The sequence below is a fragment of the Nocardia sp. NPDC050406 genome (assembly GCF_044459025.1).
GTDB lineage: Bacteria > Actinomycetota > Actinomycetes > Mycobacteriales > Mycobacteriaceae > Nocardia.
The window spans coordinates 1,031,528-1,089,198 of the sequence record NZ_JBITIM010000003.1 but is presented as its reverse complement, the minus strand read 5'-3'; the positions used below and the strand labels follow the sequence as shown (position 1 = coordinate 1,089,198).

General features: G+C 68.8%; 43 protein-coding genes and 1 pseudogene (2 of these 44 running past the window's edge). 25 read left to right on the top strand and 19 right to left on the bottom strand.

What is annotated here, in order from left to right; genetic code table 11:
* Nucleotides 1-1,441, bottom strand: partial view of an AAA family ATPase gene (locus ACIBH2_RS28395; RefSeq protein ID WP_397122824.1) — the 5' portion only. It extends 1,358 nt beyond the left edge of the window; 1,441 of the gene's 2,799 nt are visible here — the first part of the coding sequence; it begins with the start codon at nucleotides 1,439-1,441; its stop codon lies off the left edge, out of view.
* Between the two features lie 63 nt (nucleotides 1,442-1,504).
* Nucleotides 1,505-2,074 (bottom strand): NADPH-dependent FMN reductase, encoded by a 570-nt coding sequence (locus tag ACIBH2_RS28390; RefSeq protein WP_397122822.1) that lies wholly within the window; start codon nucleotides 2,072-2,074, stop codon nucleotides 1,505-1,507.
* 189 nt (nucleotides 2,075-2,263) lie between these two features.
* On the opposite strand from ACIBH2_RS28390, the gene ACIBH2_RS28385 reads away from it, so the two are divergent.
* The 10 genes from ACIBH2_RS28385 to ACIBH2_RS28340 all read left to right on the top strand — a co-directional run bounded on the left by ACIBH2_RS28385 (nucleotide 2,264) and on the right by ACIBH2_RS28340 (nucleotide 14,365).
* On the top strand, nucleotides 2,264-3,733 hold the full coding sequence (locus tag ACIBH2_RS28385) for a DHA2 family efflux MFS transporter permease subunit (RefSeq protein ID WP_397122820.1): 1,470 nt from the start codon (nucleotides 2,264-2,266) through the stop codon (nucleotides 3,731-3,733).
* 111 nt (nucleotides 3,734-3,844) lie between these two features.
* A complete protein-coding gene (locus ACIBH2_RS28380; protein ID WP_397122818.1) occupies nucleotides 3,845-4,915 on the top strand; it encodes an LLM class flavin-dependent oxidoreductase in 1,071 nt (356 codons plus the stop codon).
* The gene (locus ACIBH2_RS28375) at nucleotides 4,912-6,525 is read left to right on the top strand and encodes an ABC transporter substrate-binding protein (protein ID WP_397122816.1); all 1,614 of its coding nucleotides are present in this window, start codon (nucleotides 4,912-4,914) and stop codon (nucleotides 6,523-6,525) included. Before ACIBH2_RS28380 ends, ACIBH2_RS28375 begins: the two co-directional genes overlap by 4 nt.
* Before the next feature lie 4 nt (nucleotides 6,526-6,529).
* Nucleotides 6,530-7,489 (top strand): ABC transporter permease, encoded by a 960-nt coding sequence (locus tag ACIBH2_RS28370; protein ID WP_397122814.1) that lies wholly within the window; start codon nucleotides 6,530-6,532, stop codon nucleotides 7,487-7,489.
* The gene (locus tag ACIBH2_RS28365; protein ID WP_397122812.1) at nucleotides 7,482-8,354 is read left to right on the top strand and encodes an ABC transporter permease; all 873 of its coding nucleotides are present in this window, start codon (nucleotides 7,482-7,484) and stop codon (nucleotides 8,352-8,354) included. Before ACIBH2_RS28370 ends, ACIBH2_RS28365 begins: the two co-directional genes overlap by 8 nt.
* A complete protein-coding gene (locus tag ACIBH2_RS28360; RefSeq protein WP_397122810.1) occupies nucleotides 8,354-9,979 on the top strand; it encodes a dipeptide ABC transporter ATP-binding protein in 1,626 nt (541 codons plus the stop codon). Before ACIBH2_RS28365 ends, ACIBH2_RS28360 begins: the two co-directional genes overlap by 1 nt.
* Nucleotides 9,980-11,062 (top strand): LLM class flavin-dependent oxidoreductase, encoded by a 1,083-nt coding sequence (locus ACIBH2_RS28355; RefSeq protein ID WP_397122808.1) that lies wholly within the window; start codon nucleotides 9,980-9,982, stop codon nucleotides 11,060-11,062. It abuts the gene before it with no gap.
* Between the two features lie 8 nt (nucleotides 11,063-11,070).
* Nucleotides 11,071-12,429, top strand: coding sequence for an NtaA/DmoA family FMN-dependent monooxygenase (locus ACIBH2_RS28350; RefSeq protein ID WP_397122806.1), 1,359 nt, complete (start codon nucleotides 11,071-11,073; stop codon nucleotides 12,427-12,429).
* Nucleotides 12,426-13,232: a DUF1684 domain-containing protein gene (locus tag ACIBH2_RS28345; RefSeq protein WP_397122804.1), complete on the top strand. Its 807-nt coding sequence runs from the start codon at nucleotides 12,426-12,428 to the stop codon at nucleotides 13,230-13,232. Before ACIBH2_RS28350 ends, ACIBH2_RS28345 begins: the two co-directional genes overlap by 4 nt.
* Nucleotides 13,229-14,365: an LLM class flavin-dependent oxidoreductase gene (locus ACIBH2_RS28340; protein ID WP_397122802.1), complete on the top strand. Its 1,137-nt coding sequence runs from the start codon at nucleotides 13,229-13,231 to the stop codon at nucleotides 14,363-14,365. The genes ACIBH2_RS28345 and ACIBH2_RS28340 overlap by 4 nt, the downstream gene beginning before the upstream one ends.
* Before the next feature lie 21 nt (nucleotides 14,366-14,386).
* On the opposite strand, the gene ACIBH2_RS28335 is transcribed toward ACIBH2_RS28340, so the two are convergent.
* Genes ACIBH2_RS28335 through ACIBH2_RS28310 form a run of 6 tightly spaced genes read right to left on the bottom strand, consistent with a single transcriptional unit; the run spans nucleotide 14,387 to nucleotide 21,093 of the window.
* Nucleotides 14,387-17,071 carry a fumarate reductase/succinate dehydrogenase flavoprotein subunit gene (locus tag ACIBH2_RS28335; protein WP_397122800.1) on the bottom strand — a complete coding sequence of 895 codons (2,685 nt, stop codon included), beginning with the start codon at nucleotides 17,069-17,071 and terminating at the stop codon, nucleotides 14,387-14,389.
* A complete protein-coding gene (locus ACIBH2_RS28330) occupies nucleotides 17,071-17,814 on the bottom strand; it encodes an ABC transporter ATP-binding protein (protein ID WP_397122798.1) in 744 nt (247 codons plus the stop codon). Before ACIBH2_RS28330 ends, ACIBH2_RS28335 begins: the two co-directional genes overlap by 1 nt.
* Before the next feature lie 11 nt (nucleotides 17,815-17,825).
* A complete protein-coding gene (locus ACIBH2_RS28325; protein WP_397122796.1) occupies nucleotides 17,826-18,695 on the bottom strand; it encodes an ABC transporter permease in 870 nt (289 codons plus the stop codon).
* Nucleotides 18,692-20,077 (bottom strand): ABC transporter substrate-binding protein, encoded by a 1,386-nt coding sequence (locus tag ACIBH2_RS28320; protein WP_397122794.1) that lies wholly within the window; start codon nucleotides 20,075-20,077, stop codon nucleotides 18,692-18,694. Before ACIBH2_RS28320 ends, ACIBH2_RS28325 begins: the two co-directional genes overlap by 4 nt.
* A 20-nt stretch (nucleotides 20,078-20,097) precedes the next feature.
* Complete coding sequence (locus tag ACIBH2_RS28315; protein WP_397122792.1) at nucleotides 20,098-20,325, bottom strand: ferredoxin family protein; 228 nt, start codon at nucleotides 20,323-20,325, stop codon at nucleotides 20,098-20,100.
* On the bottom strand, nucleotides 20,326-21,093 hold the full coding sequence (locus ACIBH2_RS28310; protein WP_397122790.1) for a GntR family transcriptional regulator: 768 nt from the start codon (nucleotides 21,091-21,093) through the stop codon (nucleotides 20,326-20,328).
* Nucleotides 21,094-21,685: 592 nt separating this feature from the next.
* Here ACIBH2_RS28310 and ACIBH2_RS28305 point away from each other — a divergent pair.
* Entirely contained in the window at nucleotides 21,686-22,951 is a 1,266-nt protein-coding gene (locus ACIBH2_RS28305; RefSeq protein WP_397122788.1) for an ROK family protein, read from the top strand.
* Nucleotides 22,952-23,016: 65 nt separating this feature from the next.
* On the opposite strand, the gene ACIBH2_RS28300 is transcribed toward ACIBH2_RS28305, so the two are convergent.
* Nucleotides 23,017-24,621, bottom strand: coding sequence for a DUF2207 family protein (locus tag ACIBH2_RS28300; protein WP_397122786.1), 1,605 nt, complete (start codon nucleotides 24,619-24,621; stop codon nucleotides 23,017-23,019).
* 354 nt (nucleotides 24,622-24,975) lie between these two features.
* Between ACIBH2_RS28300 and ACIBH2_RS28295 the strand changes: the two genes are divergently transcribed.
* Nucleotides 24,976-25,926 carry a neutral zinc metallopeptidase gene (locus ACIBH2_RS28295; RefSeq protein WP_397122784.1) on the top strand — a complete coding sequence of 317 codons (951 nt, stop codon included), beginning with the start codon at nucleotides 24,976-24,978 and terminating at the stop codon, nucleotides 25,924-25,926.
* A gap of 66 nt (nucleotides 25,927-25,992) precedes the next feature.
* On the opposite strand, the gene ACIBH2_RS28290 is transcribed toward ACIBH2_RS28295, so the two are convergent.
* Both ACIBH2_RS28290 and ACIBH2_RS28285 read right to left on the bottom strand, forming a co-directional pair.
* Nucleotides 25,993-27,297, bottom strand: a complete 1,305-nt coding sequence (locus tag ACIBH2_RS28290; RefSeq protein ID WP_397122782.1) for an ammonium transporter — start codon at nucleotides 27,295-27,297, stop codon at nucleotides 25,993-25,995.
* A gap of 107 nt (nucleotides 27,298-27,404) precedes the next feature.
* Nucleotides 27,405-28,283 carry a hypothetical protein gene (locus ACIBH2_RS28285; RefSeq protein WP_397122780.1) on the bottom strand — a complete coding sequence of 293 codons (879 nt, stop codon included), beginning with the start codon at nucleotides 28,281-28,283 and terminating at the stop codon, nucleotides 27,405-27,407.
* Between the two features lie 571 nt (nucleotides 28,284-28,854).
* On the opposite strand from ACIBH2_RS28285, the pseudogene ACIBH2_RS28280 reads away from it, so the two are divergent.
* The 4 genes and pseudogenes from ACIBH2_RS28280 to ACIBH2_RS28265 form a co-directional block, all read left to right on the top strand.
* Nucleotides 28,855-30,486, top strand: a pseudogene (locus ACIBH2_RS28280) (DNA polymerase III subunit gamma and tau); the annotation flags it as partial.
* A gap of 2,047 nt (nucleotides 30,487-32,533) precedes the next feature.
* Entirely contained in the window at nucleotides 32,534-33,745 is a 1,212-nt protein-coding gene (locus ACIBH2_RS28275) for an acetyl-CoA C-acetyltransferase (RefSeq protein WP_397122778.1), read from the top strand.
* 34 nt (nucleotides 33,746-33,779) lie between these two features.
* Nucleotides 33,780-35,933 carry a 3-hydroxyacyl-CoA dehydrogenase NAD-binding domain-containing protein gene (locus ACIBH2_RS28270; protein ID WP_397122776.1) on the top strand — a complete coding sequence of 718 codons (2,154 nt, stop codon included), beginning with the start codon at nucleotides 33,780-33,782 and terminating at the stop codon, nucleotides 35,931-35,933.
* Nucleotides 35,934-36,199: 266 nt separating this feature from the next.
* Complete coding sequence (locus ACIBH2_RS28265; protein ID WP_397122774.1) at nucleotides 36,200-39,808, top strand: protein kinase; 3,609 nt, start codon at nucleotides 36,200-36,202, stop codon at nucleotides 39,806-39,808.
* A gap of 335 nt (nucleotides 39,809-40,143) precedes the next feature.
* Here the strand turns inward: ACIBH2_RS28265 and ACIBH2_RS28260 are convergent, their stop codons facing one another.
* Both ACIBH2_RS28260 and ACIBH2_RS28255 read right to left on the bottom strand, forming a co-directional pair.
* Nucleotides 40,144-41,460, bottom strand: a complete 1,317-nt coding sequence (locus tag ACIBH2_RS28260) for a class I SAM-dependent methyltransferase (RefSeq protein WP_397122772.1) — start codon at nucleotides 41,458-41,460, stop codon at nucleotides 40,144-40,146.
* Nucleotides 41,457-42,878 carry an FAD-binding oxidoreductase gene (locus ACIBH2_RS28255; protein ID WP_397123083.1) on the bottom strand — a complete coding sequence of 474 codons (1,422 nt, stop codon included), beginning with the start codon at nucleotides 42,876-42,878 and terminating at the stop codon, nucleotides 41,457-41,459. The genes ACIBH2_RS28260 and ACIBH2_RS28255 overlap by 4 nt, the downstream gene beginning before the upstream one ends.
* 367 nt (nucleotides 42,879-43,245) lie before the next feature.
* Between ACIBH2_RS28255 and ACIBH2_RS28250 the strand changes: the two genes are divergently transcribed.
* Complete coding sequence (locus tag ACIBH2_RS28250) at nucleotides 43,246-43,680, top strand: SRPBCC family protein (protein WP_397123081.1); 435 nt, start codon at nucleotides 43,246-43,248, stop codon at nucleotides 43,678-43,680.
* Nucleotides 43,681-43,756: 76 nt separating this feature from the next.
* Here the strand turns inward: ACIBH2_RS28250 and ACIBH2_RS28245 are convergent, their stop codons facing one another.
* Together ACIBH2_RS28245 and ACIBH2_RS28240 are read right to left on the bottom strand one after the other, a co-directional pair.
* Nucleotides 43,757-44,107, bottom strand: a complete 351-nt coding sequence (locus ACIBH2_RS28245) for a VOC family protein (protein ID WP_397122770.1) — start codon at nucleotides 44,105-44,107, stop codon at nucleotides 43,757-43,759.
* 43 nt (nucleotides 44,108-44,150) lie between these two features.
* Complete coding sequence (locus tag ACIBH2_RS28240) at nucleotides 44,151-44,963, bottom strand: MerR family transcriptional regulator (protein ID WP_397122768.1); 813 nt, start codon at nucleotides 44,961-44,963, stop codon at nucleotides 44,151-44,153.
* Nucleotides 44,964-45,183: 220 nt separating this feature from the next.
* Between ACIBH2_RS28240 and ACIBH2_RS28235 the strand changes: the two genes are divergently transcribed.
* Nucleotides 45,184-45,528, top strand: coding sequence for a YbaB/EbfC family nucleoid-associated protein (locus tag ACIBH2_RS28235; protein ID WP_397122766.1), 345 nt, complete (start codon nucleotides 45,184-45,186; stop codon nucleotides 45,526-45,528).
* 12 nt (nucleotides 45,529-45,540) lie between these two features.
* Nucleotides 45,541-46,149, top strand: coding sequence for a recombination mediator RecR (recR, locus tag ACIBH2_RS28230; protein ID WP_397122764.1), 609 nt, complete (start codon nucleotides 45,541-45,543; stop codon nucleotides 46,147-46,149).
* On the opposite strand, the gene ACIBH2_RS28225 is transcribed toward recR, so the two are convergent.
* The 3 genes from ACIBH2_RS28225 to ACIBH2_RS28215 form a co-directional block, all read right to left on the bottom strand.
* Complete coding sequence (locus tag ACIBH2_RS28225; protein ID WP_397122762.1) at nucleotides 46,146-46,379, bottom strand: hypothetical protein; 234 nt, start codon at nucleotides 46,377-46,379, stop codon at nucleotides 46,146-46,148. The genes recR and ACIBH2_RS28225 overlap by 4 nt on opposite strands.
* Nucleotides 46,380-46,542: 163 nt before the next feature.
* Nucleotides 46,543-47,187 (bottom strand): hypothetical protein, encoded by a 645-nt coding sequence (locus ACIBH2_RS28220; RefSeq protein ID WP_397122760.1) that lies wholly within the window; start codon nucleotides 47,185-47,187, stop codon nucleotides 46,543-46,545.
* Entirely contained in the window at nucleotides 47,184-47,390 is a 207-nt protein-coding gene (locus tag ACIBH2_RS28215) for a hypothetical protein (RefSeq protein WP_397122758.1), read from the bottom strand. Before ACIBH2_RS28215 ends, ACIBH2_RS28220 begins: the two co-directional genes overlap by 4 nt.
* 357 nt (nucleotides 47,391-47,747) lie before the next feature.
* Between ACIBH2_RS28215 and leuA the strand changes: the two genes are divergently transcribed.
* A complete protein-coding gene (leuA, locus tag ACIBH2_RS28210) occupies nucleotides 47,748-49,550 on the top strand; it encodes a 2-isopropylmalate synthase (RefSeq protein ID WP_397122756.1) in 1,803 nt (600 codons plus the stop codon).
* Between the two features lie 294 nt (nucleotides 49,551-49,844).
* Complete coding sequence (locus ACIBH2_RS28205; RefSeq protein WP_397122754.1) at nucleotides 49,845-51,710, top strand: MinD/ParA family protein; 1,866 nt, start codon at nucleotides 49,845-49,847, stop codon at nucleotides 51,708-51,710.
* A 50-nt stretch (nucleotides 51,711-51,760) separates the two neighbouring features.
* Here the strand turns inward: ACIBH2_RS28205 and ACIBH2_RS28200 are convergent, their stop codons facing one another.
* Nucleotides 51,761-52,663, bottom strand: a complete 903-nt coding sequence (locus tag ACIBH2_RS28200; protein ID WP_397123078.1) for a LysR family transcriptional regulator — start codon at nucleotides 52,661-52,663, stop codon at nucleotides 51,761-51,763.
* 615 nt (nucleotides 52,664-53,278) lie between these two features.
* Here ACIBH2_RS28200 and ACIBH2_RS28195 point away from each other — a divergent pair.
* From ACIBH2_RS28195 to ACIBH2_RS28180, 4 genes are all read left to right on the top strand, one after another.
* Nucleotides 53,279-54,283: an EamA family transporter gene (locus ACIBH2_RS28195; protein WP_397122752.1), complete on the top strand. Its 1,005-nt coding sequence runs from the start codon at nucleotides 53,279-53,281 to the stop codon at nucleotides 54,281-54,283.
* Nucleotides 54,284-54,439: 156 nt separating this feature from the next.
* Nucleotides 54,440-56,212: an FAD-dependent oxidoreductase gene (locus tag ACIBH2_RS28190; RefSeq protein ID WP_397122750.1), complete on the top strand. Its 1,773-nt coding sequence runs from the start codon at nucleotides 54,440-54,442 to the stop codon at nucleotides 56,210-56,212.
* 58 nt (nucleotides 56,213-56,270) lie between these two features.
* Nucleotides 56,271-56,891 carry a pyridoxamine 5'-phosphate oxidase family protein gene (locus ACIBH2_RS28185; RefSeq protein WP_397122748.1) on the top strand — a complete coding sequence of 207 codons (621 nt, stop codon included), beginning with the start codon at nucleotides 56,271-56,273 and terminating at the stop codon, nucleotides 56,889-56,891.
* A 67-nt stretch (nucleotides 56,892-56,958) separates the two neighbouring features.
* Nucleotides 56,959-57,671 carry the 5' portion of a MurT ligase domain-containing protein gene (locus ACIBH2_RS28180; RefSeq protein ID WP_397123076.1) on the top strand. The gene runs 520 nt beyond the window's last position, so only the first 713 of its 1,233 coding nucleotides appear in the window; its start codon is at nucleotides 56,959-56,961; its stop codon lies beyond the right edge, outside the window.

Sequence of the window (57,671 nt, the reverse complement as noted above, 5' to 3'; positions counted from 1 at the left end):
CCTGTTCGCGAGCGATGGCGGCTTGCAGTGCGACCAGCCAGGCCAGGACGGGTGCGTCCGGCATCGTGACCAGCGCCCGTTGCGCCAATTCCGCCGCACGGTCCAGGTTTCCGGCATCGGCGGCCGCCTGTGCGGCGGCGGCTTCGCGGCGGCCGCGGTCCGACGGCTCGACGCTCAACTCCGCCGATCGCTCGTAGGCGGCGACGACTTCGGCCAATCCGCCGCGGGCGCGGGCGTGGCAGGCCGCGTGTTCCAGTGCGGTGGCGGCGGTTTCGTCCGGACCCGTGGCGGCCGCGGCGAGATGCCAGGCGCGGCGCACCTCGTCGAGGGTGACGGGCGATGCGGTCTCCGGTGCCGCTACGGCACCCCATCCGGCGGGGAGATAGTGCGGGTGCGAGGTCCGAGGCGCGGTCGCGCCGAGAGCGTCGGCGAGGGCGAGGTGGGCCTCGCGCCGGTGCGCGGGCGTCGCGTCGTGATAGGCGGCGGCCCGAATCAAGGGGTGCCGGAACAGGATTCGGGCACCGTCGAGAGTGAGCAGGCCCGCCTGTTCGGCGGCGGCGAGATCGTCGTCGGTGGCCTCGAAGCGCGCCGCGGCCGCGCGGATCACCGCGGCCTCACCCGAGCCGTCGGCGGCGGCTACCAAGACGAGGTCCCTGGTGGTGCGGGGGAGTGCGGCGAGCTGCTCGGCGAAGGCGCATTCGATGCGATGCGGCGCATCGGTGCGGCGATAGGGCGAGGCGTACATCTGCTCGGGCAGCCGCACGGTCGGAAGTATGTGCAGCGCGAGCGGATTGCCCTGCGACTCGCGCACCACCCACCGCGCGGTCGCGGCGGGCAGGTCCCGATGCCGCGCGTCCAGCAGCGCCCGCGCATCGTTCTCGTCGAGCCCGGTCAGCACCAATTCGGTGGCGTCGAGCTGCTGAAGTTCGGGCAGCCGATCGTCGCGCACGGCCAGCACCACCGCGACCCGCTCGGCATCGAGGCGGCGGATAGCGAACAGCAGCGCGTCCAGCGAGGCCCGGTCGAGCCACTGCGCATCGTCGACCAGGCAGAGCAGCGGCTGCTCCTCGGCCAGTTCGGCGAGCAGCGTCAGCGTGGCCGCGCCCACCAGGAACCGGTTCCCGCGCCCCTCCCCGGTGTCCAAGGCCGCCCGCAATGCCTCCGCCTGCGCCTGCGGCAACCCGTCGAGCCGCTGCCGCCCGAGCAGCAGATGCAATCCGGCGAAGGGCAGCTCGCTCTCGGCCTCGGTCCCGCTCGCCCGCAGCACCCGAAACCCCGGCGACCCGTCTGCGGCGGTGGCCTTCGCCGCGATCTGGGCCAGCAGCGCCGACTTCCCGATCCCGGCCTCGCCGCGCACCACGACAATCCCGGCCCGCCCGGCCGCGGCCTCGATGAGCAGGCTCTCGATAGCGGCAATCTCCGCGCTGCGACCGTAGAACACGTTGTCCGACTCTACGGCGCGGCCAGCTGTGACCCGCGCCCGATCGGCCGGGCGGAGGCTCGATCATCCGGCGTACGGCCGCGCCGCGCGGCCGTCCCGCAATGTATGCGCCCACCAGGTCAATTGGTTCAGCATGGTTTTGGCGGCGATCGCGGTGGCGGGGTCGAGCGGGGTGCCGTCCGGGCCGAACTTGTCCCACGCGTTGTGGAAGCTGACGGTGTCGCGGACGGTGACGGCGTGGAGTTCGGCGAAGATCTGGCGGAGTTGTTCGACGGCGCGGAGGCCACCGGCCAGGCCGCCGTAGGAGACGAACCCGACCGGTTTGGCCTGCCACTGGTGGTAGTGCCAGTCGATGGCGGCTTTGAGCGGGGCGGGGAAGCTGTGGTTGTACTCGGGGGTCACGACGACGAACGCATCGGCGGCGTCCAGGCGGGCGGTGAGGTCGGCCATCTCGGGGTCGGGGTCGCCGCCCAGCTCCAGGGGGACGGGATGGTCGGCCAGGTCGACGAGGTCGACATCCACGTCCTCGTGTGCGGCGGCGGCCCCGGCGAACCAGTGGGCGACGGTGGGACCGAAGCGTCCGCTGCGGGTGCTGGCGATGATCACGGCTACGCGCAAGGGGTTGGGGGACATGGCATCTCCTGACGAGCGATTCGGAATCGGCGAATACCGATGCCCCCACGCTAGGAAGCCGATCCCCGCACCCGCCTCTGTCGAATGACCTGGTTTCCACCTCGCCGGTGACCGGGGTCGCCGCCGCCCCGCCGAACCAGGTCGTTCGACAGAGGCGAACACCCGCGCCCCCTCCCTAGCGTTCCCGCCATGAACGCGACACTCGCTCCGGCCCGGCCCCTTCCGGTCGTCGCCCCGCCGACCCTGGCCGCCACCGCGACCGTGGTCGTGCTGGCCTCCATCATGACCGTCCTCGACACCACCATCGTCAATGTGGCCCTCGAGCCCCTCGCCGGAGCCTTCCGGGCCCCGCTCGCCACCATCGCCTGGGTGGCCACCGGCTACACCCTCGCCCTGGCCACCGTCATCCCCGTAACCGCTTGGGCCATGGGCAGATTCGGAGTCAAACGGCTGTACCTCACCGCCATCGCCCTGTTCGCGCTGGGCTCGCTGTTGGCCGGTCTGGCCTGGAACGCGGAGTCGCTCATCGTCTTTCGCGTCGTCCAGGGTCTCGGCGGCGGCATGATCATGCCCATCGGCATGACCATCATGATGCGCGCCGCCGATCCGGCGCGCCTCGGCCGCACCATGGCGCTGTTGGGTATTCCGGTGCTGGTCGGGCCGCTGGCGGGACCGGTCCTGGGCGGCTGGCTGGTGGATCACGCCTCCTGGCGCTGGATCTTCCTGATCAACCTGCCCATCGCCGCCGTCGCCCTGCTCGGCGCGAGCCGAATCCTCGCCGCCGACACCCCGCAGCCCACCGCGCCGCTCGACCTGCCCGGCCTGCTCATGCTCTCACCCGGTCTGGCCCTGCTCATCTACGGCGTCGCCACCGGCGGTGAGCGCGCCGACTTCACCACCCCCGCCGCACTGCTGCCCGCCCTCGCCGGAGCCGTGCTGATCACCGGTTTCGTGGTCCGCGCACTGCGCGTGGACCATCCCCTCATCAACCTGAACCTGTTCGCCCACCGCGCCTTCCGCTCGGCGGCCACCACCCTGGTCCTGTTCAATGGCGCGTACTTCGGCTCCATGCTGCTGGGCCCGCTGTACTGGCAGGTGGTGCGCGGACTCTCCGCCACCGAGGCGGGGCTCTACGGAATTCCCCAGGTGCTCGCCACCGGTATCACCATGCAGATCGCCGGACGCCTCACCGACCGTATCGCGCCCGGCCGTATCGTGCTGGTCGGAATCACCACGGCGGCAGCGGGATTCGCGCTGCTGACCACTCAGATCCACGCCGACACCGCCTTCTGGCGCATCGCCCTCGCGGGAATCGTCATGGGCATCGGCGTCGGCGCGACCATCATGCCGACCATGACCACCGGAACCCGCGCTCTCCCAGCGGAATCCATTCCGGCGGCCACCACCGCCATCAGCATCGTCCAGCAGGCGGCCGCCGCCATCGGCAGCGCCGCCATCGCGGTCCTGCTGAGCGCGGCCATGATGCGCGAAGCCGACGGCGCGACCCTGGAAACCGCGCACGCCGCCGCCGTCGATCCCGCTGTCGCGCAGAGCCTGGCGGACGCCTTCCGCGGCACCTACGGCTGGGCCGTGCTCGTCATGGCGCTGGCGCTCGTCCCCGCGCTGTGGCTGCCCCGGCACCGCCCGGCCGCCCGGTAGCCGCGAAATCCCGATCACGGCAATTCGATTCACCGTGATCGGGACCGGCGACAGCGCACCACCGCGGTTCATATCGTGATCCCACCATCCGGAGCGGAGAAGGGATGACCGATGAAGTTCCTGCTGCTCACCCTCATCACCCACCAACCCGACCCGGTCACCGGCCAGGTCGAATCGCCGCGCGAGCGGCTGCGGCGGGTGGTGGACAGCGCCCACCTGGCCGAGGAACTGGGCTACGACGGATTCGCGGTCGGCGAGCGCCACGAGGATCCGTTCATTTCCTCCGCGCCGCCGGTGGTGCTCAGCCATATCGCCGCCGTCACCACGCGGCTGGCGCTGTTCACCGGGGTGACGACACTGAGCCTGCTCGATCCCGTGCGGGCCTTCGAGGACTACGCCACGCTGGACAATCTCTCCGGCGGCCGCCTCGAACTCATCATCGGCAAGGGCAATGGCGCGGCGCAGGCCAAACTCTTCCACGTCACCACCGCCGACCAGTGGGAGCGCAATCGCGAGGGCTACGAACTGTTCCGGAAGCTGTGGGCCAGCGAGCACGTCACCTGGGTGGGGCAGTTCCGGCCCTCGCTCACCGACGCCAAGGCGCTGCCGCGACCCTGGCAGCCGCACCTGCGCATCTGGCACGGCAGTGCGACGAGCCGGGAGTCGGCGGAGTTCGCCGCCCGCAACGGTGACCCGCTGTTCTCGGCCAATGTCACCAATCCGATCGAACCGTACGCCGAACTGGTGCGGCACTACCGCGAACAGTGGGCGGCCTTCGGCCACGATCCGGCCGAGGCCCTGGTCGGCGCGGGCACGGCCGGAGTGCTGGTCACGCGCACCTCGCAGCAGGCCGTCGATATCTACCGGCCCATTTTCCAGGCTCGCCGGGCCGCCTTCGCCCAGCGCGGCCTGCCGATCGTCTTCGACACCGTCGAGGATTTCGTCGCGCGCAGTTCCGCGCTCATCGGCAGCCCGGAACAGGTGCTCGCCAAGGTGCACCGCTACCACGAGGCCTTCGGCCACGAGGTCATCCACCTGAGCGCCGACAGCGACGGACTCACCGACACCCAGCATCGCGACAGCCTCGAACTCTTCCAGTCCGAGGTCGCACCCGTACTGCGCCAACACATTCCGAGCCGCCCCCTCGGCGCGGACCGCTATCTCACCGGAGCCGCTCGATGAAACGATCCCTCGCCCGTCCCACGGCACTGCTCGGCGCGCTGGCCGCGACCCTCGGTCTGGCCGCGTGCGGCGCGGAGAGCGGCGGCGGGGAGCCTTCCGGACCGCCGCGGCCGGGCGGCATCCTGCGCTATGGGCTCGCGTCCGCGCCGACCTGCTCGGATCCGGCGCAGTCGGGGACGAACCAGACCATCTACGTGACCCGTCAGATCGTGGACTCGCTGGTCGATCAGGACCCCGAGAGCGGTGAGATCAGGCCGTGGCTGGCGCAGAGCTGGTTCGTGAGCTCGGACGCGAAATCGTTCACCTTCCGCTTGAAGGAAGGCATCACCTTCAGCGACAACACCCCGCTGACGGCGGAGTCGGTGAAGAAGAACTTCGACGCCATCGTGGCGCTGGGCGGGGCCAAGGCCCCGTTGGCCGCCAGCTACCTGGCCGGATACACCGGATCGACGGTGGTCGACGCGAATACCGTCCGCGTCGACTTCGACACGCCGAATGTGCAGTTCCTCCAAGCGACTTCGACACCGCAGCTGGGTATCCAGTCCGAGGCGACGGTGGCGAAGTCCGCCGACGCGCGCTGCGACGGGACGAATATCGGCAGTGGGCCGTTCACCTATACCGAATACCGGCAGAACGCCTCGGCGACCCTGACCAAGCGCGTCGGATACCGGTGGGGCTCAGCGGTCTTCGCGAACCAGGGCGAGGCGTACTTGGATGGCATCGCCTTCACCGTCGTGCCCGAATCCGGGGTGCGCACCGGCAGTCTCGCCTCCGGGCAGCTCGACGCCATCAGCGATGCCCTGCCGCAGGACGCTCCGCAGATCGAAGCCGGTGGCGGGCGGGTGCAGTACACCGCCAATCCGGGAGTGCCATTCGGGTTGCAGCCCAATGTGACTCGCGGCGCGCTCACCGATCCGGCCGTGCGGACGGCGCTGCTACCGGCCATCGACCGGCAGGAGCTGATCGACACCGTGCTCGGCCCGGAGTTCAAGACCGGCACCAGCTCGCTGGCCAGCCGCACGCCCGGCTACACCGACCTGTCCGCGCGGCTGAAGTACGACCCCGACGCCGCCAGGCGGATTCTCGACCAGGCCGGATGGGCGCCCGGCGCCGACGGTATCCGGGCCAAGGACGGTCAGCGGCTCTCCTTCGGCGTCGTCTTCGCCCCGGCCTTCGCGGGGAACCAGGCGATTCTCGAACTGGTGCAGCAGCAACTGCGCAAGGTGGGCGTCGATCTGCGGTTGGAACCGGTCTCGGTGTCGGAGTCGACGGCCCGCCAGAACGCGCGGGATTTCGACACCGTCTACTACAACACCACCCGGGCCGACGGCGATATCCTCCGCACCACCTTCGGCGTGGACCAGCGCAACCTGAACGGTCGCGGTCCGGTACCGGCGCTGGACAGCCGACTCGCCCAGCAACTTTCGGCGACCGATCCCGCCGAGCGCGGCCGCATTCTCGGCGACGCGCAGCGCGCGGTGCTCGACGAGGGCCTGTGGATTCCGACCATCGAACTGTCCCAGGCCATCGGCGTCGCCTCGACCGTCGCCGACCTGACCTTCGACGCCTCCGCCCGGCTGCAATTCCACGACACCTGGGTGCGGAGGTGAAGCCGTGGGCCGCTATGTGATCGGACGACTTCTCCAGGCGGTGGGGGTCCTGTGGGCGGCGTTCACGCTGTCGTTCGCGGTGCTGTTCCTGTTGCCGTCGGACCCGGTGTCGGTGGCGCTCGACGCCGCGCCGGGTACGCCGGTGGACGCGAACGCGGTGGCGGAGCTGAAGGCTCGATACGGTCTGGATCAGCCGCTGTGGCAACAGTATTGGACGGCGCTCACCCATGCGGTGCGCGGTGACCTCGGTCATTCGATCAGCAATGGCCAACCCGTGACCCGGGCCATCATCGAGGCGCTGCCCTCCACCTTGGCGCTGGCCTCGACGGCCATGGCGTTGGCGTTGGTGTTCGGCGGCGCGTTGGCCTGCACCGCCGCGTATGTGCGGCGGCCCTGGGTACGCGGTCTGCTCACCTCGCTGCCGCCGGTCGGGGCGGCGTTGCCGACCTTTTGGGTGGGACTGCTGCTGCTACAGGTCTTCTCGTTCCAGTTGCGACTGGTCCCGGCCTTCGGCGGCAGCGGATTCGCGGGCACCATCCTGCCCGCGATCACCCTCGCCATTCCGGTGGGTGCGGTGATCGCGCAGGTGCTCTACAGCGGCCTGGACAGCACTTGGCGGCAGCCGTTCGTGGAGGTGGCCTTCGCCAAGGGCGCGTCACGGCGCTGGGTGCAGCTGCGCCACGTGCTGCGTCCCGCGCTCACCCCCGCCCTGACCGTGGCGGGCCTGTGGGTCGGCACGGTGCTCGCCGGTTCCGTGGTGGTCGAGAACGTCTTCGCCCGTGCCGGTCTCGGGCGGCTCACCCAGAATGCCGTGCTCTACCAGGACATTCCGGTGGTCCAAGGCATTGTCGTGCTGAGTGCGCTGGCCTTCGTCCTGGTCAACCTGGCCGTCGATCTGGTTCACCCCTTCCTCGATCCCCGTGTCGCCCCGTCCGGCTCGTCCAAGGAGCGCGCTCATGTCTGATGTTCCGGCCGGTGTCGTCGTCCTGGAACGGCCGACCACACCGCGTGTCCCGTCGGTGGCGTGGAAGTCGCTGCGCGCCCATGCCGGACTTGCCGTGGCCGTCGCGACCCTGCTGCTGGTGATCGGCTGGGCGGCGGCGCCGTCGCTGTTCGCCGGGGGCGATCCGCTGGCAGCGACGCCCGCGCGGAAATTCCGGCCGCCGAGTGCCGAGCACTGGTTCGGCACCGACAATCTGGGTCGCGACCTCTACACCCGCGTCGTCCACGCGGCGGGATTGTCCTTGGCCGCGGTCGTTTTCGCGGTCGCCATCGGGTTGGTCGTCGGCTCACTGGTCGGACTGGTCGCCGGGGCCGTCGGCGGCGCCGTGGATGCCGCGCTCAGCCGCGCGGTCGATGTGGCGCTGGCGATTCCGGAACTGCTCATGTCGCTGGCCATCGTCACCGTGCTCGGCGTCGGCACCCGCAATATCGCCATCGCGGTGGGTATCGCGCTCATCGCCCGCTTCGCCCGGGTCATGCGCGCGGAGGTGCTGCGGGTACGGCGGGCCCCGTACGTGGAGGCCGCCTTCGCCTCGGGGGTGCGCTGGCACACGGTGCTGCTGCGCCATGTGCTGCGCAATGCCTACGGGCCGGTGGCCGCCCTGGCCGCCGTCGAATTCGGAGTGGCCGTCCTGGCCGTCGCCTCGCTCAGTTTTCTCGGCTACGGCGCGGTGCCGCCGACACCCGAATGGGGCACCCTCATCTCCGAAGGCCGCAATTTCCTCGCCTCGGCCTGGTGGCTCACCACCATCCCGGGACTGGTCATCGTCGCCGTTGTCCTCGCGGCGCAGCGCATTGCCCGCCAACTCGGACGTGGTGACCTGTGATGAGCGAACTGCTGCGGATCGAGAATCTGAGTGTCCGGTACGCGGGCGTCACCACGGCTGTCGACGGCGTCTCGCTGACCGTGCACCGGGGTGAAACCCTCGCGCTCGTGGGCGAATCCGGCTCCGGAAAGTCCACTCTCGCGCACGCGGTCATCGGACTGTTGCGGGGTGGGGAGGTGACCGGGGGTGAGATCACCTTCGACGGGTCGCGGCTCGACCGGCTCGGTTCCCGTGCGCTCCAGGGGATTCGGGGCGCGCGCATCGGCCTCGTCCCCCAAGACCCCGGTACCTCGTTGAATCCGGTGCTGCGCATCGGCGATCAGGTCGCCGAGGTGCTGCGCGTGCACGGCCGCGCCGACCGCCGCACCGCGCGGGCGCGGGCGGTGCGCATTCTCGCCGAGGCGGGTCTGGACCGACCCGAGCTGCGGGCCCGGCAGTATCCCCAGGACCTCTCCGGTGGTCAGCGCCAGCGCGTTCTCATCGGCATCGCCCTGGCCTGCGCGCCGGAGCTGGTGATCGCCGACGAGCCCACCAGCGCCCTCGACGTCACCGTGCAGCGCCGGATTCTGGACCATCTCGCGGCGTGCACCGCCGAATACGGCACGGCCGTCCTGCTCATCACCCACGATCTCGGGGTCGCCGCCGAACGCGCCGACCGCATCGCCGTCATGCGGCGCGGCCAGATCGTCGAAACCGGCGCTGCCGCCGAACTATTGGCCAATCCTCGACACGAGTACACGAAACGGCTGCTCGCGGCTGCTCCGAGCCTGACGACCGCCGTGCGGCCCGCCCGCCCGCGCGCGGAGCAACCCCTGCTCGCCGCCACGGGGCTGCGCAAGACCTACCATCTCGGTTCCGCGCTGCGCCCGACCAAGGCCGAATCCCGGACCTTCGTGGCCGTGGACGACGTGGCGCTCTACATCGACCGCGGCGAAACCCTGTCCATCGTCGGGGAATCCGGCTCCGGCAAGACCACCACGGCGCGCCTGGTGGCCCGGCTCGTCACGCCGGACACGGGCACCGTGCGCTTCGACGGGCAGGATATCGCCGCGCTGCGCGGTGCGGCGCTGCGCGACCTGCGCCGCCGTATCCAGATCGTCTACCAGAACCCCTATGCCTCACTGAATCCCAAACTCAGCATCGCGCGCATCATCGCGGAACCGTTGCAGGCCTTCGGCATCGGCGACCGCGCCGCCCGCCGGGACCGCGCGGCCGAACTGCTGGAGCAGGTCGCACTGCCCGCGAGCTTCCTGGACCGGCACCCGGCCGAACTGTCCGGCGGCCAGCAACAGCGCGTCGCCATCGCCCGCGCGCTGGCGCTGCACCCCGACCTGGTGGTCCTGGACGAACCGGTCTCCGCCCTGGACGTCTCGGTGCAGGCGCAGATCCTGGAACTGCTCGAACGGCTGCGCGACGAACTGAATCTGGCCTACCTGTTCATCTCCCACGATCTGGCGGTGGTCCGCCGCCTCAGCGACCGGGTGGCGGTCATGCGCGCGGGGCGCATTGTCGAAACCGCCGCCACCGCGGAGATTTTCGAGCGCCCCACCCACGAGTACACGCGTGAGCTCCTCTCCGCGATACCGGTCGCACCGTCTTCGGCCCCGATCGAAAGGACCGCCTGAATGCCGCACTCGTCACCACTGCTGCTCGGCCTGGAACTGTCCGGCACGGGCATTCACCCCGCCTCCTGGCGTCGCGCGGATTCGCGGGCGGAGGAACTGTTCTCGGCCGAGTACTGGCTCGACGCCATTACCGCCGCCGAGGACGCGGGCATCGACTTCGCCTTCCTGCCGGACTCTTTCGCGCTGCAACCCGTCGGCGCGCTCGGCCGCCTGGACGCGGTGGCGGTGGCCGCCCGGTCCGCCGCGGCCACCCGCCGCATCGGGTTGATTCCACAGGCCCCGGTTACGCACACCGAACCGTTCCACCTCGCCAAGGCCATCGCCAGCCTGGACTTCGCCACCCACGGCCGCGCCGGATGGGAGGTCACCGTCTCGCCCGGAGCCGAGCAGGCGAAGCTGTTCGGCCGCAAGCGGACTCAGTACGAACCGGAACTGTGGCACGAGGCCGACGAGGCCATCGAGGTGGTCACGCGCCTGTGGGACAGCTGGGAGGACGACGCCGAGATTCGCGACGCCGCCACCGGCCGCTTCATCGACCGCGACAAACTGCACTACATCGACTTCGCGGGTACGCACTTCTCGGTGAAGGGACCGTCCATCACCCCGCGCTCGCCGCAGGGGCAGCCGCTGGTGGCGGTGCGCGCGGACGGGCCGCACAGCACCCGGCTGGCCGTGCACCGCGCCGATATCGTGCGCATTGCCGCGCCCACGCTGGCCGCCGCCGCGGCGCTGCGCTACGAAGTGCGGGCCGCCGTCACCGCGGCCGGGCGCGACGCCGATCGGGTACGGGTGCTGCTCGATATCGAAACCCATCTGGCCGACAATGCCGACACCGCCGCGCTGGAGGTCGCGGCCTTGGAGGACTGGTCGCCGTCGGCCGCGCCGAAAACCCTGCGGCACATAGGAACTCCCGGCGAGTTGCGCGACCTCTTCGATCAGGCGGTCGCCGAATGCGCCGCGGACGGCATCGTCCTGCGGCCCCTCGCGCTCCCCGCCGCCCTCGCGCACCTGCCCCTGCTCACCCCCACCCTGCGCGGCCGTCTCGGCCTGCCCCGCCCCGCCAACCGCTACGCCCCCGCCTGAGGAGCGCTATGCCCAAGCTACGCAAGCAGATTCACCTCGCCGCCCACTTCCCGGGCGTCAACAACACCACCGTGTGGACGGATCCGGAATCCAAGAGCCAGATCGAGTTCGACTCCTTCGTCCACCTGGCCCGCACCGCCGAACGCGGACTGTTCGACTTCTTCTTCCTCGCCGAGGGGCTGCGGCTGCGCGAACACCGGGGGCGCATCCACGACCTGGACGTGGTCGGGCGGCCGGATACGTTCACCGTGCTCAACGCGCTCGCCGGTGTCACCGAGCGGCTCGGCCTGGCCGGGACCATCAACACCACCTACAACGAACCCTTCGAGCTGGCAAAGCAATTCGCGACACTGGACCACCTGTCGGGTGGCCGCGCGGCCTGGAACGCGGTCACCTCGTCGGATGCCTTCACCGGCGAGAACTTCCGGCGCGGCGGCTATCTCGAGCACGCCAAGCGCTATACGCGCGCCGCCGAGATGGTCGACGCCACGCGTGCGCTGTGGGACAGCTGGCGGGCCGATGCTCTCGTCATCGACCGCGCGCAGGGCACCTTCGCGCGACCGGTGCCCTCGGTGCGGTTCACCAGCGATCAGTTCGATATCGAAGGTGAATTCGTGCTGCCGCGCAGTCCCCAGGGCTATCCCGTGCAGATTCAGGCCGGTGACTCCGACGAGGGCCGCGAATTCGCCGCCGCCAAGGCCGACGCCATCTTCAGCGCGCACGGTGAACTCGCCGACGGCCAGCGCTTCTACTCCGATGTGAAGGACCGGCTCGCCAAGTACGGGCGCGCTCGCGACGACCTGAAGATCCTGCCCGCCGCCACCTTCGTCCTCGGCGATACGCCGGAGGAGGCGGCCGAACGCGCCCGGCACATCCGGTTGCAGCAGGTCGGTCCGCAGACGGCCATCGCCTTCCTCGAACAGGTCTGGGGCCGTGACCTTTCCGGTTACGACCCCGACGGACCGCTGCCCGATATCGAACCCGCCGAGGATGTGAACATCACCCGCGGACGCGTGCGCCACCACAAGGATCCGCGCGCCGTGGCCGCGGCCTGGCGCGAGCGCGCGGCGGCCGAGGGGCTCAGCATTCGCGAGCTGATCATCGCCGTCACCACCCGCCAGCAGTTCATCGGCACGCCCGCCCAGGTAGCCGCCGAGATCGACCGCTACGTGCGCAGCGATGCCGCCGACGGCTTCGTCCTCGTCCCGCACCTCACCCCGGCCGGACTCGACGAATTCGTCGACAAGGTCGTGCCGGAACTCCAGGAGCTGGGCAGTTTCCGCACCGAGTACACCGGCACGACCCTGCGCGAACACCTGGGCGTGCGCCACCCCCACCACCGCAGCGAAGGAGCCCGCGCCTCATGACCACCGCGACCACAACCGAATTCGACCAGCGCTGGCAGAGCTGGCGCGCCGAGCGCGAGCGGTGGGCGCGCCAACCCCTCGGCTGGCTCAGTCTCACCGGGCTGTACTGGCTCGACTACGCCGATCAGAGCTTCGAGGGCGTGCCGGGCCGCTGGCGCTCGGACCGAGACAACGTCTATGTGACCGTCGCATCCGGTGAGCTGACCTTCGATGGGGAGCCGATCGTCGAATCGGCGGTCCTCACCCCCGGCGAGGGCGCGCCGGGGCTGGAGGTGCACGCCGGTGCGCGGATCGTCGAAATCATCCGTCGCAGTGGACAATTCGCGCTGCGGGTGCACGATCCGGCCGCGCCGAGTCTCGCGGCGTTCACGGAAATTCCGACGTACCAGCCGGATCCGCGCTGGGTGCTCACCGCCGACTTCGAGCCCTACGAGACAGCCCAGGTCGTCACCACGGGCGCGGTGGTCGACGGTCTCCAGCACCACCACGTCTCGGCCGGGACCGTCAGGTTCCGGCTCGACGACGCCGAATACCGGCTCATCGCGTTCGGCAACGCCAACACCGGACTGCACCTGCTGTTCACCGACGCCACCAGCGGCGACACCACCTACCCGGGTGCGCGTCGCCTGGACCTGGGCCGTCCGGCCGCCGACGGCACCCTCGCCCTCGACTTCAACCGCGCGGCCAATCTGCCCTGCGCGTTCACCGATTACGCGACCTGCCCGGTCGCTCCGGCGCGGAACCGGCTGCCGGTGGCCGTCGAAGCCGGTGAGAAGGATCCAGGAAAGGACCACACCGCATGACCATCCCACTCTCGATTCTGGACCTCTCACCGATCAGTGCCGGATCCGATGTCCGGCAGGCGCTGCGCAACACCATCGATCTGGCGCAGCACGCGCAACGCTGGGGATACCACCGCTTCTGGCTGGCCGAACACCACTTCGTCAAGACCGCGAGCTCCGCCCCGACCACCCTGCTCGGGCTGATCGCCGCGGCCACGGACTCGATTCGATTGGGTACGGCCGCCATCCAACTCGGGCACCACACCTCGGCGTCGGTGGTGGAGGCCTTCGGCACCATCGACGCGCTCTACCCGGGGCGGCTCGACCTCGGGCTCGGCCGTTCCGGCCACCGCGGCGCGCAATTGCGCTCGGCCGGGGTACCGCCCACGCCCGCACGGGAGCGGCGCACCGAGGTGCGCGACGGCGTGGTCATTCCCGCCCCCTTCACCCCCAACCAGCGCTTGGACACCACTCGCGCCGCGGCCGCGCAGGAAGCGCTGTATCTGCCTGGGGCCGAACCACTTCCGTACGGCCGACAGGTCGAGGAGATCCTGGCGCTGCTGCGCGGTGACTTCACCACCACCGAGGGTGTGGACCTGCACGCGGTCCCCGGCGAGGGCGCGGATGTCCGGGTCTGGCTCTTCGGGAGCAGCGGCGGCGAGAGCGCGCGCCTGGCCGGACGCCTCGGACTGCCCTTCGCCGCGAATTACCATGTCTCACCCGGCCATATCCTCGAGACCGTGGCGGGCTACCGCGAATCGTTCCAGCCCTCGCCGGAGCATCCACACCCCTATCTGGTGGTCTCCGCCGACGTGGTGGTGGCCGAGGACGACGCCACGGCCCAGCGCCTCGCCGCCAGCTACGGCCACTGGGTCTACAGCATCCGCAGCGGCGCCGGTGCCGCCGAATACCTCGACCCCGCCACCGCACCGCCCCTCACCGACCAGCAGCAGCGCCTCGTGGACGACCGCACGACCACCCAGTTCGTCGGCTCGCCCGCCACCGTCGCCGAACGCCTACGCGCCCTGCAACAACTCACCGGCGCGGACGAAATCCTCATCACCAGCGTCACCTACGACCACGCCGACCGACTCGAATCCCACCGCCTGCTGGCTCGGGAGTGGGGTCTGGCCCAGGATGTGCGCGCCGCCTGACCCGGCGCGCACCTCCGGTGCCTATCCGGCCAGCGCCCTGCGCGCATAGGCGCGCACGTCGGCATCGGTGTCGCCCAACGCGATGCGCAGGGCTTCGCGTACGGAGGCTGTATCGGGCCAGTTCCCGAGAGTCACGACGGCCGCCTTGCGAATGTCCGGGTGCACATCGTCGAGGGCCTCGCGCAGCGCCGGTGCGGCGAGCGCGGGGCCGAGGCCGGAGCAGCCGCGCGCGGCCCCCTCACGGACCTGCCACGCCGAATCCTGGAGTGCGGCAACCAGTGTCGGGGCGTCCTCGGCGGTACCCAGGCGGGCCAGCGCGGTGAGGGCGGCCGCGCGCACCAGCGGATCGCGGTCGCCGGTCAGTGCCCGGACGGTATCGGCACCGCCGCTGCCCACCGTCGCCAGGCCACGGGCCGCCGCGATCCGCACCTCGCGGTTCTCGTCGTGTGCGGCCGTGGTGAGCGCGGCCCAATCGTCCAGCGATACGAGGGCCGCGACCGCCGCGATCCGCACCCGGTGGTCCGGGTCCACGGCGGCTTTGGCGAACAGTTCGGGATTCCCGGAACGCAAGGCGCGCAACAGATCGACGACGGCCGCACGCACGACCGGGTCCGGGGAATCCGCGTGCTCGATCAGACCGTCCGCGGCGGGCAGGATCTCGACCAGTTCCCGCAGACCGCCCACCGCGACGGCGCGTACCCCCGCATCGCTGTCGCCGAGCGCGTCGACGAGCCTGTCGCCGAATCCATCGGGCGTGCCCTCGGTGAGCACCGACAGGGCCGTGGCCCGCACCTGTGGGTCCGAATCATCCAGGTACTGGGCGAGTTCCGCTACGCCGGGCGAATCCAGACTCAACACCGCGGCGATGCGTGGTGCCACGGTCCGCGTGGTGACGAGGGGAGTGGGCCCGGCAGTGCGCACCTCGCCGCCGACGAAGGGTGGACTGGCGACGAGTGCGGGCTGCTTCACCGCGATGGCGGCCGCCTCATTGGAAGGCAGTTCATCGAGTCCGGGCACCGGTACGAAATACGGTGCGACAGGACGCTTCAGGAATTCCATGGCGCCGTCGCCGCCCTTGCGCAGGTTGAGGTGATAGCGCCACTCGACATCGTCGCGTTCGGGCAGATCGGCGCGCTCGTGGTAGAGGCCCCAGCGAGATTCGGTGCGGGTCAACGAGGAACGCGCCGCCATCTCCGCGCAGTCGCGAATGAACGTCACCTCCGCGCACCGCATGAGCTCGTGCGGCGTCAACGCCCCCATTCCGGCGATCTCCTCGCGCATTCGCTCGAAGGTCTCGATGGCGAGCGAGAGTTTGGTGGCCGTTTTCGGCGGGGCCACATAGTCGTTCACGAAGCGCCGCAGTTTGTACTCGACCTGTGCCTGCGGCGGTCCGTCGGGTTGCCGCAGCGGTCGGTAGATCAACTCGTGCGCGGCCGCCAGTTGGTCCGAGGGCAGCCGCGCGGGCGCCTCCACCTCGGCGAGGGTGCTCGCGGCGTGCGCTCCGGCGAGATCGCCGAAGACGAACGCGCCGATCATGTAGTTGTGCGGCACACAGGCCAGATCCCCGGCCGCGTACAGGCCCGGCACCGTGGTGCGGGCGTGCTCGTCCACCCAGACGCCCGAGGCCGAATGTCCACCGCACAAACCGATTTCGGAGATGTGCATCTCGATATCGTGGGTGCGGTAGTCATGACCGCGATTGGCGTGGAAGGTGCCTCGGGTGGGCCGTTCGGTGGTGTGCAGAATGCCCTCGAGGGTGTCGAGGGTCTCCGTCGGCAGATGCGAGACCTTCAGATAGATCGGGCCGCGCGCCGATTCGATCTCGCGCTTCACCTCCGCCATCATCTGACCCGACCAGTAGTCGGAGTCCACGAATCGCTCACCGAGCGCGTTCACCTGGTAACCGCCGAAGGGATTGGCCACATACGCGCAGGCCGGACCGTTGTAGTCCTTGATGAGCGGATTGATCTGGAAGCATTCGATACCGGAGAGTTCGGCGCCCGCGTGGTAGGCCATGGCATAGCCGTCTCCCGCATTGGTCGGGTTCTCGTAGGTGCCGTAGAGATATCCGGAGGCGGGCAGCCCCAGCCGACCGCACGGACCCGTCGCCAGAATCACCGCCTTGGCCCCCACCGCGACGAACTCGCCGGTGCGCGTGTGCAGGGCCGCCGCGCCGACCGCGCGGCCGTGCTCGGTGAGCACCCGCACCGGCATGAGCCGGTTCTCGATGCGGATCCGCTCCCGCATCTTCCGTTGGCGCAGTACGCGATACAGCGCCTTCTTGACGTCCTTGCCCTCCGGCATGGGCAGTACGTACGACCCGGAGCGGTGCACCCGCCGCACGGCGTACTCCCCGTAGGCGTCCTTCTCGAATTTCACGCCGTAGCGCTCCAGGCGCTGCACCATGGCGAATCCGCGCGTGGCGGTCTGGTAGACGGTGCGCTGGTCGACGATGCCGTCATTGGCGCGGGTGATCTCGGCGACGTAGTCCTCCGGCTCGGCCTTGCCGGGGATGACGGCATTGTTCACACCGTCCATACCCATGGCCAGCGCACCGGAGTGGCGAACGTGCGCCTTCTCCAGCAGCAGCACGTTCGCGCCCTGCTCGGCGGCGGTGAGCGCGGCCATGGTGCCCGCCGTACCGCCGCCGATCACCAGCACATCGCAGTCCAGTCGCAGCGTTTCGGAAAGATCTGGAATATCCATCAGGGCACCGGGATTCGTTCGATCGATTGGTCCAGGGCGGCGACGATCTCCGCGCGCGCGGCGCCGCGGTCGACGCCCGATTCGCGGGGTCGCGGGATGTCGAGCAGGGCGCGCACCGGCTCGCCCGCGCGGCCGAGCACCGCCACGCGATCGCCCAGCAGCAGCGCCTCGTCCACATCGTGGGTGACGAAGACCAGGGTGGTCGGATGGGTGCGCCAGGTCTCGATGAGCAGGCGCTGCACGGTGGCGCGGGTCTGGGTGTCCAGCGCGCCGAAGGGTTCGTCCATCATGACGGCCCGGGGCGCACCGGCCAGCCCACGCGCCAACTGCACACGCTGGCGCATACCGCCCGACAGGCTCTTGGGTAGATAGTCGCCGAAGCCGGTGAGGCCGACCTCGTCGATCCACTGCTCCGCCCGCTCGCGGCGCCCCGCCCGGGGTTCCCCGCGCAGCCGCAACGCCAGTTCGATATTGGCGCGCACCGTACGCCAGGGCAGCAGCGCGTTGTCCTGGAAGACGACGGCCCGGTCCCGATCGGTTCCGGTGACCTCCGCGCCATCGGCCAGCACCCGGCCGGAATCCGGGCGCAGCAGCCCGGCCAGCGCCCGCAGCACCGTGGACTTCCCACAGCCCGACGGGCCGGTGAGAATCAGGATCTCGCCCGGCCGCACCTCGAGGGAGAGGTCCTCGATGACCGGTGCGCCGCCGTAGGACAGGTGAATGCGGTCCAGTCGCAAACTCATTCCCGTGCCGCTCATTTCGCGACCTCCTGAACTCGCGGCAGCCAGCGCGTCACGCGGCGGCCGAGGAGTTCCACCGCGGCGGAGGTGGTGTACCCCAGCACGCCGATGGTGATGATGCCGACGAAGACGCCCGGGTAGTCGACGATCGTGTACGCCTGCCACGTGCGGTAGCCGACGCCGAGCCGACCGGAGATCATCTCCGCCGACACCACGCAGATCCAGGCCACGCCGATACCGACCGACAGCCCACCGAATACGCCCGGCAGGCTGCCCGGCAAGACCACGCGCCACAGCACATCCCAGCGTCCGCCGCCGAGGGTGCGCACCGAGTCCTCCCACAGCGTCGGCAGCGCCCGCACCGCGTGCCGCGTCGACACCATGATCGGGAAGTACGCGGCCACGAAGGTGATGAAGACGATGCCCGCCTCGTCGTCGGGGAACAGCAGAATGGCCACGGGCACGATGGCGATGGCCGGAATCGGCCGGGCCAATTCGGTGAGCGGTCCGAAGATGTCCGCGAACCAGCGCGAACGGCCCAGTGCCACACCGGTTGTCACACCGATCAGGGCCGCCAGCCCGAAGCCGGTCAGGATGCGGATGAGCGACTGCCCGAGGTCCAAATAGAAGGTCTCGGTCCCCACCTGGGTGCGCAGCGCCCGCAGTGTCTCGGTGACCGTCGGCAAGGTGTCGAAGCGAATCCACAGCCGAATGTCGTTGCCGGTCAGGAACTGCCAGACCGCGATGGCCGCCAGCACCGCACTCAGCCGTACCAGCCGCGACCGCCACACCGCGCCGCCGCGTCGCGGTCGCGATGGCACCCCGACGGCCGCGGCGACCGGCGCGGGACCGACCTCGAGTCGAACAGCGGTGGTGGTGCTCATTGTCGGACCTCGGCGACGGCCTGGTCGTAGGTGAGTGTCGCACCCGACGGATGCGCGGCGAGATAGCGCTGCGCCGCCGCGGGTGTGGTGAACGGCAGGTAGGTCGTGCCGTCGCGCACCCAGATGGCCTTGTCCGCGAACCAGCGGGTGCCGAGCTCGGCATCGTGGATATAGGCCGCGCGCACCGTCTTGCCCTCGGAACGTGCCTGGCCGACAGCGCGCAACAGCGCGGTCGAATCGGGGGTGACCTGGGTGGAATCCGCTCCGGCGAGCCAGATTTCGCCCGCCTTGGACTGTTCGGTACCAGCGGCCAGGGCGGTGTCGTAGGTAGCGCCGCCGCGCTCGGCGAAGGCTTTGCGCAGTGCCGTGTCATCGACGAACTCATCGATGTTCAGGTCCGCGAAATCGCCGATGGACTTCAGGTAGGTCACATCGCTCTTCAGCGTCTCGATCAGGTTCGGCTTGAGCGTGGTGTCGAAGGAGGTCCCGCCCGGCCCGTTGTAGAGGTACACGACCTCCTGGGCCAGACCGGCGTTCTCGGCGACGATCTTCGCGGCCGCCAAGGGCTGGTCCTTGATGAAGTCGGTGGCATCGAGCTGTGCTTGCAGGAAGGCGTTCAGCACTTCCGGATGCCGCCCGGCGTAATCGCGTCGGGCCACCACACCGTGGAAGGTGGGGGTGTTCAGCTCCGCGCCGTCGTAGAGAAGTTTCGCCTTGTTCTGGAACACCAGCAGGCCGGGCCAGGCCACGAACTGCGACAGCGCCGCGACCTGCCCGGATTCCAGCGCCGACGCCCCGATCTGCGGTTGCTGATTCACCACCTCCACCCCGGTCCCGGGGTCGATACCGGCCTTGGTGAGGGCCTGCACCAGCGTGCCGTGCCCCGCGGAGCCGACACTCGCCGAGACCTTCCGGCCCGCCAGATCGGCGAGCGAGCGCGCGGGCGAATCCGGCGCCACCACAACCATGTTCAGCGCGCCCTTGGGGTTGTAGCCGGTGATGGAGACCAGCTCGGTCTCGGACCGCTCATTGGCCTGGGTGCGTGAGCCGTTGATGAGCAGCGGATAGTCGCCCATGGATCCGATATCGATCTTCTCGGCCACCATCTGCGCGGTGATGGGTGCGCCGGTGTCGTAGTCCTGCCACTCCACCTGGTACTTCGCGCCGCCCCGGGCGGTGAGATCGTCGAGCCGTCGCTCCAGAAAACCCTTGGCCTTCAACAGGGTTCCGGCGGTGACGGTATTGATGGTCTTGGACTGGTAGCCGATGACGACCTTGACGGTGTCACCGGACGTCGCCTCCTCGAGCGAGCAGCCGGAGACGGACAGTGCGAGAGCGGCTGCCAACGCGGCCACTGTGCTACGGGCGGGATGAAGCGTCATAGGGTGTCCTAGAAGGGATTTCAGCGAAGCAGGAACGGCATGTTGACGGTGACCGCGCCGGTGGGACAGCGCGCCGCGCACGGGCCGCAGTACCAGCACTCGTCGACGTGCATGTACGCCTTGCCGCTGTCGGTGTCGATCGCCAGCGAGTCGAGCGGGCAGATCTCCACGCACAGCGTGCAGCCCTGGATACACAGGGATTCGTCGATGGTCACCGGGACATCGGCCCGCTGATTGACCAGAGCCATTCAGATCACCCTCCAATCCGTGCGATCGGCAGGCCGGGTCAGACTGCCGCGCATGGTGATTCGGTCGCCGCGCAGGCGGATGTATTCGAGGTCCACCGGTCGGCCGTCCTCGAGTTTGGTCAGGCGCTCCAACAGCAGCAGCGCGCCGCCCTCGGGCATCTGCAAGGTCGCCGCCGAATGGCCGTCGGCGGTGATCGCCTCGAGGGCCAGATCGGCGGAACCCAGTGGGCCGCCGCTGATCTCCTCGATGAGCGCGAACACATCATTGGATTCCAGATCGCGGGTGATGACCTCGTCACCGATATCGGGCACCAGGTAGGTGAGATCGAGACTCAGCGGCAGATCGCCCAGATAACGCAGTCGCTCGATGTACACGGCCTGCTGCCCGGGCTCCAGGCGCAGCTTGCGCGCCACCGCGGGCGGCGGTGTGATGCGCGTCGCCGCCCGTACCTCGTTGCGCACCTCGCCATGTCCGCGCAGGGTCTCCTTGAGTCCGAGCAAGGCGTCGAGTCCGTGGTCGTACTTGCGCCGCGCCACGTGCGTGCCGATCTTCGGTGCGCGCTCGATCAAGCCCTCGTCCTTCAACAGGGCCAGAGCGTCGCGCACGGTATTGCGGGACACCGCGAAATCGGTGGCCAGTTCCTGCTCCGAGGGCAATGCGCTCGCGAACGCCTCGCCATGTATTTGCTGCCGCAGGACATCCGCCACCTGTCGAGCCCGATCGGCTCGGCGTATGGGGAGTCGCAGCGGTAGGGGTTCCGACGACACCTCAGCCTCCTTCCCGCCGTTGACCTGCGGTTTGTGAGAATAAGGGCGGTCGCTGACGCTGGGGCCGCGCTGATGTGACAGACAGCATGCCCGCTACGGCATTACGCCGCTCGCCGAGCTTCGTCGCCAGCCCAAACGGCGGGAAATCCCGATATTGCGCCACCTCGACCACCGGTATCGCGGCTTGAAATCACGGTGATCGGAATGCGGACAGCCCGGGTGATCGCGATAGGCGCGATGGTTCCGTGCCGCTTCGTGAACGGCTGCCGACCTCGGATTGTGCGGCGGTTGCGGCGATGTCGCGGTCGCGAGTCCCGACTCCCGGCCGCATCGCTCGGGCTGGCGTGTCGGATTCGTCGGATGATAAGTTGACCGACATGTCTGCCAGTCGCCCCGAGGCCGCGCGAGTCACGTATGTGACCGTCGCGCTGGGTGTGCGGCTGCCGCGGCAGCGGGAGCTGTGTTGTCCCCGCCGTCGCGCAGCCGAGTTCTGATCCCGGGGTCGTAAGGTCCCGGGCTCCTCGCTGCCCCTGCCGATTCTCCATGTCGACATGTCTCGTCAGCCGACGGGACCGCAGCAAGGATTCCTCTCATGTCCAGCCCCGCCATCGAGCGACCGCATTCTCCGATCTCCACCACCGCGCGTCTGGCTCCCGCCCGTCCGGCCGTACCGCCGGAGCTGCGCATCGCGGACAATCCGGCCGCGGCCGTACTCCGGGCAGCCACCCGGGGGCCGATCTTTCGCGATATCGCCGCGCAGGCAACGGGTTCGAGTATCGCGACCGTGAATCGTCAAGTGTCGGCGCTGCTTTCGACCGGTCTGCTGCGAGAACGCGCCGACCTCACCGCATCCGGCGCGGTCGGCCGCCCGCGCGTGCCGTTCGAGGTGGATACCGACACCTTCGTGACCCTCGGCGTGCACATCGGTTTCACCGTCACCCGAATCGTGGCCGCCGACCTGTCGGGGCGCATTCTCGGTGGACTCGAGATCGCCACCCCGCAGACCGGGCAGGACGCGGCGCTGACCATAGTCGCCCGCAGCGCCAAGGCTTTTCTGGATCGCCTGCCGCGCCGCAAACCGCTGTGGACCGGTGTGGCGCTGGCCGGGCGCGTCGACGCCGCCGCCGGTGTGGTGGACCATCCCCGGCTGGGGTGGCAGGCCGCGCCGGTGGCCGCCGTCTTCAGTGCCGTGCTGGACCTGCCGGTTTCGGTCTCCGCGCATGTGGAAGCCATGGCCGCCGCCGAACTTCTGCTCGCTCCGCGCGATCCGGATTCCCGGCCGGGCAGCAGCAGCCTCTACATCTACGCGCGCGAAACCGCGGGGGTGGCGGTGACCCTGCACGATCGCGTGCACACGCCGTCCAATGGACCGGGCTCCATCGCCCATCTGCCGACCGGCTCGTCGGTGGAGTGCCGCTGCGGTCGGCGCGGGTGCTTGGAGGCCACCATCGGCGAGCGCGAAATCCTCTCGCGCGCCGTGCGTCAGGGCATCCTCCCCAAGCCGGAGGCTCCCCGTCGCCCGCAGATCACCGACCTGTACCGGCTCGCCGACACCAATGACGCGGCGCGCGAACTGCTGCTGGAGCGGGCCGAGATCCTGGGCCGCACCGCCGCCCTCATTCGCGATATGTTCAATCCGGATCGGGTGATTCTCGGCGGTCAGGCCTTCACCGGCTACCGTCCCGGAATCGACCGGGTGGCAACGGCTTTCGCGCAGAGCACCACGCTGCCGGATGCCGATCTGCGAATCAGCCGCTTCGGCGGTCGGGTGCAGGAGTCCGCCGCGGCGGTCACCTCGCTGAGCGTGTTCTACGCCGACCCGCTCTCGGCCATTCGCCGCGCGACGCGCACCCGCTAGCGATAGCCAACCCGGTCTCCTCCCGGAAGTGCGGGGCGAGACCGGGTTTCGCGTATCCGAGAGCGCTAGTACTTACCCGGTGTGAACAGGCCCTCCAGTGCCGTAATGAAATACGGGAAATGGCTGGCGAATTGGTACAGATCACGGTCGCGGTCGAAACCGCCGAACCAATACAGCCCCGGCTGCCCATCCGACCCCGGGTGCAGATCGCGGAAGGCCCGAATCCAGTGGTCGGTGCGCCGTGACGCCACCGCGAAGGGCAGCGCGCGGGAGAAGACCAACTCCTGATCCGGGGCCGGAATCTGTTCGCGGGTAATGGCATCCAACCCGCGCTGCATGGCCCGCACGCGCTCGGTGAGCTCCCGCCCGGCCGTGGTGCGCGAGGGTAGGTAGCGGGGGAGCAGCAGCGCCGCCGCGCCACCGAGGGCGATGGCTACGCCGACCAGGGCGTGCCCGGGGCCGAAGGCCAGGGCGAACGCGGCGATGACGCCGACCGCGACAAGTCCCACGCCCAGCCAGAATTCGGGGCCGCGCGCGGTGCGGTCCACGAAGACACCCTGCTCGACCGCATCGGCGACCAGGGCCTTGCGCACCGCCGCCGCGTCCACCCGCCCGCGCAGCTCCGACAGCAGCACCGAATTCGTATCACCGGGCAGCAGTGCGGAATACACCGCGCGCTCGTGCGAGGTCAACTGGTCGTCGGCGGCGTGCAGCCGCGAGATGCGCCAATCCGAATCGCTGATCGCGGAGACCCAGAAATAGCGGCGCACGGTCAGATCCACCACGGTCGCGGCCAGGTCGCGCGGGTCCACATAGCCGTCGATGAGCAGTCCGGCGGTACCCGGCAGCACACCGTCGGGCGAGGTGAACAGCATCCGATCACCCTCGCGCACCAGCGGATCGAGGACGTCGTGACCGCCCGGGGTCTCCTTGCGCCGCGCCCACACCACATAGCCCGCCGCACCGGCCAGGCCGATCAGCAGCGCCAGGAAGGCCGCCAGCACCGGACCGGTGATCGAGAACGGCCCGGGCGCATTGGCATCGTCGATATCGGCATTCGCCGCCACCGTCCCCGGCGGGAGTTGGAGGGTCACGTCGATGACGTCACCCTTGCGCAGACCCACCTTGGACAGATGCGCGAAACCATCGGGCTCGACCCGAATATCGGCGCAGTCCTGTGGCTGTCCGGGCGGGCCGATGGTGCACTTGGTCACGCCCATCCGGAAATCCGGACTGCTCACCGTCGCCTCGATGGAGGCCACATCGGTGTTGAGCACACCGGTCCAATGGAACACTTGCGCCCCGGTCGCATTGCTGACCGTGTTGTGCACCGTGTACTTGAACGTGGATTCCCCGGGTCGCGCGGTAATGGTGAACCGGTCGTCGGCGACCCCGGCCTCCCCGGCTCCGGCCGACTCCACGTCCGTCACTTGGAATTTGCGCTGCACATCCGGGCTGACCTGGACGCGCAACGGCAGCACCTGCCGGAACTCCTCGCCCTCGGGCACCGTCACCGTCTCGGTGACGCGCAGCAACCCGTCGTCACCGAGATTCACCTCCGCGACGATGCGGACCCCGTCGACCTCGGGCTGGGCTTGGGCGGCGGCCGGAGCGAGCAGGCCCACCAGGGCGAGCAGCGTGACGACAACGCCCCCCCGAAAAATCTGCATGGAAGGGTACTTTAGACAGCTTGCTATCCTTCCTCAGCGGCTGTCGGTGATATCGAGGTGACGAGGGGGTTCGGGGGAATGACTCGACCACCGTACGGGCAGGGTCCCATTTCGCCTGGTGGGCGGCCCGTTCCGCCGCCGCCCGGCCGTCGCCCCGTACCGTCCGGTCCGCGTCCGGGCCCCGGTTATCCACAACCTCCGGCACAGGGTTATCCACAGCCTGGTGGTCCGGGTTATCCACAGCGTCAAGGCTTTCCGCCACCGCCCGGCTACGGGGCGAGACCCGGCTACGGTCAGCACTCCGGCCCACACGCCCCGCCGCGCGGTATACCGGTCGCCACGCCCCTGCCCCCGGTGGGTTACACACCGCCACAGCAGCGTCCGCCGGTACCGCCGCAAACCCCGTACGGCCCCACCGCGATTCCCGCCCCGCCGCCGCGCCGCCGCTTCCGCTGGGGCGCGCTGCTGCTCATCATCGTGATCGTGGTGACCGGCGCGCTGCTGCGCAGCGCGCTGCGAACCGGACTGGACGCCTTGGGATCCGGCGATCGGGTCACCACCGGCTACGACGACGATCCCGGCACGCTCGGCGTCGCCGAGACCGCGGGCAACCCACTGGTCACCGATGACGACGCCACCCTCATTCCGGCACAGTGCGACTACTCCCCGTGGAGCACGCGGGTGGAGACCGCCCGCAAGTTCTTCGAATCCGCCGCCACCTGCCTGGAGGCGGCGTGGAAACCCGTATTCACCGATATCAACCTGCCTTTCGAACCGCCCAAGGTGAATGTCTCGGCGAGCACCACCGGCATCACCACCCTGTGCACCGGCAACAGCACCGATTTCGCCGCCTTCTACTGTTCGGCCGACAAGACCATCTACATGCCGATCAGCCAGCTCCAGACCGATGTCTTCCAAGACAACTGGGTCGTCTACCTGTCGGTCTTCGCCCACGAGTACGGCCATCACGTCCAGGCGCAATCCGGCATCCTCGGCAAGGTGCACGCCCAGCGCCGCGAGGCCGGAGCCCGCACCGATACCGGGCTCGAGCTCTCCCGCCGAACCGAATTGCAGGCCAACTGCTTCGACGGCATGTACCTGGCGTCGAGCAAGGGCGGCGGCTCGCTCAGCGCCAACCAGATCGAGATCGCCCGGACCGACGCCTACCATCGCGGCGACGGCCCGGGCGATATGCGCGATCACGGCACCACCGCCAATGGCGGAGCCTGGTGGGAGGTCGGCTACGACGAGAACCGCACCGCCCAGTGCAATACCTTCACCGCGCCCGCCAGCAAGGTGAACTGACGAGAACGGCCGGGGCGGTACGTCTTTCGACGCACCGCCCCGGCCGTGTTCGCTCGCCGTTCGGACTCAGTGCCCGAACGGCCCCTCATTGATGCGCCGCCCCGCATGGCCGTGCACGCCCTCGGCGTACGCGGTCTCGGCGTGCAGCGCGAAGTCGATACCGCCGACCTCGTCCTCCCGGCTCACCCGGAAGCCGATGGTCTTGTCGATGACCTTGCCGATCAGGAACGAGATGGCGAAGGCCCAGGCCGCGACGGCCAGAATGCCGACCGTCTGCTTGCCCAGCTGACCGAGCCCGCCGCCGTAGAACAGGCCCTCCTTGCCGCCCTCGCCGGTCATGACCTGGGTGGCCAGCAGGCCGATGAGCGCCGTGCCGACCACACCGCCGACGAAGTGCACGCCCACCACATCGAGCGAATCGTCGTAGCCCGCCTTGAACTTCCAGCCCACCGCGAACGAACACACCACACCGGCGACCAGACCCACGAGCAGTGCGCCCAGGGTGTTCACGTAGCCACACGAGGGGGTGATGGCCACCAGGCCCGCCACCACGCCGGAGGCCGCGCCGAAGGTGGTCGGCCGCCCGTCGCGCACCTGCTCCACCACGAGCCAGCCCAGCATGCCGAGACAGCCCGCGACGAGGGTGTTCAGGAAGACCGCCGCGGCGGTGCCATTGGCGGCCAGCGCCGAACCGGCATTGAAGCCGAACCAGCCGAACCACAGCAGGCCCGCGCCCAGCAGCACGAACGGCAGATTGTGCGGCCGCATGGCCTCGACCTTGAACCCGACGCGCGGGCCGAGCACCAGCGCCAGCGCCAAAGCCGAAGCGCCCGAGGCGATCTCGACGACCAGCCCGCCCGCGTAATCCAGTGCGCCGAACTTGGCCAGCCAGCCGTCCGCATTCCACACCCAGTGCGCGATGGGCGCGTACACCAGCGTCGCCCACACCGGCACGAAGAGCATCCACGCCGAGAATTTGGCGCGGTCCGCGATCGCGCCGCTGACCAGGGCCACGGTGAGAATCGCGAAGGTCAACTGGAAGGTGACGAAGAGCAGATCCGGAATGCCGGTATTGGCCGTCGCATCGGTCACCCGCACGGTCGTCGGGTCGATACCCGACAGGCCGAGGTGCTCCAGATTGCCGACGAGCCCGCCGCCCGCGTCCGGTCCGAACGCCAGGCTGTACCCCACCAGCAGCCACACCACGGTGACCAGCGGAATGGAGATGAAGCTCATCATCAGCATGTTGAGCACACCGCTGGAGCGCACCATGCCGCCGTAGAAGATCGCCAGGCCGGGCGTCATGAGCAGAACCAGGGCCGTGCTGGCGAGCAGCCAGGACGTGGCCGCGGCGTCGAGAGTGGGTGGCACGGGGGTAACTCCTTCCACGCGAATCGCGTTTCTGGGAAGTTACCGAAAGCTCACGTTTCCGCGCTGTTACGAAGATGGACCGCGTGTTACGGATTGTGCACGGCGTGTTAAGAAATGCTCACACCGACGCCGGAAGGCCGTTTTTCGGGCGTCGGCGCGGCCCGACGGCTTTTCTTGTTCAGCGCCCGCATACCGCGCGGACCGGGCAGCGGCAGGCCGTCGTCGCGCAGCACCATCCATTCCGCGGTGGTGAGCCAGCGCTGCTGCGTGCGCGCGTCGGCGGTGTCGTTGAACACCCGGCGGCCGCGGTCGTCGCGCAGTTCATGGGCCATGACCGACCAGCGCGGCGGACGGTCGTGCTCGGCGAGCTGATCGCGCAGATACGCCGCCACCAGCGTGCCGATCACATTCACCGGGCGCAGTGAAACCCGATTTCCGAATTTGGCGGAATGGAAACGCCTTCCGGCGCACAGCGATCCGGGGGAATCGTTGTAGGCGATCCAGCCCGCGCGCTGGGCGCGCTCGATCAGCCACAGATGTTTGATGGCGGTCGGCGGAATCTCGCCGACGCGTTCCCGAATAAGCGCGACCACCGGTTCGGACAACAGAATGTCGCGGCGGGTGGGGCCGGTGCCGTGCGCGGTCCAGTATTCGTCGGTGAGTTTCGCGATGACCCGCCCGAAATCGTCGATACTGCGCTGCGCGCGGCGGCCGAGTCGTTCGATGCGCTCGGCCTCGCGGCGCATTTCGTTCTGCGCGATGAGGGTGTGAATGGCGGGCATGGTCGGCACCTGGCCGCGATGCAGCAGTTCCAGAATCGCCGCGGCGGTCACCGGATCGGCGGCGGCGGTGACCGGCAGGCAGTCGCGGTTCAGGGCGAAGTCCTGCGGGCTGATGGCGCGGCTGAGCAGATCGGCCGCAGTGCGATTACCGGCGAATTCGGTACCGGAAAGCCAGGCGGCGGCGATGTCGTCATGCGACGGCACGGGCACGTTCCTCCGGGAGATTTGGTTGCGCCCCGGTCGGGATGAGGGACCGGCCGGGGACACCAACCTGATGAAGGTTTGGCTACCGAAGTTGCCGAGGTCCACGGTAGCCAAGCAATTGCGATCTTGCCGCATTGGTTCACTGGATCGTTATGTCCGCAATGCGGAGTTGAAACCGGGCACAGGTCTGAAGATGGTGATCATGCACCTCAGCGTTATCCGGGAAAAGGTCGCCCGCGCTCGTGCTGAGAATTTGCTGAATGATCTTCCCGCACTGGTCTTCGGTGGGCCGCATGCGAACGGGACGCCCGGTTCGCATGTGATTCACATCACGTTTCTCTGGCTCGAATTCGGTATTCCCAAGTCGGCGCGTCGGAGGCTTTACGGCGGGGCTCGGATAGGCGCGTGCGGTGGAATGTGAAGCGGCGTCGAGTGTGTTCGAAATGCCCGATCGAGTGCGGGTCGCGGGCGTGCGAGCGGCACGGGGTGCGGGCGGAATCGCCGGTTCGGCCCGTCGCGAACCGCCGGAGCGGGGCGGGCCGTGTCGGGGGGAGCCAGTAGCCTGTGGGCCGTGGCCTTGTACCGGAAGTATCGACCGGCAACGTTCGCTGAAGTGGTGGGGCAGGAGCACGTCACCGATCCGCTCAGTACCGCGCTCGACACCGGTCGGATCAGTCATGCGTATCTGTTCTCGGGTCCCCGCGGCTGCGGCAAGACCTCGTCGGCGCGCATTCTCGCCCGCTCGCTGAACTGTGTGGAGGGGCCGACCTCCACACCGTGCGGGGTGTGCTCGTCGTGCGTGGCGCTGGGGCCGGGCGGGCCGGGCAACCTCGACGTGATCGAACTCGACGCCGCGAGCCACGGCGGCGTCGACGACACCCGCGAACTGCGCGACCGGGCCTTCTACGCGCCCGCCGAATCGCGCTACCGCGTCTTCATCGTGGACGAGGCGCACATGGTGACCACCGCGGGCTTCAACGCGCTGCTGAAGATCGTGGAGGAGCCGCCCGCGCACCTCATCTTCGTCTTCGCCACCACCGAACCCGACAAGGTGCTGCCCACCATTCGGTCGCGCACCCACCACTACCCGTTCCGCCTGCTGCCGCCCGCCACCATGCGCGGACTGCTCGGCAAGATCTGCGACCAGGAAGGCGTCCAGGTCGAGGAAGCGGTCTACCCCTTGGTGATTCGCGCGGGCGGCGGTTCCCCCCGCGACAGCCTCAGCGTGCTCGACCAGCTGCTCGCCGGTGCCGGACCCGAGGGCGTCACCTACCCGCGCGCGGTCTCGCTGCTGGGCGTCACCGATATCGCCCTCATCGACGATGCCGTCGAGGCCCTCGCCGACGACGACGGCGCGGCCCTGTTCGGCGTCATCGACCGCGTCGTCGAATCCGGCCACGACCCTCGCCGCTTCGCCACCGACCTGCTCGAGCGGCTGCGCGACCTCATCCTCATGCGGGCCGTTCCCGACGCCATCGACCGCGGCCTGGTAGCGGGCCCCGGCGACGTCCTCGACCGCATGCGCGCCCAGGCCGACCGGATCGGGCCCGCCACCCTCACCCGCTACGCCGAACTCCTGCACGAGGGCCTCGGCGAAATGCGCGGCGCGACCGCCCCCCGCCTGCTGCTCGAGGTCATCGCCGCCCGCATGCTGCTGCCTTCGGCCGCCGACACCGAATCCGCCGCCCTGCAACGCCTGGAACGCATCGAACGCCGCCTCGCGGGCGGAGCCCTGCCCCCGGCCGCGACCTCCTCGGACTCCGGCGCGGGCTCGACACCGGCCGGTGCGTCGGCCGCCGCCCAGCCCGCTGGCGGTTCCGCCTCCAGCGCCGCACAGGGCACACCCCGTCGCCGGGGCGCGGAGGCGCTGGCCGCTCTGCGGGCCGAGAAGACCGGCGGACCAACGACTTCCGGGGCGACGCCGCCCACGGGTGACGCGCCCACGCGAGAGCCCGCTGGCGCGGACCGCCCGAACCCCTCGGCGCAGGCCGCCGCGCCCAGCGGTGGCGCATCGGCCCCGGGCGCTACGGCGACGCCGGGCGCTTCCGCCGGAAGCGATGCGACCGCGTCGCAATCCGCCGCGGTGCGCCATCCGGAACTCGGCCCGGTCTCGGGCGGCCCCGCCGCCGCCGTGCCGCTCGCCGACACCGCCGCACCCGCCGCGAATCCCGCTGGCACGCAGTCGAGTTCGGCGGCGGCCGATTACGAGAAGGCCCGCGAGACCCTCCTCATGCTGGTCGGCTACGCCAGCGCCCGCGCGGTCTCCGAACCGCAGTGGACCGAGAAGCTCACCACCTGGGCCGCCCGCCTCGGCGCGCTCACCCCGGACAACGGCGACGCGATCAACACCGTCCTGTCGGAAGATGCCGCCGCCCTGCGCGACCTGATGAGCTCGGCCCCAGCCGTCGCGCATGTCGCCCCGATCGTGGAACGCGCTGCGGCACCAGCTGATCGGATCGCGGAATCTTCCACCGCCACAAAGAAATCCGGTAGCTCGAGCAGTGGCGAGGCGGTTGCGGAAGCCGCCCCCGGCTCAGTGGGCGTTGCCTCCGGTGCGCCGCGACCGTCCGGTTCCCCCGAGCACGCGGTGCCGTCGGCCACTGGCCCCTCGGCCACTGCTGAGGGTCAGGCAGGAGCGTCCTCCGCCGCTGCACCGAGTCCTCGCGGTCAGCGCGGAGCTGAGGGGGTTGCGGAAGCTGACCAAGGCGCGGGAAATGTGGTCTCGGATGAGGCCGATTTCCCCACCGGATTCGCTTTCGATCCCGCGTCGGAGGGCGTGAACGACGTTGCGGCGGAAGGTGATTCTTCGCCCGCGAGCGCGGCGGCTTCGGGGAATGCCGCCGAACTGCTGAGCGTCGACGCGGCCACCGCCATCTCCGCCGGAGCGGTGGACCAGTCCGATCTCGACGACGGGCTCGGCGAGGCCGTACCTGGCGACGAGCCCGAAATGTCCGCGGAGCCGGAGATTTTCGCCGCCGCCGATGCGGAATCGGTGGCACCGGCCGCAGGCGAGAACCAGGCATCGACCCCTACCGCGGGGTCGGCGGTCGAGAGCTCGCGGGAGTCCGCGCCCGCCCCCGGCAGCGAGCCGCCCGCGATCGCGGAAGCCGCGACGACGACCGGCACCACGGCTGACGCGCTCGCCCCGGCGGGTGACCACGCGGGAGCCGTACCGGGCCAAGCGGCGTCGGCGGAGGGCGTCGAGTCCGATCAGGACGCTCTCGCCGAGACCGCGTCAACCGGAACAGGAGTCGATGCGGGCCAGTCGGATCCGGCCGCCGCCGATGCCGCGCCCGCCGGAGCCGTTCTGCAAGAGGTCGAGGCGGCGTGGGCGGATATCAAGGGCCGTGCGCGCGAGTTCGGGCCCAGGTTGCCCGCTCTGCTCATGGCGGCCTCGGTAGCGCGGGTCGAGGGCAACACTGTTGTGCTCGCTCATCCACATGAGGCGCTGGCGCAGCGACTGTCGGAGCCGTCGAATGTGGAGACGCTGCGATCGACCATGCGGGCGGTGCTCGGGCGCGACCATGACGTCCGCTGGGAGGTCGGCGGTGCACCACAGGCGGCACCGGGCGGGCGGGGCAAGGGCGGCGGTGCCGGAGCCGCCGGGGGCAAGAAGGCCCCGCCGAAGTTCTCGCGGCCGAGCCAGGCCAAGGGGGCGGTGGTCGATGCTCCCGCGCCCGCCGATACCGCGGGGTGGGGGTCCCCTGGTGGTTCGGAGACGCGGAGTCGGGAGGGTTCGGCCGCATCCTCGTCGACACCCCCTGACGACGATATTCCGCTGCCCGACGGGCCCGACCTCCCGGACGATCCGGGGCCGTCGGACTACTCGCCGGTAGGTTATGACGGGGTCCCACCTGCTTCTACGGAGGAGGAAGAGCGGGAGATGCTGGCGGCGGCGGCGCAGCCGGTCGCGCCCGGAGATCGTCGCGACCCGGATGAGGTGGCCTTGGAACTGTTGAAGGCGGAGTTGGGCGCAACCCCGATGGAGGGTTGACAGCCCCCCTGTGAGGAGCATTAAGTTAACCGGAGTTCGCATCCGGCGGTACTATGATCGGGTGGCCGTGAGTTCCGGTTCGGCGAAGTTCTAAGGTATGCCCAGGCATATGGGTTACCGGAGCGTCAACGAACCGGTTCGTGGGGCTGTTTGTACAGCGTCAGGACGGTCGGTCGGATCGGCCGGTCGGCGAGGTTACCCGCGGCCGCCCCGCACAACGCGGTGACGGTGCACCTTAAGAGAGGAAAACTCCGATATGACCACAGAGGCCTACATTTACGAGGCCATCCGCACTCCGCGCGGCCGTAACAAGAAGGGCTCCCTGCATTCGGTCAAGCCGATCGATCTGACCACCGGTCTGGTCGAGGAGCTGCGGAATCGGTTCCCGAACCTCGACGAGGACCGCATCTCGGACATCATCCTCGGCGTCGTCTCCCCGGTCGGCGACCAGGGCGCGGATATCGCCCGCACCACCGTCCTCACCGCGGGTCTGCCCGACACCGTCGGCGGCATCCAGATCAACCGCTTCTGCGCCTCGGGCCTCGAGGCCGTCAACCTGGCCGCCCAGAAGGTGCGCTCGGGCTTCGACGACCTGGTCATTGCCGGTGGCGTGGAGTCCATGTCCCGCGTGCCGATGGGCTCCGACGGCGGCGCCATGTTCATGGACCCGAAGACCAGCTACAACAGCTACATCGTTCCGCAGGGCATCTCGGCCGACCTGATCGCCACCATCGAGGGCTTCACCCGCGATGACGTGGACGCCTACGCCGTCCGCTCGCAGGATCTGGCCGCCAACGCCTGGAAGAACGGCTACTTCGCCAACTCCGTCGTCCCGGTCAAGGACCTCAACGGCCTGACCGTCCTGGACAACGACGAGCACATGCGCCCCGGCACCACCGCCGCCGACCTGGCCAAGCTGAACCCGGCCTTCGCGGGCATCGGCGACATGGGCGGCTTCGACGCCGTCGCCATGCAGCGCTACACCTACGTCGAGAAGATCGACCACGTGCACCACGGCGGCAACTCCTCGGGCATCGTCGACGGCGCGGCCCTGGTGCTGGTCGGCAACGAGGATGCCGGTAAGGCCTCCGGCCTGACCCCGCGCGCCCGCATCGTGGCCACCGCCACCTCCGGCGCGGACGCCACCATCATGCTCACCGGTCCGACCCCGGCCGCCTTCAAGGCGCTGGACAAGGCCGGTCTGACGGTCGACGACATCGACCTCTTCGAGATCAACGAGGCCTTCGCCTCCGTCGTTCTGAAGTTCCAGAAGGACCTGAAGATCCCGGACGAGAAGCTGAACGTCAACGGTGGCGCGATCGCCATGGGCCACCCGCTGGGCGCCACCGGCGCCATGATCACCGGCACCATGGTCGACGAGCTGCACCGCCGCAACGCGCGCTACGCGCTGGTCACCCTCTGCATCGGCGGCGGCATGGGTGTCGCCACCATCATCGAGCGCGTCTAACGCCCACTGACTTTTTTCAGGAGAACGAAACACAATGACTGAGAACATGATCGGCTGGGAGAAGGACGCCGACGGCATCGTCGTGCTGACCATGGACGACCCCAACCAGGGCGCCAACACCATGAACCAGCTCTACAAGGACTCCATGCGGGCCACCGTGGACCGCCTGGTCGCCGAGAAGGACGACATCACCGGTGTCGTGCTCACCTCCGCGAAGAAGACCTTCTTCGCCGGTGGCGACCTCAAGAACATGATGCAGACCGGCCCGGACGACGCCGCCGCCATCATGGAGGAGCTCACCTTCATCAAGAGCGACCTGCGTCGCCTCGAGCAGCTGGGCAAGCCGGTCGTCGCGGCCATCAACGGCGCGGCCCTCGGTGGCGGCCTGGAGATCTGTCTGGCCACCCACTACCGCATCGCCGCCGACGTGAAGGGCCTGAAGATCGGCCTGCCCGAGGTGAAGCTGGGCCTGCTGCCCGCCGGTGGCGGCGTCACCCGCATCACCCGCATGCTGGGCATCGCCAACGGCCTGATGGGTGTCCTGTTGCAGGGCAACGAGTTCAACGCCCAGAAGGCCAAGGCCACCGGCCTGGTCAACGAGGTCGTGGGCTCCATCGAGGAGCTGGTCCCCGCCGCCAAGGCGTGGATCAAGGCCAACCCGGACAAGGGCGTGCAGCCCTGGGACGTCAAGGGCTTCAAGATCCCCGGCGGCACCCCGTCCACCCCGGCCCTGGCCGCCAACCTCCCGGCGTTCCCGGCCAACCTGCGCAAGCAGCTCAAGGGCCAGAACATGCCCGCCCCGCAGGCCATCATGGCCGCCGCGGTCGAGGGCGCGCAGGTCGACTTCGACAACGCCTCGCTCATCGAGTCGCGCTACTTCGTCTCGCTGCTGACCGGCCCGGTCGCCAAGAACATGATCCAGGCGTTCTTCTTCGACCTGCAGTCGATCAACAACGGCGGTTCGCGTCCCAAGGACGTGCCCAAGCGTGAGATCAAGAAGGTCGGCGTCATCGGCGCGGGCATGATGGGCGCGGGCATCGCGTACGTCACCGCCAAGGCGGGCATCGACGTCGTCCTCAAGGACGTCACCATCGAGGCCGCCAACAAGGGCAAGGACTACTCGGTCAAGATCGAGGAGAAGGCCCTCTCGCGTGGCAAGACCACCGAGGAGAAGTCCAAGGCGCTGCTGGACCGGATCACCCCGTCCGCCGATGCCAAGGATTTCGCGGGCGTCGACTTCGTCATCGAGGCCGTGTTCGAGAACCCGGAGCTGAAGAACAAGGTCTTCCAGGAGATCGAGGACATCGTCGACGCCGACGCGCTGCTCGGCTCGAACACCTCGACCCTGCCCATCACCCTGCTGGCCAATGGCGTGAAGCGGGCCGAGGACTTCATCGGCATCCACTTCTTCTCGCCGGTCGACAAGATGCCGCTGGTCGAGATCATCAAGGGCGAGAAGACCTCCGACGAGGCCCTGGCTCGCGTGTACGACTACACCCTCGCGATCCGCAAGACCCCGATCGTGGTGAACGACTCGCGTGGCTTCTACACCTCGCGCGTCATCGGCAAGTTCATCAACGAGGCCATCATGATGCTCTCCGAGGGCATCGACCCGCAGACCATCGAGCAGGCCGGTCTGCAGGCGGGCTACCCGGCGGCTCCGCTGAAGCTGTCGGACGAGCTGAACTTCACCACCATGCAGAAGATCTACAAGGAGACCGCCGAGGCCATCGTGGCCGCCGGTGGCGAGATCGACGCCGCCTCGGGCGCGACCGCCTCGATCCTGGACAAGATGGTGGGCGAGTTCGACCGCAAGGGCAAGGCGGGCGGCGCTGGCTTCTACGACTACGTGGACGGCAAGACCGCCGGTATCTGGTCCGAGCTGCGCACGGTCTTCAAGACCTCGCGGGAGCTGCCGGAGGGCGTCACCCTCCAGGACCTGAAGGACCGCATGCTGTTCGCCGAGGCCATCGAGACCCAGAAGTGCTTCGACGAGGGTGTGCTGACCACCACCGCCGACGCCAATATCGGCTCGATCTTCGGTATCGGCTTCCCGGCCTGGACCGGTGGCACCCACCAGTTCATCGTCGGCTACCCGGGCGGCACCGCGGGCTTCGTGGCGCGCGCCGATGAGCTGGCTGCCAAGTTCGGCGACCGCTTCCAGGTTCCGGCCTCGCTGCGCAAGTAGTCCCCTTGCGGGCGCATATGCGCCACTGACCCGGTGTGAACCGGTGTCAGCACGGCTGAACGTCCCGGCCCGGGCCGCGAAATTCGCGGTCCGGGCCGTGTCGTCTCTGGTGGCCCGGTGATCCGGACCGGTCGGCTCGACAAGGTTGCGTATCGAATCGTCCACACGCGCCCCACAACCCGCGCTACGTTTGAAATATGCGCGGGTAGAACAGTGGACTAGCCCGTACGTTCGGTATGCGCTCGTTCCGAGTTCGAGGTGGTCGGATGAAACCAGAGTCACGTCCGGACCGGGTCCGGACGGACACGGCTCAGACCGAATCCGCCACGCAGAGCTACCTTCCGGTCGGCATTGTCGACGAGCTCGAGGCCATGGGACTCTTCGACGCCGAGGAGATCGGACGGGGTGGGTTCGGCGTGGTGTACCGCTGTGCCCAACGCACGCTGGACCGCGTGGTCGCGGTGAAGGTGCTCTCCTCCGAGATCGACGAGGAGAGCCGCGAGCGGTTCCTGCGCGAGGAACAGGCCATGGGGCGACTGTCCGGCCACCCCAATATCGTCGACATCCTGCAGGTGGATGTGACGCCGAGCGGGCAGCCGTTCATCGTCATGCCGTACGCGGTGCACGGGTCGCTGGAGCAACTGGTCCGCGAGCACGGACCGCTGAACTGGTCGGATTCGGTGCGCGTCGGGGTGAAGCTGGCCGGTGCCATCGAGAGCGCCCATCGCGCCCATGTGCTGCACCGGGACGTGAAGCCCGCCAATGTGCTGCTCAGCCGATACGGCGAACCGCAGCTCACCGACTTCGGAATCGCCCGCATCCCCGGTGGTTTTCGCACCTCGACGAGCATGATCACCGGCTCGCCCGCCTTCACCGCGCCCGAGGTGCTCAAGGGTGACGAGCCGACCGTGCGCTCGGATGTCTACGGTCTCGGCTCCACCATGTTCGCCCTGCTGACCGGGCACGCCGCCTACGAGCGGCAGGTCGGGGAGAAGATCGTCTCGCAGTTCCTGCGCATCACCAGCCAGCCGCTGCCGGATCTGCGCCAGCGCGATATTCCGGCGGATGTGGCGGCGGCCATCGAGGCCGCCATGGCCACCGACCCGGCCGATCGGCCCGCCAGCGCGGTGGAGTTCGGGGAACTGCTGCGCGAGGTGCAATCCCAGCACGGGCAGGTGCCCGACGAGATGGCGCTGCTCTCCGACGAGGCGGCCTCCGCGGGCGAGATCTCGGGATCGCCCGGCACCCAGACGTTCTCGCCGATTCGCACCGGCACCGTGGTGACCTCGCCGCGCAATCGGTCCATGAGCTTCACGCCCACCGGGAACCTCGCGACCGGCAAGACGCCCTCGGGCGATCACACCACGCTGCCGCCCACCGCCGTCACCAAGTTCCGCCCGCCGACGCCCGCGCGCGAGCCGATCCCGCGGCCGCGCCTGCTGGAACCGCTGCGCTCGGCCGGACAGCGGCGGCTGGCGGTGATCCACGCACCGGCGGGCTTCGGCAAGAGCACCCTCGCCGCGCAGTGGTGTGCCGAGCTCACCGATCGCGGGGTGGCGGTGGCGTGGATCGGCATCGACCGCGACGACGACAACGAGGTGTGGCTGCTCGCGCACATCATCGCGGCCATTCGACGGGTGCGCCCGGAGATCGGGAACGGATTGGAGCAGGTGCTCGAGGAGCGGCCCGCCGACGCCGTGCCGTTCGCGGTCTCCACGCTCATCGACGAGGTACATGCCAGCGGGTCCCCCATCGTCGTGGTGGTGGACGACTGGCATCGCATCTCCGATACCGGCGCGCACCGCGTTATGGACGCGTTGCTCGACAATGGCTGCCACCATTTGCGTTTCGTCATCACCAGCCGGGAACGGTCCGGACTGCCGTTGAGTCGCATGCAGGTGGCCGACGAGCTGGTGGAGATCGGCTCCGGGCAGCTGCGGCTCACCCCGGCCGAGACCCAGCGCATACTGTTCGACCGCGCCTCGTGCGAGTTGAGCGATACGCAGGTGGAGCAGATCCACACCGCCACCGATGGCTGGCCCGCCGCCATCCAGCTGGTGTGCCTGACCCTGCGCGGCGAACCCGAGCCGGATCAGTTGATCGGCCGACTCTCTGGTGATACCAAGGCGATTCGCGAATACCTCGCGGAGAACGTGCTGCACGGGCTGGAGCCGCGCATGCTCGATTTCCTCAGCGCGGTGGCGGTGCCGGAACGGGTGAACGCCTCGTTGGCGGCCGCGCTCACGGAGGATCCGGACGCGGGGCGGCTGTTGGAGCAGGCCGAGGAGCGGGAGCTGTTCCTGCATCGGCTCGACGACGACCCGGAGTGGTTCCGGATGCAGCCCATGTTCGCCGAGCAACTGCGGGCGCGGCTGGAGCGCACCCGGCCCGGCGAGCAGAAAGTGCTGCACCGCAAGGCTTCTCGCTGGTTCGCCGAACATCAACTGATCCGCCAGTCGGTCGATCACGCGCTGGCGGCCACCGATTTCAAGCTGGCGCTCGATCTGATCGAGAACGGCGGCATGGACCTGATCGACAAGTCTCGGCTGGCGACGCTGTTCGGGACGGTGGCGAAACTTCCTGTGCAGCAGGTGACTTCGCGGTCGAAGCTGTTGATGGCACTGGCGCGGGCGAATGTGAACCTGCAACAGTCGGGGGCGGCGCGCACGGCGCTGGGACGGCTGTCGAACATGCTGGCGCGCACCCCGGCCAATGACGCCGACGCCGTGCAACAGCGTTGTCAGGCAGCGGTTCTGGCCGCCGCCGATCAGGTGGCTCGCGACCGCACGGACGGGGTCGCCGAACGGATCGCCGACTGCCTGCGATTGGCCGACGACCTGCCCCCGTGGACGGTCTCGACGGCCGCCAATCTGGCCTCCTTCGTGCGGCTGTGCGAATTCGACTTCGACGGCGCGCGGGAGATGCAGGACTGGGCGGCGACCTATCACGCGCGGTCCGCCGATCCGCTCGGCGAGGTGTTCGGCCTGTGCGGGACCGGTGCCGCCGCCTATGAGCAGCTCGATATACCCGCCGCCACAAGGGCTTTCGAGCAGGCGTGGCAGACGGCGCGGGATCGTTCCGGTCCGCGATCGCACGCGGTGCGGGTGGCGGCGGCGCTGTTGGGCGAGGTCACCTACCGGCGTGGGGATCTGGAGGCGGCGGAGCGACTGCTCGACCAGAGCCACGAGCTGGTGGCCCGCATCGGCCCCGTCGACTTCCTCATCACCACCTTCGTCATCGGCGCGCGGGTCAAGGCGGTCCGCGGCGATCTCGACACCGCCGCAGCGCGTTTGGACGAGGGCGCGCGCATCGCCGCCGACCGCAAACTCACCCGCCTGGCCGCCCACATTCGCGCCGAGCGGCTGCATCTGGGGCTGCCGCCCGATCAGCTCACCGCCGGTCTGGTCACCGAACCCCAGGTGCGCTCGCTGCGCCACGCGACGGGTTCGGCCGCCCTCATCGCCGAGGCCGAGGAGATCGCCACCATCCGCGCCCTCCTGGCCCGCCACTACCGAGGCTCCGACGCCTTCTCCTACCCCGACGACATGGCTCCGCTGGGCACCGACGACAGCGCCGTGAAACGCGCCCGCGCCCTGCACGGCCGCATTCGCGAACAACACCGTCCCCGAGCGGAATTGGACTCCGCGCTGCTACTCGCCGAATGCCTCTCCGCCTCCGGCTGGGTCGGCGAATCCATCGGCGTCCTGACCCCCGTGGTAGTCCGCTGCGCCCAACTGAACTGGCCCCGCCCCCTCTTGGACTCCGGCCCGGGCGTACTCGGCATCCTGCGCACCCTGCGCCACGAAATGCCGCTGGGTACGGACGATTACGGGTCCGACGAGGTGCCCAAGCAGTTCCTCGATTCGCTCTTGTGAGCAAACCGCCGATCTCCTCCGGCCGGTTGCCATAGGGTGTCCCTACCTCCCCCCGAGGGGCGATGGACTTGGTCCAACATCGCGCCCAGGGAGGAGGTGTGGGTTCATGGGGAAGCACAACAAGATTCACCCTAAGCAAGAGGCCTCGGTCAACCGGACTGCTGTCGCAATCAGCATTGTCGCGATCGCCGAGGCACTCTTCCGCTTGGTCCGTTGGTTGAGGGCCAAGTGACCCACAGGGCGGGGCGTCGTGGTCGCGGCGCTCCGCCCGCCAACATCACTTACGTGACAGATCGAATGTACACTGCCGCCGATGGCGCGGCCAGGCTTTCCGCCTACGGCTTCCACCAGGGGCGCAGTGGTACGGTCCACTCCTGGTTCGGGCCGAGTTTCACGCCCAGGACCTGGTGCAGCTGAACCACATTGCGTTCGAAGCCGAGTTGGCAGCCCGCCATGTAGAGGCCCCAGACCTTGGCGGTGCCCTCGCCGACCTCGGCGACCGCGGCGTCCCAGTTCTTCACCAGGTTGTTGCACCATTCGGCGAGGGTCAGGGCGTAGTGCTGGCGTAGGTTCTCCTCGTGCAGCACCTCGAGGCCGGTGTTCTGGATATCGGAGATGATGCGGCCGGAGCCGATGAGTTCGCCGTCGGGGAAGACGTAGCGGTCGATGAAGTCGCCCGCCTTGGTGCTGCGGGTGTTGTCCGGGCGGGTGATGCAGTGGTTGAGGAACAGGCCGCCGTCGCGCAGCTTCGACTGGATGTAGCCGAAGTACGCCGGGTAGTTGGCCACGCCGATGTGCTCGGTGAGGCCGATGGAGGAGACGGCGTCGAAATCGCCCTCGGGCACGTCGCGGTAGTCGGAGTGGCGTACCTCGGCGAGGTCGGACAGGCCCTCCTCGGCGATCTTGGTCTGCGCCCACTCGGCCTGTTCGGCGGAGAGCGTCGCGCCGATGACCTGCACGCCGCGCTTGGCGGCGTAGCGCACCATGCCGCCCCAACCGCAGCCGATATCGAGCAGCCGGTCGCCCGGCTTCAGGCGTAGCTTGTCGAAGACCAGGCGGTACTTGTTCTCCTGGGCTTCCTCGAGGGTCATCTCCTCGTTCTCGTAGGCCGCACAGGTGTAGGTCATCGACGGTCCCAGCACGTACTCGTAGAACGTGTTGGAGACGTCGTAGTGGTGGTGAATGGCCTCGGCATCGCGAGTCTTGGAGTGCCGCAGGCCTTCCAGCGCGATGCGCCGCCAGCGCGGCATGGCCTCCTGCGGCGGCGGTGGCACCGGCTTCATGAGCTCCCAGCCCAGCGACCGCGCGATGGTGACCAGCTGCAGCGCGGTGGGGCGGTGGAACTTCATGCCCGACATGGCTTTCAGCAGCTCGTACGGGTTGCCCGGGTGCACGCCCTCGGTGACCATATCGCCCGCGATGTAGGCACGGGCCATACCGAGATCGCCGGGGGCGGTGGCGACATAGTTGACGCCGCGCGGGTTTCTGATCTCCAGACCGAATTTCGAATCGGCGGGCCCGGTGCTACTGCCGTCGTAGGCGGTGAACCTGATGGGCATCTCACCGTCGATCATCGTCTCGAAGATCTCGGCAATGGTGAGTTTCGTTCCGAGCTCCGCGAAGACATCGGAACGGTCCTTGAATGTCGTCACTTTCGTTGCACCGCCTTCGAATACAGATCCAGTAATCGATGCTGGGGGTCGTAGCGCTTCTTCAGTTCGGTGTAGATCGCACCGCCGTAGAGCGCGGCGAATTCATCCTGGCCGTAGTACGCATCCGAGTACAGGGATTTGTGACCGTCCAGTTCGGAAACCTTGTGCTCGATGGCGCGGTTGGCCGCGCCCTCCTGCTGCCCCGGCGTGGTCGGCACGGCCGACCAGAAGCCGACGTTCACATAGGTGCGCTTCGGCTCCAGTGGATACAAGGGCCAGGGCCGGTTGCTTTGTTCCCGATCGGTGTCACGCAATCGCAAGGGGCACAACCAGATCGGCTCGATCGGAATCTCGCGCAGGAACCAGTCCAGGAATTCGGCGGTGCGCTCGATGGGCACCTCGATGTCCTGCACCACGCGTTCTCGCGGGGGATTGCCCTTGCGGGCCTCGATCTTGTCGCCGATATCGTATTTGTGGTCCAGGGCGATGAGCTTCCAGTAGAAACTGCTGCGCCGGTAGCGCTTCGGCCAGAATCGGCGAATCTTCGGATTCTGGGTGCCGAAGGCGCGAGAGCACCAGAACCAATCGGTATCCCAGCGCCACAGGTAATCGTGAATGGTGAGCCGATCGCGCTTGGGCTCGGCCCCGTCGTGCTGGATGGACCGGTAGAAGATGTCCATATCGGTGTAATCGCTGACCGGTCCCGGTTCATCGGTCTGCCGACCCAGGGTCAGGTAGCTCTCGTCACCGGTGAACACCACGCCGTCGAGATAGTCGACGCGTTCGCCCGCGTAGGCGCGGTCGGCGACAATGCGGTCCATGGTCGCCTCGAGTTCGCGCAGATCATGAAATCGCAAGTGCCGCAAGGCCACATAGGGCAGCACCGGTTCGAGTTCGATCTTCAGCCGGGTCGAGTAGCCGAGTGTTCCGTAGGAGTTCGGGAAGCCGCGGAACAGATCCGCGTACTCGTTGTCCGGTGTCGCGGTGATGATCTCGCCGGAGCCGGTGAGAATGTCGATCTCCAGCACCGATTCGTGTGGCAGGCCGCTGCGGAAGGAGGTCGATTCGATCCCCAGCCCGGTCACCGCCCCGCCGAGGGTGATGGTCTTCAACTGCGGCACCACCAGCGGCGCCAGCCCGTACCGCAGGGTCGTCGCCACCAGATCCTCGTAGGTGGTCATACCGGCCACATCCGCGGTTCTGGCCTGCGGATCCACCGCGATGACCTGCGTCAACCCGGAGACGTCCAGCCCCGGCGCGGTGTTCTTGGCCCGCGCCCGAAACAGGTTGGACGTCTTCTTGGCCAGTCGCACATTGGCCTCGCGCGGTATCGCCCGATACGAGGCCAGCAGTCGATCGACCCCTGCGCGGTGCGCGGCGAAACCCGATTCCTGTGCGGCTGGTGCGCGGCCAGCCATCCCCAACAGACTCACTGCCACGCTAGGGACGCTAGCGCGCCCCCGGCCCTTCGGCCAGCAAGTTGGTACCGGTGGCGCGGTTTTTCACGCACAGTTTCCATAGCTGTCGATATGCCCGACCTGCCCGCTTGCAATCTATTCCCACGACACGCGTGACAATAGTTACTTAAGCTAACGGTCTGCTGACGGGGTGCTGTAGCTCATCGCGGCAGCGGCGGACCGCACCGCGCGCGGTCGAGGATGGTGGTCGGGCGACAGCTGGCCCTTGTGAAACCCGTGCAGCGGACGAAACCAGTCACGCTGGATGCGGCGTAGCATAACCGGGCGGCACGTGGGCCGAGAGTCGGGAATCAGTTAGGAGCTCATGGTGGGACAGGTCAGCGCGTCCAGCTCGATCGTGGTGGCGGCCGATCCGAAGCGGACGCTGGACGCGATCGCGGATTACGAGACGGTGCGTCCGAAAATCCTTTCCTCGCACTACCGCGACTACAAGGTGGTCGAGGGCGGCAAGGGTGCGGGCACCGTGGCGGAGTGGACGCTCCAGGCCACCGAGAAGCGCGTCCGCAATGTGCGCGCGACCGTGTCGGTGACCGATTCCATGGTGACCGAACGGGATTCGAACTCCTCGATGGTCACCACCTGGACCGTCACCCCGCAGGGCTCCGAGTCGCTGGTCACCGTGCGCACCAGTTGGAAGGGCGCGGGCGGTATCGGCGGCATCTTCGAGGGCATCTTCGCGCCGCTGGGCCTGAAAAAGATCCAGGCCGAGGTGCTGGCGAACTTGAAGCGCGAGCTGGGATAGTCGCGCACGCGGTGGCCCGGCACCCCGGTGTGGGAGCCGGGCCATTGTCATGCGCGCGGGTCGCTCGGTCGAGTTCTCAGTCGGCCGCGATATCGAAGAGATTGCCCTCCGGATCGGCGAGGGTGGCCCAACGGACGCCGTACTCGTCGAAGTCGCCGATGTGCTTGGCCCCCAACGAGATCGCGCGATCGATCTGCCCGGGCAGATCCGGGGTGTGCAGGTCGAGGTGGATGACGTTCTTGCCCGGGTTCTTGTCGGGGACGCCGAGGAACATCAAAGTCGGTGTGGCTCCGGTGGTTTGGCCCACGGTGGCGAAGTGTTCGTTGCCGTCGGGATCCACGGTGCGGTCGAGCAGCTTGGCCCAGAAGTCGGCCAGTCCGGCGGCATTGTCGCAGTCGAAGGTGATGGCGGCGATGGCGAGTGTCATTGCGGTACTTTCTTTTTCGGACGATCGAAGGGTCGATGCGCGGTCAGAGCCGACCGATGGGCCAGCAGATTTCGGTGTGGTAGTCGGCGGGCTCGGCCTCCCCGGGCCCGACCAGGTACCGCTCCCGAATGGGTTCGGCGAGCGCGGTGTCGTATTCGGCCACATGGCTGCCGAGCGCGCCGTAGGTGCGGTCGAAGTCGGTGAACGGTCCGTGGTGCACGGCTATCGCGAAGCGGCGCGCCGGTAGGTCGAGCACGGCGCCGCGCGCCGCGGTGCGTGCGCGGTCGACGTCCTCGATCGGCACGAAGGCCACCACCTCGCCCTTGTCGTCGGCGAAGAACTCGGTCGCGTAGGTGGCCCCGCCCGGCCCCGCGGGGGCGATCTCCGCCATGGCCAAGGTCGCGTACAGCTCGGTGAAGGCGTGCTCGCACCACACGTCGATACCGTCGCGTGCCACCACCTCGGTCATGGCCAGTGCGGGAAAGCTTGGCACCGAACGGTATTCGACGGCGACCTGCCGGGCGGGCAGCAGCAGTGCCCGCAGCGACGCCACCACGTCGCGGGTGCGCAGCAACTCCGCCTCCATGCGCTCGAGATGGCCGCGCAGCGCGGCATCGCGCGCGTGTTCGTCCGGCGCGGCCAGCACCTCGCGAATCTCCGGCAGCGGCATGTTCATATCTCGCAGCCGCCGAATCAGATGCGCCTGCCCCACCTGATCGGTCGAGTAGCGCCGATACCCGGTGCCCGGGTCCACCGCGGCCGGTTCCAGCAACTCGATGTCGTGGTAGTACCGCAGCGCTTTCACGCTGAGATGAGTGAGCCGGGAGAACTCCCCGATCGGCACGATCGCTGTCATGCCTCCAGCGAACACCCTCCCGTGATGGGAGAGTCAACATCCGCCCGAAAAACATCCGCCCGAAAAACGCGGCCCGCGTCGGTCTTCGAACACCTATCCTGTCCAGCGTTCGGGGGCAGACTCCTCGAAGCTCCCTGTCCGAGGGCTGCGGGGGCCATCGCCCTCGAACTCCCGACTACGCTGGGGAGCGATCCCAATTTCCGCAGAGAGGACGCGCCCCGTGGAACCCGGTGGACAGTTCGACATGCAGGCCCTGCTCGCCCAGGCCCAGCAGATGCAGCAGGCCGTGATGGAAGCCCAGCAGGAGATCGCGGCCTCCGAGGTGGAGGGTGAGGCGGGCGGTGGCCTGGTGCGCGCCAAGATTCGCGCCACCGGCGAGGTGCTGTCGCTGGTCATCGATCCCAAGATCGTCGATCCGGAGGATGTCGACACCTTGCAGGATCTGGTGATCGGCGCGGTCAACGACGCCATGGCCAATGCCCAGAACCTCGCCGCCGAACGCCTCGGCCCGCTCGCGGGCGGCATGGGCGGTATGGGTGGCGGCGGCGCGCTGCCCGGCTTCTGATCGAGGACGCCGGTGTACGAAGGTCCCGTCCAGGATCTCATCGACGAATTGGGCAAGCTGCCCGGTGTCGGCCCGAAGTCCGCGCAGCGCATAGCCTTTCACCTGTTGGGCGTGGAGCCGCCGGAGATCGACCGGCTCCAGGCCGCCCTGCAGAAGGTGCGCGACGGCGTGCGTTTCTGCGCGGTCTGCGGCACCGTCTCCGACGGTGAGCTGTGCCGTATCTGCGCCGACCCGCGCCGCGATCTCACCATGATCTGCGTGGTGGAGGAGCCCAAGGACGTCCAGGCCATCGAGCGCACCCGGGAGTTCCGGGGGCGCTATCACGTGCTGGGCGGCGCGCTCGATCCGCTCAGCGGTATCGGCCCGGATCAGCTGCGCATTCGGGAACTGTTGCAGCGCATCGGAAATCAGACCGACGGTGTGGACGTCACCGAGGTCATCATCGCCACCGACCCGAATACCGAGGGCGAGGCGACGGCCACCTATCTGGTGCGCATGCTGCGCGATTTCCCCGGTCTGAGCGTCACCCGGTTGGCCTCGGGCCTACCCATGGGCGGCGATCTCGAATTCGCCGACGAGCTCACGCTCGGTCGGGCGCTGTCGGGTCGCCGGGCGCTCTAGACCGCGAATTGCACCGGACCGGCGGTAGGCAGATCGTGAACACCGCCGGTCCAGATTTCCAGGGCGGCCGGTTCGGGGCACGGAATGTGATTGTTGTTCCGGGCGAATCCCGGTCCGGTGCCGGTGATCAGCAGCGCGGCGGCCCCGAGGGCGGTGGCGGTCGCGGTCACCGCGATCAGTAATCGTCTGTTCACCACCGGGGTGGGTTGCAGCCTCTCGCGTAGCGCCATGGTTCTCCCTAGTCGAAGTGGGACATGGGAAAAGCGGGAACGCAGATATCAGCGGGCAGTGCAAGGCTAACTTTTCGCCGGTCCCGCCGGGGGCGCGTGCTCGTTCGAGAGGCCGAATCGAGACGCGTTCGATCGCAAGACGAGACGGACCGGTCGGGTGGTATCAGAAGGTCAGCCGCTCCCAGTCGAGCGCGTCGAAACCGGTGCGGTCGCCGGTGGCCCAGGCCCAGATCGTGGCGGCCACGGCGGCGGGGTCGTCGAGTGTGGTGGCGTAGTGCCGGTCCGGGGACCCATCGCGGTACTCGAGTGCGTACCGACCATTCGGATGCCGATAGGTCTGGATGTAGTGCTGGTCCGCGGTCTCGGCGATGAGATACGGGCCCGGCTCACCCAGCATCGGCACCCACAGATCCACGAGTTCCCTGGTGAGATAAGGGAATTCGCCCGCCCCGCCATGCGTCACGGTGGCCGGGACATGTCCGGCCGGATCGGCCAACCAGGTCAGCTGCGGATCGTAGACGGCCCAGCCGCGCGGGGTGGCGAGCTCGAAGAGCAGGGCGCGCACATGCCCGATGGCGTCGTACGGGCTCGACACCACCAGGGTGGAGCCATTGTCCTTGCCGCCGAGCGGAGTCGAACTCAGAAAGCGATCCGATTCGGGCAGTGCGTCGTCGCGCCGCTGGAGTTCCGCGGCGATCTCGGCCACGACCTCGGACTCCGGCTGCCCTTCCTGAGCCGTCAGGTAGGCGTCGACCTCGGCGGGTGTGCTGGCCACGCCCGAGGGCAGCAGAATCTGGTCGTAACTCACCCGGCCAGGCTAGTCGCCCCGTTCTCGGCGCAGCGGCAGCCGCCCGCCACATCGCCGCAGTCCACCACGAAGGTGTGCCGGACGTGGGCGAAGTCGATGCATTCGCCATCGGTGCATTCCACCGACCGGTCGGCGTGCACGACCAGCGTGCCGTGGCAGTGGTCGAGGGCCGATTCGCAGAACGAGCAGACCGAGTTGGCCATGAAGCCTCCTTCAACCATCACTACGGTCCTAGCACTCGCGAGCCCGACGGGCGACGACCTCTCCGCGTGTCGTCCGAACTGTCCGAAACCGTCCGTGTGTCGTGACGGCGTGTTCCTGCGCGGCGTGTGCCGCCTCGATCGAGGCGGTGTGCCGTGCGATAGCCCGGTGTGGCGTGGCTCGCCCCCGGTTCCGATCCCGCATGGCCGCACTGTAAACTCGTGATCATCATGCAGCGGGCACTTCTCCTTTGCCGCCGCGACGGGGTCTGATTCGGACCGGCTCCCGCCGCGGGGATCTGCCGTGCCGGTCTACCCATAACACTGGGATCCAGTCACACTCTCTCGGAGATAAAACGCATGTCACCCGCTGATGCCTTCGTATCCGGATCGCGCACGATCAATCGTCCGTCCAAGCCCGCCCCGGCCGACCAGCCCGCGTGGAACAAGCAGAAGAACTCGTCGATGCCGGTTTTCCGGTACCGGCCCTTCGCCGAAGAGGTCGAGCCCGTCGAGCTGCCCGACCGCACCTGGCCGAGCAAGGTCATCGACCGCGCCCCCTCCTGGTGTGCCGTGGACTTGCGCGACGGTAACCAGGCCCTCATCGATCCCATGAGCCCCGCCCGCAAGCGCCGCATGTTCGACCTGCTGGTGCGCATGGGCTACAAGGAGATCGAGGTCGGCTTCCCCTCGGCCAGCCAGACCGATTTCGACTTCGTCCGCGAGATCATCGAGGACGGCGCGATCCCCGACGACGTCACCATTCAGGTGCTGACCCAGTGCCGTCCGGAGCTGATCGAGCGCACCTTCGAGGCGTGCAACGGCGCTGCGAACGTGATCGTCCACTTCTACAACTCGACCTCGATCCTGCAGCGCCGCGTGGTGTTCCGCGCCGACCGCGAGGCCGTCAAGAAGATCGCCACCGACGCCGCGAAGCTGTGCCTGGAGGTGCAGCAGCGGTACCCGGACACCAACTGGCGCTACGAGTACAGCCCGGAGTCCTACACCGGCACCGAGCTGGACTACGCCCGTGAGGTCTGCGACGCGGTCTCCGAGATCATCGCGCCGACGCCCGAGCGGCCGCTGATCATCAACCTGCCCGCCACCGTCGAGATGGCGACGCCGAATGTCTACGCCGACTCCATCGAGTGGATGAGCCGGAACCTGGCCCGCCGCGATGCCATCGTGCTGTCGCTGCATCCGCACAACGACCGCGGCACCGCCGTGGCCGCCGCCGAGCTGGGCTACCTGGCCGGTGCGGACCGCATCGAGGGCTGCCTGTTCGGCAATGGCGAGCGCACCGGCAATGTCTGCCTGGTGACGCTGGGCATGAACATGTTCTCGCGCGGGGTGGATCCGCAGATCGACTTCTCCAATATCGACGAGATCCGCCGCACCGTGGAGTACTGCAATCAGCTGCCCGTGGCCGAGCGCCACCCCTACGGCGGCGATCTGGTCTACACCGCCTTCTCCGGCTCGCACCAGGACGCCATCAACAAGGGCTTGGACGCCATGAAGGCCGCCGCCGACGCCGCGAACGCCGATGTCGACGACATCACCTGGGAGGTGCCGTACCTGCCCATCGACCCGAAGGATGTCGGCCGCACGTACGAGGCCGTCATTCGGGTGAATTCGCAGTCCGGCAAGGGCGGCGTGGCCTACATCATGAAGACCGATCACGGGCTGGTGCTGCCGCGCCGCCTGCAGATCGAGTTCTCGCAGGCCATTCAGAAGATCACCGACGGTGAGGGCGGCGAGGTCACCCCGAAGGAGATGTGGGATGTCTTCTCCGAGGAGTACCTGAGCCCGATCGTGCCGCTGGAGCGCATCCGCCAGAAGGTCACCGCCTCGGAGACCGATGGCGGCGTGGACCATATCGAGGCCGTCGTGAAGGTCGACGGTGTCGAACAGGAGATCTCCGGTGAGGGCAACGGCCCGCTCGCGGCCTTCGTGGACGCGCTGTCGGGTATCGGCTACGACGTGCGCATCCTGGACTACTCCGAGCACGCCATGTCCGCGGGCGACGACGCCCAGGCGGCGTCGTACGTGGAGATCGCCATCGGGGACAAGGTCACCTGGGGCGTCGGCATCGCCACCTCCATCACCACCGCCTCGCTGCGGGCCGTCGTCTCCGCGGTGAACCGCGCGGAACGCAACCGCTGAGCTGGCATCGAACGCGCGCCTCGCAGCCATGCGCGAGGCGCGCGTTTCCGAGCCCCGCGAGCAGCGGCACCCGCAATGACCTCGACTGACGTGACAACTGATTGCGCGAGGTTCGGGGTAACTCACCGGGTACGCCCAGCATAGAATCGGCTTTCAACCGCTGGCACGCCAACGCGACGGTCAACGGCTCTCAGCCATGCGCTGAAGGTTCGGGGAGGCGGGGGAGATGCTAGCGTTGGTTTGCCTTTTCAGCTCCGAGTTCTCTGTTCGAGCCGTCGAGCAGATGGGGGACACGTGACCACGAACGACCAGAATCCGACCTCGCCGCCCTGGCTGGCTGGACCGGATGCCGACGCCCATGCCGCCGATGCCGCGGCGGGCTCGGGTGAACAGGACTCGGCTCCCGAGGCCGCGGCCGACGCCGACAATGCCGGAAACGGCGCTGCCGAGCGGCGCGAGCCCGCGGGTGACGCGGAGCACGAGTCCGGGTCCGGGTTCTTCCCGCCGGTGCCCGATTCCATCGATCAGACCACCGTCTTCCCCGAGGGCGGGCCGGGTGCCGGATTCCCGCAGCCCGGGCCTTTCGCGCCGCCGGGCGCACCGGGGGAGGGGCCTTACGGTCCCGGCCAGTTCGATGGGCCGCCCGGATTCGCGCCGCCGCCGTTCGCCGGAGCGCCCCACGGCGACCCGAATATGCCCGGGGGCCCGAACGGCCCTTACGGCGAGCCCAATTCGTACGGTCCGAACTCCGGCGCGGAGCAGAGTCCGTTCTCGCCCGGTGGTCCGCACACCGGGTCCTATCCGCCGCCGGACCAGGGGCCGTGGAATCCGCCCGGACAGCCGGGCTTCCCGCCGCCCGGGGCCTACGGCGAGATTCGGCAGGAGACGCCCTACGGCGAGATCCGCCAGGAGATCGGCAGCGACGGCATGGTGCGCCGGGTCTTCGCGGAGGGACAGCGCGATCCGGGTGCGCCCGAACAGCTCAACGGCCACGGCCAGCCGCCGTTCACGCCCGAGGGCGAGCAGGGCGGGCCGATCTACAGTTGGTCGCCGCCTCCGGCCGCGCCGCCGCAGCAGCAACAGCCGCCGATGCAGCAGCCGCCGCAGAACTATCAGCAGCAGCCGGACTTTCAGCAGCAGCAACAGCAGCCGCAGGGTTGGGGCGGCGCGCCCTCGCACGCGTACCAGCCGAGCGGGCAGCAGGCTCCGCCGCCGCCCGGACATTCGGTCAACGACCTCAACCTGTTGAAGCGGGCCCGGCGGGCGCCGCGCGGCGGGTGGCGGCGGGCCGTGCACAAGGCCTCCGGCGGCATGATCAATCCGGGTGAGTCGCCCGCCGATATCGTGCACAACGAATTGGTCGATCGGGTGAACCAGCCGGTGCGCGGGGATTACCGGATCGCCATCCTGTCGCTCAAGGGCGGCGTCGGAAAGACCACCACCACGGTGGGTCTCGGCTCCACCTTCTCCTCGCTGCGCGGTGACCGGGTGATCGCCATCGACGCCAACCCGGACCTCGGCACGCTCGCGCACCGGGTGCCGCGCCAGACCCGCTCCACGGTGCGAAACCTGTTGGAGGACTCGCACATCACCCGCTACTCGGATGTGCGGGCGCATACCTCGCAGGCGCCGAGCCGCCTGGAAGTGCTTGCCTCCGAACAGGATCCGGCGGTCTCCGAGGCCTTCAGCGAGGCCGACTACCGCAAGGCCATCGGCATTCTGCAGCAGTTCTACAACATCATCCTCACCGACTGCGGTACCGGCCTCATGCACTCGGCCATGTCCGGCGTGCTGGATATGGCCAGCTCGCTGGTGTTGGTGACCTCTCCGGCCATCGACGGCGCGCGTTCGGCGTCGGCCACCCTGGACTGGCTCGACCATCACGGCTACCACAAGCTGGTGGAGCGAACCGTGGTGGTGGTCAACGCCTCTCGCAAGGGTTCGTCCACCGTCGACCTGGATCAGCTGCGCAAGCTGTTCCTCGATCGCACCCGCGCGGTGCAGGTCGTGCCGTTCGACGACCACCTCGCCGAGGGCGCGGAGATCGATCTGGAGCTGGTGGGCAAGCCGACCCGGCGCGCGCTGCTGGAACTGGCCGCCATGGTCGCCGACGACTTCGGCTACCACGCGGCGCAGCAGGGGCCGTACCCGCAACGCTGATCCGAGATACGCGGCGCCCCATGGCTGTTCGCCACGGGGCGCCGCTGTCGTCAGGTCGTCGGATCGGTCACCGCCCGTGCGGCGGCCTGGAAGGCCGCGAGGACGGCCGCGACGGCGGGGCGGTTGTCCGCGTGCGGGCGGGTGGCCAGTTCGTAGAGGCGGGCGGCGCGCACGCCGGAGAGCCGGAGCATGATCAGATCGGGGTGCCGGACGGCGAAGCGGGGCATGACGGCGACGCCGTAGCCGGTGGCGACCAGGGCCTCGATCACGGTGAAGTCCAAGAGGCGCTGGGTGATTCGCGGCTGCACCCCGGTGACGGTGGCGATGGAGCGCAGCACGTCGTCGACCGGGAAGCCGCCGCGCACGCTGAGCCAGGTCTCCTCCGCCAGTTCGGCGGGTGCGACCGTGCCCTGGCGGGCCAGCCGGTGCCGAGGGCCGACCACCACGTCGATCGGTTCCCGCATGAGCACCCGGGAGGCCACCCGCGGCCCGCGAATCGAGGGCGCGCGCTCGTCGCGGTGGGTCAGCACCACGTCGTAATCCGCGAGCAGCCGGGGCACTTCGGAGGGCGGCACATCCTCGTCGCGGGCCACCACATCCACACCGCTGTCGGCCATTTCGGCGAGCACCCGGGGCAGCAGCAGCGTCGCCCCGGACGGGAACATCGCCACCCGCACCTGCCCGCGCGGCGACCCGCGATACGAATCCATCTCCGCCACAGCGCGTTCCATGGCCGCCAACACCTCATCGGCCCGCATCACCAGTGCCCGCCCCGCATCGGTCAACCGCACCCGCCGCCCATCCGGCTCCAGCAGCGTCACCCCGGCTTCCCGCGCCAACACCTTCAACTGCTGCGACACCGCCGACGCCGTCATGGACAGCGCCTCCGCCACCGCCGCCACCGTGCCCCGATCCGCGAACTCCCGCAACACCCGCAGCCGCTCGATCGCCATGTACCGAGGCGCATCCGACCACCCACCCTCGACCACGGGCAGCTCCCGTGTCGGAGTCACGCCGCGAGCACGCGGCCCATGCTGCGGCATCGCGCCACGCGTGGAATCGGCCTGGCTGGCAACACTGTTGCCACCGTCCGACGCGGCCGGAGCGGCCCCCTCGGACGGTCTATCGCCAGCACCGGGAGTCCCCCCGGAATTCGAGCCCCCGCCCGAAGACACCCGACGAGGCTGCCGAATCCGCCGCCGGGGGCGACCGGACTCGACCTCCGCGGCGCTGCCTCGGAGCCGATCGCCGACCTCGGTCTCGCCCTCGTCGCCCGGACTGCTGTCCGGCACGGGTGCCGAGTCCGACGTCGGTGCGGAGTCGGTGTCGGACGTGGTGTCCGCGGTGTCGGGTGTGGGTGCGGCGACTGCCTCGGACTGGGCGGTGCCGGTGTCCGGGGACGGGTGATCGGCGGAAGTTGGGACTCGGCGGGGTGGGCGCGGCGAGCGTGGTGGTGGGGTTTCGCCGGTCGGCGGGTGGTCGGGGTCGAGCATGGTTAAGTTCTACTACAGTATTTGTGCATAATTATTCGATTGTCCTTAGCTATCGCGGGACTGCACTATTCCGGCATGACCAATCGCGACCGTTTGATCGGCCTGACCGTGGTGTTGTTGTGGGGATTGAACTTCCTCGCTATTCGGGTCGGTCTCGATCACTTCCCGCCGTTCTTCTTCGCGGGGTTGCGGTTCGCCGTTATCGCGGTGCCGGTGCTGCTGTTCGTGCCGCGGCCGCGGGTGCCGTGGAAATGGCTGTTGATGTACGGGGCCGGATTCGGGGTGTTGCAGTTCGCGTTCCTGTTCAGTGCCATGCGGGCGGGGATGCCGACGGGGTTGGCCTCGCTGGTGCTGCAATCCTCCGCGCCGTTCACCGTGTTGCTGGGTGCGGTGTTGCTGCGCGAGCGGCTGCGGCCGGTGCAGGTGGCGGGGATCGTCGTCGCCATGGGCGGCATGGCGGTGATCGGATGGGATCGCGCGCAGCATGCCGCGCTGCTGCCGGTGCTGTTGACGCTGGCCGGGGGATTGGGCTGGGCGTTCGGCAATATCGGATCCCGGCTCGCCGCGGCCGAATCCGCCGATTCGTCGGCCGGGCCGGTGAATCCCCTGCACCTCACCCTGTGGATGGCCGTGGTGCCGCCGATCCCCATGTTCGCCCTGTCGGCCCTGACCGAGGGCACGACCACCGGGTGGCGGGATCTCGCCGACTCCTTCTCGGCGACCGGATGGCCCGCGCTGGCGGCGCTGTCCTACATCGTGCTGCTCGGCACCATCGCCGGATCGGGGTTGTGGACCTTCCTGATGAGCCGCTACCCGGCGAGCACCGTCGCGCCGCTGTCACTGCTGGTGCCGGTGGTCGGCATCGCCGCGGCCTGGGCGTTCCTGAGCGAGACGCCCTCGGCACTGTCGCTTTGCGGTGCCGTGATCGTCATCGCGGGCGCGTTCACCGCCACCTCCGCCGGTCGCCGGGTGGTCCCGATTCCCGCGGAGGCGGCGACCACGCGCACTCCGGAGGCCCCGACGCCTGAGCCCGCGTCGCCGGAGGCCGCGTCGCCTGAGCCCGCCGTGGCCCGAGCCTGATCACGCGGGTTTCGCGGCCCGCCAATCCCCCCGATTCCCGAACCGCCCGACCGGGTCTTCGCAACATCGCAGCCACCCGGTTCGAATTCCACACCCCCAACCGACCACGAGCCGGTATCCGCTGCTTAGGATCGGTCCGGCGTGGGAGGTAAGGGAATGGCAGGACAGCGTTTGTCCGTCACGCGGCGGACGATGCTGCGCGGCACGGTCGCGGCGGGAGTGGTGGCCTCGGGGGCGCTGGGTACCGGGCTGCGGCCCACACCCGCACAGGCCGCACCGGGACACCGGGTGGCCGTCCTCGGCGGCGGCGTGGCGGGCCTGACGGCCGCGCACGAACTGGCCGAACGCGGCTTCGAGGTGACCGTCTACGAACGCCGTGCCCTGGGCGGCAAGGCGCGCAGCATTCCGGTCCCGGGCAGCGGCCGCGACGGCCGCCCGGACCTGTTGGGGGAGCACGGTTTCCGCTTCTTCCCCGGCTTCTACCGGCACCTGCCCGACACCATGCGGCGAATCCCCTTCGCGGGCAATGCGAATGGCGTGTGGGACAACCTGGTGGCCGCGCCGGAGGCCCGCTTCTCCCGCCGCGCCGCCGACGACGTGCTCATGCCGCTGGGCAAGGCCGGTCGGGTGTGGTCCACGCCCGAGGACTTTCGGGAGACGGTCAGCTCGGCCATCTCCACCACCGCGAAGATGCCCTACGACGACGCGCTCTACTTCGCCAACCGCCTACTGGTCTTCAACACCAGCTGCGATGCGCGCCGATACGGCCAGTGGGACAACATGTCCTGGCGCGACTACGTGGGCGCGCGGCATCGCTCCACCGAATTCCGGATGCTCATGTCCCGCACGCTCACCACCCTGCTGGTGGCCGCCAAGGACGATCTGGCCAGTACCCGCACCATCGGCACCATGGGCGAGCAGTTCCTGGGCAACCCGCTGGAAATCGCCAATGACGGTGCGCTGGACCGACTGCTGAACGGCCCCACCAACGAGGCCTGGATCGATCCGTGGACCGCGCGACTGCGCGAACTCGGCGTGCGCTTCGAAACCGGCGAGGTGCGCGGACTCGAGGTGCGCGACAACAGGATTGCCGAGGCCCGCGTCGTCGACGGCTCGGGCGCGGCCAGGACCGTCGACGCCGATCATTTCGTCTGCGCCGTCCCGGTGGAATCGGCCCGCACCCTGTGGACCCCCGAAATCCTGGAGCTGCGACCGGAATTGGCGGGTATGCACCAGCTCATGGTGGATTGGATGACCGGCATCCAATTCTTCCTGCGCCGCCCCACCGCCATCGCCCGCGGCCACGTCGCCTACGTGGATTCTCCCTGGTCGCTGACTTCCATTGCGCAGGACCAGTTCTGGCCGCGCACCCGCCTGGCCGACCACGGCGACGGCACGGTCGCCGACTGTCTCTCGGTGGACATCTCCGACTGGAACACCCCCGGCATCCTCTACGGCAAGACCGCCAAGGAGTGCACCCACGACGAAATCGCCCGCGAGGTCTGGGCACAGCTGAAGGCCCACCTCAACGACAATTCCGAACTGCTCAGCGATGCGGACCTGCACTCCTGGTTCCTCGACACCGGCATCACCTGGGATGCCGCCAACCGCCGCAATGTGAACGCCGATCCGCTGCTCATCAATACGGCGGGCTCCTGGGCGCTGCGCCCGGAGACCCATGCGGCAGGTCTCGAAAACCTGTACCTGGCTGGGGATTACGTGCGTACCAACGTGGATCTCGCCACCATGGAAGGCGCTTCGGAGTCCGCGCGCAAGGCGGTGAACGCGCTGCTGGACGTCACCGGCTCGAGTGCCCCGCGCTGCCGCCTGTTCACGCTCTACCGCGCGGTCGAACTGGAGCCGTTCCGCCAACTCGACGCCGCCCGCTACGCCGCCGGACAGACGAACATGTTCGACGGTCCGGCCTGAGCGGAATTGTTCACAAATCACTGGTGCGTCGCCTTACCCGAGGCGTTGAATCGGGGTCATGAGCGAGATCACCAGCCCGGAGGAACTGCGCGAACTACTCGGCGAGGTGATGCCGCGCGCCGTCACCAAGGAGCGCGTCGCACTGCACCCGCGTGATCGCGAGTGGATCGCCACCTCCCCGTTCGTGGTCATCGCCACCAGCGACGCCGACGGCAATTGCGATGCCTCCCCGAAGGGCGACCCCGCCGGATTCGTGAAGGTGCTCGACGACACCACCCTGGCCATTCCGGAGCGCCCCGGCAATCGCCGCGCGGACGGCTACGTCAATATCCTCGGCAACCCCCATATCGGCCTGATCTTCCTGATTCCCGGCCGCAACGAAACCCTCCGCATCAACGGCCGCGCCCGGCTGGTCCGCGACGCGCCGTACTTCGACGACATGGTGGTGCGCGGTAACCGACCCATCCTGGCCATCGAAGTCGAGATCGAGCAGATCTTCTTCCACTGCGCCAAAGCCTTCATGCGCGGCAAGCTGTGGCAGCCGGGGGAGTGGCCGCAGGACAACCTGCCCACCCACGCCCGCCTGGTGAAAGAGGTCCAGACCAATATCACCGAATCCGTCGAGGAACTCGAGGCCTATTACGGCGAGGCCTATTCCAAGAAGCTCTACGCGGGCTGAGGTCACTCGTACCGCGTGTGGCGGGGCGCGGGCACACCAATACACTCGCGGCGTGGCAGACATCTCGATGCGCGGACGGCTGGCGTTGCGGGCGGCGACCTTGGCTTCGCGAGCCTCGCAAGCGGCCGGGCGCGGTAAGGGATCGATGATCGGCGGCCTGATCGCGCTGAAGATCGACCCGACGATCATGACGCAGCTGGGCCGGGGCCGTCGCACGGTCCTGGTGACCGGCACCAATGGCAAGTCGACCACCACGCGGATGACCGCGGCGGCGCTCGGCACCCTCGGCGAGGTCGCCACCCAGGCCGACGGCGCGAATATGGACGCGGGCATCGTCGCCGCGCTCACCGCGCACCGCGGCGCCGCGCTGGCGGCCATCGAGGTGGACGAACTGCACCTGCCGCATGTGGCCGACGCCCTCGAACCGGCGGCGGTGGTGCTGCTCAATCTGAGCCGCGACCAGCTGGATCGGGTCGGCGAGATCAATATGATCGAGCGCCGCCTGCGCGCGGGGATGGCCAAGCATCCCGACGCCGTACTCATCGCCAATTGCGATGACGTGCTGGTGACCTCGATCGCCTACGACCACCCGAACGTGGTGTGGGTGGCGGCGGGCAGCGGCTGGGCCGTGGATGCCACCAGCTGCCCGCGCAGCGGCGAACCGATCCTGTGGGACGGTGATCACTGGTACAGCACCGGGGCGGATTTCCAACGCCCGCAACCGGATTGGTGGGTGGACGAACACACCCTGTACGGACCCGAGGGCCTCGAACTCCCGCT

Bases quoted from the DNA above. Each gene is read 5' to 3' on its own strand.
- ACIBH2_RS28330 (WP_397122798.1), bottom strand. From the start codon at position 17,814: ATGAGTTTGCGACTGGACCGCATTCACCTGTCCTACGGCGGCGCACCG.
- ACIBH2_RS28335 (WP_397122800.1), bottom strand. From the start codon at position 17,071: ATGGATATTCCAGATCTTTCCGAAACGCTGCGACTGGACTGCGATGTG.
- ACIBH2_RS28320 (WP_397122794.1), bottom strand. From the start codon at position 20,077: ATGACGCTTCATCCCGCCCGTAGCACAGTGGCCGCGTTGGCAGCCGCT.
- ACIBH2_RS28360 (WP_397122810.1), top strand. From the start codon at position 8,354: ATGAGCGAACTGCTGCGGATCGAGAATCTGAGTGTCCGGTACGCGGGC.
- ACIBH2_RS28270 (WP_397122776.1), top strand. From the start codon at position 33,780: ATGACTGAGAACATGATCGGCTGGGAGAAGGACGCCGACGGCATCGTC.
- ACIBH2_RS28265 (WP_397122774.1), top strand. From the start codon at position 36,200: ATGAAACCAGAGTCACGTCCGGACCGGGTCCGGACGGACACGGCTCAG.
- ACIBH2_RS28375 (WP_397122816.1), top strand. From the start codon at position 4,912: ATGAAACGATCCCTCGCCCGTCCCACGGCACTGCTCGGCGCGCTGGCC.
- ACIBH2_RS28350 (WP_397122806.1), top strand. From the start codon at position 11,071: ATGCCCAAGCTACGCAAGCAGATTCACCTCGCCGCCCACTTCCCGGGC.
- ACIBH2_RS28365 (WP_397122812.1), top strand. From the start codon at position 7,482: ATGTCTGATGTTCCGGCCGGTGTCGTCGTCCTGGAACGGCCGACCACA.
- ACIBH2_RS28355 (WP_397122808.1), top strand. From the start codon at position 9,980: ATGCCGCACTCGTCACCACTGCTGCTCGGCCTGGAACTGTCCGGCACG.
- ACIBH2_RS28225 (WP_397122762.1), bottom strand. From the start codon at position 46,379: ATGGCGCTACGCGAGAGGCTGCAACCCACCCCGGTGGTGAACAGACGA.
- ACIBH2_RS28385 (WP_397122820.1), top strand. From the start codon at position 2,264: ATGAACGCGACACTCGCTCCGGCCCGGCCCCTTCCGGTCGTCGCCCCG.
- ACIBH2_RS28215 (WP_397122758.1), bottom strand. From the start codon at position 47,390: ATGGCCAACTCGGTCTGCTCGTTCTGCGAATCGGCCCTCGACCACTGC.
- ACIBH2_RS28300 (WP_397122786.1), bottom strand. From the start codon at position 24,621: ATGCAGATTTTTCGGGGGGGCGTTGTCGTCACGCTGCTCGCCCTGGTG.
- ACIBH2_RS28245 (WP_397122770.1), bottom strand. From the start codon at position 44,107: ATGACACTCGCCATCGCCGCCATCACCTTCGACTGCGACAATGCCGCC.
- ACIBH2_RS28275 (WP_397122778.1), top strand. From the start codon at position 32,534: ATGACCACAGAGGCCTACATTTACGAGGCCATCCGCACTCCGCGCGGC.
- ACIBH2_RS28345 (WP_397122804.1), top strand. From the start codon at position 12,426: ATGACCACCGCGACCACAACCGAATTCGACCAGCGCTGGCAGAGCTGG.
- ACIBH2_RS28340 (WP_397122802.1), top strand. From the start codon at position 13,229: ATGACCATCCCACTCTCGATTCTGGACCTCTCACCGATCAGTGCCGGA.
- ACIBH2_RS28185 (WP_397122748.1), top strand. From the start codon at position 56,271: ATGAGCGAGATCACCAGCCCGGAGGAACTGCGCGAACTACTCGGCGAG.
- ACIBH2_RS28255 (WP_397123083.1), bottom strand. From the start codon at position 42,878: ATGGCTGGCCGCGCACCAGCCGCACAGGAATCGGGTTTCGCCGCGCAC.
- ACIBH2_RS28195 (WP_397122752.1), top strand. From the start codon at position 53,279: ATGACCAATCGCGACCGTTTGATCGGCCTGACCGTGGTGTTGTTGTGG.
- ACIBH2_RS28380 (WP_397122818.1), top strand. From the start codon at position 3,845: ATGAAGTTCCTGCTGCTCACCCTCATCACCCACCAACCCGACCCGGTC.
- ACIBH2_RS28305 (WP_397122788.1), top strand. From the start codon at position 21,686: ATGTCCAGCCCCGCCATCGAGCGACCGCATTCTCCGATCTCCACCACC.
- ACIBH2_RS28190 (WP_397122750.1), top strand. From the start codon at position 54,440: ATGGCAGGACAGCGTTTGTCCGTCACGCGGCGGACGATGCTGCGCGGC.
- ACIBH2_RS28390 (WP_397122822.1), bottom strand. From the start codon at position 2,074: ATGTCCCCCAACCCCTTGCGCGTAGCCGTGATCATCGCCAGCACCCGC.
- leuA (WP_397122756.1), top strand. From the start codon at position 47,748: ATGTCACCCGCTGATGCCTTCGTATCCGGATCGCGCACGATCAATCGT.
- ACIBH2_RS28325 (WP_397122796.1), bottom strand. From the start codon at position 18,695: ATGAGCACCACCACCGCTGTTCGACTCGAGGTCGGTCCCGCGCCGGTC.
- ACIBH2_RS28315 (WP_397122792.1), bottom strand. From the start codon at position 20,325: ATGGCTCTGGTCAATCAGCGGGCCGATGTCCCGGTGACCATCGACGAA.
- ACIBH2_RS28200 (WP_397123078.1), bottom strand. From the start codon at position 52,663: ATGGCGATCGAGCGGCTGCGGGTGTTGCGGGAGTTCGCGGATCGGGGC.
- ACIBH2_RS28240 (WP_397122768.1), bottom strand. From the start codon at position 44,963: ATGACAGCGATCGTGCCGATCGGGGAGTTCTCCCGGCTCACTCATCTC.